Origin of the sequence: Ligilactobacillus saerimneri (assembly GCF_036689625.1) — a bacterium.
Taxonomy (GTDB): Bacteria; Bacillota; Bacilli; order Lactobacillales; family Lactobacillaceae; genus Ligilactobacillus; species Ligilactobacillus saerimneri.
This window is the reverse complement of record NZ_CP144759.1, coordinates 1152672-1210342: the sequence shown is the minus strand read 5'-3', so window position 1 is coordinate 1210342 and position 57671 is coordinate 1152672. Positions and strand designations below refer to the sequence as shown.

General features: G+C 41.2%; 62 protein-coding genes and 2 pseudogenes (2 of these 64 cut by a window edge). 55 read left to right on the top strand and 9 right to left on the bottom strand.

Annotation, left to right across the window (positions count from 1 at the left end; all coding sequences use genetic code 11):
• The 14 genes from secY to rpsI all read left to right on the top strand — a co-directional run.
• On the top strand, window positions 1–1217 hold the 3' portion of the coding sequence (gene secY / locus V3C97_RS05905; protein WP_009550827.1) for a preprotein translocase subunit SecY. 76 nt of this gene lie to the left of the window's left edge; only the last 1217 of its 1293 coding nucleotides appear in the window; its start codon lies off the left edge, out of view; the stop codon is at window positions 1215–1217.
• 120 nt (window positions 1218–1337) lie between these two features.
• Entirely contained in the window at window positions 1338–1997 is a 660-nt protein-coding gene (locus V3C97_RS05900) for an adenylate kinase (RefSeq protein WP_009550826.1), read from the top strand.
• Between the two features lie 237 nt (window positions 1998–2234).
• On the top strand, window positions 2235–2453 hold the full coding sequence (infA, locus tag V3C97_RS05895) for a translation initiation factor IF-1 (RefSeq protein WP_009550824.1): 219 nt from the start codon (window positions 2235–2237) through the stop codon (window positions 2451–2453).
• Window positions 2454–2487: 34 nt separating this feature from the next.
• Window positions 2488–2601, top strand: coding sequence for a 50S ribosomal protein L36 (gene rpmJ / locus V3C97_RS05890; RefSeq protein WP_009550822.1), 114 nt, complete (start codon window positions 2488–2490; stop codon window positions 2599–2601).
• A gap of 22 nt (window positions 2602–2623) precedes the next feature.
• A complete protein-coding gene (gene rpsM / locus V3C97_RS05885) occupies window positions 2624–2989 on the top strand; it encodes a 30S ribosomal protein S13 (RefSeq protein ID WP_009550820.1) in 366 nt (121 codons plus the stop codon).
• A gap of 35 nt (window positions 2990–3024) precedes the next feature.
• Complete coding sequence (gene rpsK / locus V3C97_RS05880) at window positions 3025–3411, top strand: 30S ribosomal protein S11 (RefSeq protein WP_009550818.1); 387 nt, start codon at window positions 3025–3027, stop codon at window positions 3409–3411.
• A 79-nt stretch (window positions 3412–3490) separates the two neighbouring features.
• Window positions 3491–4435: a DNA-directed RNA polymerase subunit alpha gene (locus V3C97_RS05875; protein ID WP_009550816.1), complete on the top strand. Its 945-nt coding sequence runs from the start codon at window positions 3491–3493 to the stop codon at window positions 4433–4435.
• 31 nt (window positions 4436–4466) lie between these two features.
• A complete protein-coding gene (gene rplQ / locus V3C97_RS05870) occupies window positions 4467–4850 on the top strand; it encodes a 50S ribosomal protein L17 (protein ID WP_009550814.1) in 384 nt (127 codons plus the stop codon).
• A 266-nt stretch (window positions 4851–5116) separates the two neighbouring features.
• On the top strand, window positions 5117–5950 hold the full coding sequence (locus V3C97_RS05865; RefSeq protein WP_338434003.1) for an energy-coupling factor transporter ATPase: 834 nt from the start codon (window positions 5117–5119) through the stop codon (window positions 5948–5950).
• On the top strand, window positions 5926–6795 hold the full coding sequence (locus V3C97_RS05860) for an energy-coupling factor ABC transporter ATP-binding protein (RefSeq protein WP_338434002.1): 870 nt from the start codon (window positions 5926–5928) through the stop codon (window positions 6793–6795). Before V3C97_RS05865 ends, V3C97_RS05860 begins: the two co-directional genes overlap by 25 nt.
• A complete protein-coding gene (locus tag V3C97_RS05855; RefSeq protein ID WP_338434001.1) occupies window positions 6792–7586 on the top strand; it encodes an energy-coupling factor transporter transmembrane protein EcfT in 795 nt (264 codons plus the stop codon). Before V3C97_RS05860 ends, V3C97_RS05855 begins: the two co-directional genes overlap by 4 nt.
• Window positions 7587–7605: 19 nt before the next feature.
• Window positions 7606–8364: a tRNA pseudouridine(38-40) synthase TruA gene (gene truA, locus V3C97_RS05850; RefSeq protein WP_338434000.1), complete on the top strand. Its 759-nt coding sequence runs from the start codon at window positions 7606–7608 to the stop codon at window positions 8362–8364.
• A gap of 149 nt (window positions 8365–8513) precedes the next feature.
• On the top strand, window positions 8514–8957 hold the full coding sequence (gene rplM / locus V3C97_RS05845; RefSeq protein WP_009550804.1) for a 50S ribosomal protein L13: 444 nt from the start codon (window positions 8514–8516) through the stop codon (window positions 8955–8957).
• A 20-nt stretch (window positions 8958–8977) separates the two neighbouring features.
• The gene (rpsI, locus tag V3C97_RS05840) at window positions 8978–9370 is read left to right on the top strand and encodes a 30S ribosomal protein S9 (RefSeq protein WP_338433999.1); all 393 of its coding nucleotides are present in this window, start codon (window positions 8978–8980) and stop codon (window positions 9368–9370) included.
• 211 nt (window positions 9371–9581) lie between these two features.
• Here rpsI and V3C97_RS05835 read toward each other — a convergent pair whose 3' ends face one another.
• Window positions 9582–9896 (bottom strand): DUF454 family protein, encoded by a 315-nt coding sequence (locus V3C97_RS05835; RefSeq protein WP_009550800.1) that lies wholly within the window; start codon window positions 9894–9896, stop codon window positions 9582–9584.
• A gap of 157 nt (window positions 9897–10053) precedes the next feature.
• On the opposite strand from V3C97_RS05835, the gene V3C97_RS05830 reads away from it, so the two are divergent.
• From V3C97_RS05830 to V3C97_RS05810, 5 genes are all read left to right on the top strand, one after another.
• Window positions 10054–11247, top strand: a complete 1194-nt coding sequence (locus V3C97_RS05830; protein WP_338433998.1) for a cyclopropane-fatty-acyl-phospholipid synthase family protein — start codon at window positions 10054–10056, stop codon at window positions 11245–11247.
• 55 nt (window positions 11248–11302) lie between these two features.
• Window positions 11303–11767 (top strand): CopY/TcrY family copper transport repressor, encoded by a 465-nt coding sequence (locus V3C97_RS05825; protein ID WP_009550797.1) that lies wholly within the window; start codon window positions 11303–11305, stop codon window positions 11765–11767.
• 96 nt (window positions 11768–11863) lie between these two features.
• The gene (locus tag V3C97_RS05820; RefSeq protein ID WP_009550795.1) at window positions 11864–12301 is read left to right on the top strand and encodes a universal stress protein; all 438 of its coding nucleotides are present in this window, start codon (window positions 11864–11866) and stop codon (window positions 12299–12301) included.
• A 141-nt stretch (window positions 12302–12442) separates the two neighbouring features.
• Entirely contained in the window at window positions 12443–13009 is a 567-nt protein-coding gene (locus V3C97_RS05815) for a TetR family transcriptional regulator (protein WP_338433997.1), read from the top strand.
• Between the two features lie 177 nt (window positions 13010–13186).
• A complete protein-coding gene (locus V3C97_RS05810) occupies window positions 13187–13627 on the top strand; it encodes a MarR family winged helix-turn-helix transcriptional regulator (protein ID WP_009550791.1) in 441 nt (146 codons plus the stop codon).
• 110 nt (window positions 13628–13737) lie between these two features.
• On the opposite strand, the gene V3C97_RS05805 is transcribed toward V3C97_RS05810, so the two are convergent.
• Window positions 13738–14622: a LysR family transcriptional regulator gene (locus V3C97_RS05805; RefSeq protein WP_338433996.1), complete on the bottom strand. Its 885-nt coding sequence runs from the start codon at window positions 14620–14622 to the stop codon at window positions 13738–13740.
• Window positions 14623–14754: 132 nt separating this feature from the next.
• Between V3C97_RS05805 and V3C97_RS05800 the strand changes: the two genes are divergently transcribed.
• The 15 genes from V3C97_RS05800 (at window position 14755) to V3C97_RS05730 (ending at window position 33072) form a co-directional block, all read left to right on the top strand.
• Window positions 14755–16377 carry a malolactic enzyme gene (locus tag V3C97_RS05800; protein WP_338433995.1) on the top strand — a complete coding sequence of 541 codons (1623 nt, stop codon included), beginning with the start codon at window positions 14755–14757 and terminating at the stop codon, window positions 16375–16377.
• A gap of 47 nt (window positions 16378–16424) precedes the next feature.
• A complete protein-coding gene (locus V3C97_RS05795; protein WP_027826565.1) occupies window positions 16425–17399 on the top strand; it encodes an AEC family transporter in 975 nt (324 codons plus the stop codon).
• A 167-nt stretch (window positions 17400–17566) separates the two neighbouring features.
• Window positions 17567–18262 carry a glycoside hydrolase family 73 protein gene (locus V3C97_RS05790; protein ID WP_338433994.1) on the top strand — a complete coding sequence of 232 codons (696 nt, stop codon included), beginning with the start codon at window positions 17567–17569 and terminating at the stop codon, window positions 18260–18262.
• 18 nt (window positions 18263–18280) lie between these two features.
• Complete coding sequence (locus V3C97_RS05785; RefSeq protein WP_338433993.1) at window positions 18281–18862, top strand: xanthine phosphoribosyltransferase; 582 nt, start codon at window positions 18281–18283, stop codon at window positions 18860–18862.
• A 100-nt stretch (window positions 18863–18962) separates the two neighbouring features.
• Entirely contained in the window at window positions 18963–20096 is a 1134-nt protein-coding gene (locus V3C97_RS05780; RefSeq protein ID WP_338433992.1) for an ATP-grasp domain-containing protein, read from the top strand.
• A gap of 105 nt (window positions 20097–20201) precedes the next feature.
• Entirely contained in the window at window positions 20202–22463 is a 2262-nt protein-coding gene (pcrA, locus tag V3C97_RS05775) for a DNA helicase PcrA (RefSeq protein WP_338433991.1), read from the top strand.
• A 24-nt stretch (window positions 22464–22487) separates the two neighbouring features.
• Window positions 22488–24506 (top strand): NAD-dependent DNA ligase LigA, encoded by a 2019-nt coding sequence (ligA, locus tag V3C97_RS05770; protein ID WP_338433990.1) that lies wholly within the window; start codon window positions 22488–22490, stop codon window positions 24504–24506.
• Window positions 24503–25642, top strand: a complete 1140-nt coding sequence (locus V3C97_RS05765) for a CamS family sex pheromone protein (protein WP_216543514.1) — start codon at window positions 24503–24505, stop codon at window positions 25640–25642. Before ligA ends, V3C97_RS05765 begins: the two co-directional genes overlap by 4 nt.
• A gap of 72 nt (window positions 25643–25714) precedes the next feature.
• Window positions 25715–26017: an Asp-tRNA(Asn)/Glu-tRNA(Gln) amidotransferase subunit GatC gene (gene gatC, locus V3C97_RS05760; RefSeq protein WP_009550773.1), complete on the top strand. Its 303-nt coding sequence runs from the start codon at window positions 25715–25717 to the stop codon at window positions 26015–26017.
• 3 nt (window positions 26018–26020) lie between these two features.
• Entirely contained in the window at window positions 26021–27484 is a 1464-nt protein-coding gene (gene gatA / locus V3C97_RS05755; protein ID WP_338433989.1) for an Asp-tRNA(Asn)/Glu-tRNA(Gln) amidotransferase subunit GatA, read from the top strand.
• Window positions 27484–28917 carry an Asp-tRNA(Asn)/Glu-tRNA(Gln) amidotransferase subunit GatB gene (gene gatB, locus V3C97_RS05750; RefSeq protein ID WP_338433988.1) on the top strand — a complete coding sequence of 478 codons (1434 nt, stop codon included), beginning with the start codon at window positions 27484–27486 and terminating at the stop codon, window positions 28915–28917. Before gatA ends, gatB begins: the two co-directional genes overlap by 1 nt.
• A 29-nt stretch (window positions 28918–28946) precedes the next feature.
• Window positions 28947–29906 carry a diacylglycerol kinase gene (locus V3C97_RS05745; protein ID WP_338433987.1) on the top strand — a complete coding sequence of 320 codons (960 nt, stop codon included), beginning with the start codon at window positions 28947–28949 and terminating at the stop codon, window positions 29904–29906.
• Window positions 29907–30007: 101 nt separating this feature from the next.
• Entirely contained in the window at window positions 30008–31384 is a 1377-nt protein-coding gene (rlmD, locus tag V3C97_RS05740) for a 23S rRNA (uracil(1939)-C(5))-methyltransferase RlmD (RefSeq protein ID WP_338433986.1), read from the top strand.
• 373 nt (window positions 31385–31757) lie between these two features.
• Window positions 31758–32645, top strand: coding sequence for a restriction endonuclease (locus V3C97_RS05735; RefSeq protein WP_338433985.1), 888 nt, complete (start codon window positions 31758–31760; stop codon window positions 32643–32645).
• A 16-nt stretch (window positions 32646–32661) separates the two neighbouring features.
• Window positions 32662–33072: a hypothetical protein gene (locus tag V3C97_RS05730; RefSeq protein WP_338433984.1), complete on the top strand. Its 411-nt coding sequence runs from the start codon at window positions 32662–32664 to the stop codon at window positions 33070–33072.
• A 22-nt stretch (window positions 33073–33094) separates the two neighbouring features.
• On the opposite strand, the pseudogene V3C97_RS07820 reads toward V3C97_RS05730, so the two are convergent.
• Window positions 33095–33166 (bottom strand): annotated as a pseudogene (locus V3C97_RS07820) (preprotein translocase subunit TatB); the annotation flags it as partial.
• 469 nt (window positions 33167–33635) lie between these two features.
• Here V3C97_RS07820 and V3C97_RS05725 point away from each other — a divergent pair.
• The 7 genes and pseudogenes from V3C97_RS05725 to V3C97_RS05695 all read left to right on the top strand — a co-directional run bounded on the left by V3C97_RS05725 (window position 33636) and on the right by V3C97_RS05695 (window position 39404).
• On the top strand, window positions 33636–34364 hold the full coding sequence (locus V3C97_RS05725; RefSeq protein ID WP_338433983.1) for a class I SAM-dependent methyltransferase: 729 nt from the start codon (window positions 33636–33638) through the stop codon (window positions 34362–34364).
• Between the two features lie 356 nt (window positions 34365–34720).
• Window positions 34721–35129, top strand: a pseudogene (locus tag V3C97_RS05720) (hypothetical protein).
• A gap of 244 nt (window positions 35130–35373) precedes the next feature.
• Window positions 35374–37224 (top strand): heavy metal translocating P-type ATPase, encoded by a 1851-nt coding sequence (locus V3C97_RS05715; protein WP_338433982.1) that lies wholly within the window; start codon window positions 35374–35376, stop codon window positions 37222–37224.
• A 74-nt stretch (window positions 37225–37298) separates the two neighbouring features.
• Window positions 37299–37529 carry a heavy metal-associated domain-containing protein gene (locus tag V3C97_RS05710; protein WP_338433981.1) on the top strand — a complete coding sequence of 77 codons (231 nt, stop codon included), beginning with the start codon at window positions 37299–37301 and terminating at the stop codon, window positions 37527–37529.
• On the top strand, window positions 37529–38074 hold the full coding sequence (locus V3C97_RS05705) for a DNA-binding protein (protein WP_338433980.1): 546 nt from the start codon (window positions 37529–37531) through the stop codon (window positions 38072–38074). The genes V3C97_RS05710 and V3C97_RS05705 overlap by 1 nt, the downstream gene beginning before the upstream one ends.
• Before the next feature lie 19 nt (window positions 38075–38093).
• Window positions 38094–38729 (top strand): Crp/Fnr family transcriptional regulator, encoded by a 636-nt coding sequence (locus V3C97_RS05700; protein ID WP_338433979.1) that lies wholly within the window; start codon window positions 38094–38096, stop codon window positions 38727–38729.
• Between the two features lie 81 nt (window positions 38730–38810).
• Window positions 38811–39404 (top strand): uracil-DNA glycosylase family protein, encoded by a 594-nt coding sequence (locus tag V3C97_RS05695; RefSeq protein ID WP_338433978.1) that lies wholly within the window; start codon window positions 38811–38813, stop codon window positions 39402–39404.
• Window positions 39405–39586: 182 nt separating this feature from the next.
• Here the strand turns inward: V3C97_RS05695 and V3C97_RS05690 are convergent, their stop codons facing one another.
• The gene (locus tag V3C97_RS05690; protein WP_338433977.1) at window positions 39587–40108 is read right to left on the bottom strand and encodes a hypothetical protein; all 522 of its coding nucleotides are present in this window, start codon (window positions 40106–40108) and stop codon (window positions 39587–39589) included.
• Between the two features lie 28 nt (window positions 40109–40136).
• Window positions 40137–41003, bottom strand: coding sequence for a Cof-type HAD-IIB family hydrolase (locus V3C97_RS05685; RefSeq protein ID WP_009550749.1), 867 nt, complete (start codon window positions 41001–41003; stop codon window positions 40137–40139).
• 169 nt (window positions 41004–41172) lie between these two features.
• On the opposite strand from V3C97_RS05685, the gene V3C97_RS05680 reads away from it, so the two are divergent.
• From V3C97_RS05680 to V3C97_RS05665, 4 genes are all read left to right on the top strand, one after another.
• The gene (locus V3C97_RS05680; RefSeq protein ID WP_338433976.1) at window positions 41173–41868 is read left to right on the top strand and encodes a uracil-DNA glycosylase; all 696 of its coding nucleotides are present in this window, start codon (window positions 41173–41175) and stop codon (window positions 41866–41868) included.
• 38 nt (window positions 41869–41906) lie between these two features.
• A complete protein-coding gene (gene pta, locus V3C97_RS05675; RefSeq protein ID WP_268888993.1) occupies window positions 41907–42893 on the top strand; it encodes a phosphate acetyltransferase in 987 nt (328 codons plus the stop codon).
• Between the two features lie 20 nt (window positions 42894–42913).
• Window positions 42914–43387, top strand: a complete 474-nt coding sequence (gene tsaE / locus V3C97_RS05670; RefSeq protein ID WP_338433975.1) for a tRNA (adenosine(37)-N6)-threonylcarbamoyltransferase complex ATPase subunit type 1 TsaE — start codon at window positions 42914–42916, stop codon at window positions 43385–43387.
• Between the two features lie 150 nt (window positions 43388–43537).
• On the top strand, window positions 43538–45250 hold the full coding sequence (locus V3C97_RS05665) for an IS1182 family transposase (RefSeq protein ID WP_338433974.1): 1713 nt from the start codon (window positions 43538–43540) through the stop codon (window positions 45248–45250).
• 3 nt (window positions 45251–45253) lie between these two features.
• Here V3C97_RS05665 and V3C97_RS05660 read toward each other — a convergent pair whose 3' ends face one another.
• Window positions 45254–45787, bottom strand: a complete 534-nt coding sequence (locus V3C97_RS05660; protein WP_338433973.1) for a 3'-5' exonuclease — start codon at window positions 45785–45787, stop codon at window positions 45254–45256.
• A 162-nt stretch (window positions 45788–45949) separates the two neighbouring features.
• Between V3C97_RS05660 and murB the strand changes: the two genes are divergently transcribed.
• A complete protein-coding gene (murB, locus tag V3C97_RS05655) occupies window positions 45950–46858 on the top strand; it encodes a UDP-N-acetylmuramate dehydrogenase (protein WP_338433972.1) in 909 nt (302 codons plus the stop codon).
• A 37-nt stretch (window positions 46859–46895) separates the two neighbouring features.
• Here murB and V3C97_RS05650 read toward each other — a convergent pair whose 3' ends face one another.
• Window positions 46896–47558, bottom strand: a complete 663-nt coding sequence (locus V3C97_RS05650) for a DUF1361 domain-containing protein (RefSeq protein WP_009550738.1) — start codon at window positions 47556–47558, stop codon at window positions 46896–46898.
• A 158-nt stretch (window positions 47559–47716) separates the two neighbouring features.
• Between V3C97_RS05650 and cdaA the strand changes: the two genes are divergently transcribed.
• The 4 genes from cdaA to glmS all read left to right on the top strand — a co-directional run bounded on the left by cdaA (window position 47717) and on the right by glmS (window position 53093).
• Entirely contained in the window at window positions 47717–48559 is an 843-nt protein-coding gene (cdaA, locus tag V3C97_RS05645; RefSeq protein WP_338433971.1) for a diadenylate cyclase CdaA, read from the top strand.
• Complete coding sequence (locus tag V3C97_RS05640; protein WP_338433970.1) at window positions 48556–49671, top strand: CdaR family protein; 1116 nt, start codon at window positions 48556–48558, stop codon at window positions 49669–49671. The genes cdaA and V3C97_RS05640 overlap by 4 nt, the downstream gene beginning before the upstream one ends.
• Before the next feature lie 21 nt (window positions 49672–49692).
• Entirely contained in the window at window positions 49693–51048 is a 1356-nt protein-coding gene (gene glmM / locus V3C97_RS05635; protein WP_268888996.1) for a phosphoglucosamine mutase, read from the top strand.
• 224 nt (window positions 51049–51272) lie between these two features.
• Window positions 51273–53093, top strand: a complete 1821-nt coding sequence (gene glmS, locus V3C97_RS05630) for a glutamine--fructose-6-phosphate transaminase (isomerizing) (RefSeq protein ID WP_338433969.1) — start codon at window positions 51273–51275, stop codon at window positions 53091–53093.
• A 43-nt stretch (window positions 53094–53136) separates the two neighbouring features.
• Here the strand turns inward: glmS and V3C97_RS05625 are convergent, their stop codons facing one another.
• Window positions 53137–53388, bottom strand: coding sequence for a hypothetical protein (locus tag V3C97_RS05625; RefSeq protein WP_009550728.1), 252 nt, complete (start codon window positions 53386–53388; stop codon window positions 53137–53139).
• 284 nt (window positions 53389–53672) lie between these two features.
• On the opposite strand from V3C97_RS05625, the gene V3C97_RS05620 reads away from it, so the two are divergent.
• The 4 genes from V3C97_RS05620 to V3C97_RS05605 all read left to right on the top strand — a co-directional run bounded on the left by V3C97_RS05620 (window position 53673) and on the right by V3C97_RS05605 (window position 56512).
• The gene (locus V3C97_RS05620) at window positions 53673–53999 is read left to right on the top strand and encodes a hypothetical protein (protein ID WP_009550726.1); all 327 of its coding nucleotides are present in this window, start codon (window positions 53673–53675) and stop codon (window positions 53997–53999) included.
• 140 nt (window positions 54000–54139) lie between these two features.
• Entirely contained in the window at window positions 54140–55006 is an 867-nt protein-coding gene (gene fba, locus V3C97_RS05615) for a class II fructose-1,6-bisphosphate aldolase (RefSeq protein WP_216543428.1), read from the top strand.
• 127 nt (window positions 55007–55133) lie between these two features.
• Window positions 55134–55811, top strand: a complete 678-nt coding sequence (locus V3C97_RS05610; RefSeq protein ID WP_009550722.1) for a VIT1/CCC1 transporter family protein — start codon at window positions 55134–55136, stop codon at window positions 55809–55811.
• 17 nt (window positions 55812–55828) lie between these two features.
• A complete protein-coding gene (locus V3C97_RS05605) occupies window positions 55829–56512 on the top strand; it encodes a VIT1/CCC1 transporter family protein (protein WP_009550721.1) in 684 nt (227 codons plus the stop codon).
• A gap of 143 nt (window positions 56513–56655) precedes the next feature.
• Here V3C97_RS05605 and V3C97_RS05600 read toward each other — a convergent pair whose 3' ends face one another.
• Window positions 56656–57165, bottom strand: a complete 510-nt coding sequence (locus tag V3C97_RS05600; protein ID WP_338433968.1) for a DUF1836 domain-containing protein — start codon at window positions 57163–57165, stop codon at window positions 56656–56658.
• A gap of 134 nt (window positions 57166–57299) precedes the next feature.
• On the opposite strand from V3C97_RS05600, the gene trhA reads away from it, so the two are divergent.
• A protein-coding gene (trhA, locus tag V3C97_RS05595; RefSeq protein ID WP_338433967.1) for a PAQR family membrane homeostasis protein TrhA crosses the window boundary here: on the top strand, window positions 57300–57671 show its 5' portion. It continues 261 nt past the right edge of the window; the window shows 372 of its 633 coding nt (coding positions 1–372); the start codon lies at window positions 57300–57302; its stop codon lies beyond the right edge, outside the window.

Below are 57671 nucleotides of genomic sequence, written 5' to 3'. Positions count from 1 at the left end.
TTGTATTTCGCTTAGGCACTTATATCACTGTCCCTGGGATCAACGCTAAAGCTCTGCAAAGTGTTGCGTCTTCAGGGTTAATTAGTATATTGAACACTTTCAGTGGTGGTGGATTGACTAACTATTCCATCTTGGCAATGGGGGTTTCACCATATATTACTGCACAAATTGTAATCCAATTATTACAAATGGACATTGTGCCGAAGTATGTGGAGTGGAGCAAACAAGGTGAAGTTGGTCGGCGTAAGCTTAATCAGCATACGCGGATCCTGACGATTGTCCTTGCGTTTATACAATCAATTGGTGTTACAGCAGGGTTTAATTTTTTGAGTTCATTAAACCTTGTGGAAAATCCAAGTATTCAAACCTATGTCAGCATTGGTTTGATTTTAACGGGGGGTACAATGTTTACCGCCTGGCTTGGTGACATGATTACAGATCGTGGGATTGGTAATGGAGTTTCCATTATCATCATGGCTGGTATCTTAGCTCGGGTTCCTACTGGAATTCAGCAAATTTACCAAGAACAATTTGGAAGTGCAAGTGATTTGGTTCAGCCACTGCTATACTGTGGCCTCTTATTGGTAGTAATCCTCATCATCGTAACTTTTGTTACGTTTGTTGAACAAGCTGCTTATAAGATTCCTATTCAGTATACGCGGCGGATGGCTGGAGCATCTGATAGCTCATATCTGCCATTAAAGATCAATGTTGCTGGGGTTATCCCAGTTATCTTTGCTAGTTCGTTTATTGCTACGCCCCAAGCAATCCTAATGGTTTTCACGCAAAATCATTCTGAAGATACATGGTATAAGATCATGACCAATCTGTTTTCAATGCAGACGACAGCAGGGATGATTTTATATACAGTATTGATTGTTGGTTTTACTTTCTTCTACGCTTTTGTTCAGGTAAACCCTGAGAAGCTAGCAGAAAATTTACAAAAACAGGGAAGTTATATTCCATCTGTTTGGCCAGGACGGGAAACACAAAATTATGTTTCTAGTCTATTGATCCGACTAAGTTCGGTTGGGTCACTTTACTTGGGCTTAGTATCATTGATTCCGTTAGTCTCCAGCAATGTTTGGGGATTGAATGAATCAATCGGACTAGGTGGTACCAGTTTACTAATTGTTGTTGGGGTTACAATCCAAACAATCAATCAGTTAAACGGGATGATGATGAAACAAGAATACGTTGGCTTCATCAGAGAATAATTTATCTATTTAATACGGGAAATAAGTAGTAGTACCTTATTTCCCGTATTTTCTTTAGATGAAAAACTTAAAGTACGGTATAATGATAATCGTATAAATATTTGAGGAGGAGTCATTACTATGGCTTTACAGTTAATGTTAATGGGCTTGCCAGGTGCTGGTAAGGGGACCCAAGCAGAACAGATTGTTGATGAGTACAAGATTCCACATATTTCAACTGGGGATATCTTCCGGGCAGCAATCAAGAATCAAACCCCAATGGGTGTTGAAGCTAAGAAATATATCGACAAGGGCGAATTGGTGCCGGATGATGTGGTTAACGGGATTGTGAAAGAACGTTTAGGCCAAGACGATGTTCAAAACGGCTACATGTTAGATGGCTTTCCAAGAAACATGGTTCAAGCACGAGCATTAAAGGAATTTAGTGCTGAACTTGGTCAACCATTGAACTGTGTGATCAATATTCACGTAGATCCTGAATCACTGATGGAACGTTTGACGGGACGCTTTATTTGCAAGAACTGTGGTGCTACATACCATAAGGTTTTCAACCCAACTAAAGTTGAAGGCACTTGCGATCGTTGTGGTGGCCATGAATTCTTCCAACGGGACGATGACAAGCCGGAAACAGTTGAGAACCGTTTGAAGGTTAACATTGAAATGAATACACCTTTACTCGATTTCTACCGTGAAGAAGGTATTTTACACGAAGTAAACGGAAATCAACCAATCGAAAAGGTTTTCGCTGATATTAAACAAATTTTAGATGCAATTAAGTAGCTAAAGGCTTACAATGAAGTTGTCGCTTTGCGGCAACTTTTTTCATGGAAATTTTTATTGAAAACAAATCCTTGCTAAGCACTTTAGAATATGATAGTATTATCAAGGTTTATCTTTTCAATAGGATTAGTTCGCGCTTTTTTGCGTTCATCCTGCGGAAAAAGGTGGGACTCCGTGAAGCTTCTCACATTTTTACGTGTAAAGTTTTCAAACCAAAATTTAAGGAGGTACTTTTACGTGGCGAAAGATGATGTGATTGAAATTGAAGGTAAAGTAAAAGAAACTTTACCAAATGCGATGTTCAAAGTTGAGCTCGAAAATGGTCACGAGATTTTAGCGCATGTTTCTGGGAAGATCAGAATGCACTACATTCGGATTTTACCTGGTGACAAGGTAACGGTTGAAATGTCACCATACGACTTAACTAAGGGTCGCATTACCTATCGCTTTAAATAGATTGTACTTCAAGTAAATATAGGAGGTATAATTCATGAAAGTAAGACCATCAGTTAAACCAATGTGCGAAAACTGCAAGGTCATTAAGCGCAAGGGTCGCGTAATGGTTATCTGCAGCAATCCTAAGCACAAACAACGTCAAGGCTAATTTTTAAGGAGGTGAATTTTAAATGGCTCGTATCGCAGGTGTCGACTTACCACGTGACAAGCGTATCGTAATCGGCTTAACATATATTTTTGGTATCGGTAATACAACAGCTCAAAAGATTTTGGCTGATGCCGGTGTTTCAGAAGATATCCGTGTTCGTGACTTGACTCCAGATCAAGAAGACAAGATCCGTGAACAAGTTGATAACTACAAGGTTGAAGGTGACCTTCGTCGTGAAGTTTCCTTGAACATTAAGCGTCTTTCTGAAATCGGTTCTTACCGTGGCCTTCGTCACCGTCGTCATTTACCAGTTCGTGGTCAAAACACGAAGAACAATGCGCGGACTCGTAAAGGCCCAGCAGTTGCTATTGCTGGTAAAAAAGGTTAATAAATAAATTAAAATAAAGGAGGTTAGTCAAATTCATGGCTGTTAAGAAATCACGTAAGCGCCGTGTGAAGAAGCATATTGAAGCCGGCGTTGCACACATTCACTCAACATTTAACAACACACTTGTTATGATCACTGACGTTCATGGTAACGCCGTTGCATGGTCATCAGCTGGTTCCTTAGGCTTCAAGGGTAGCCGTAAGTCTACTCCATTTGCTGCCCAAATGGCTTCTGAAGCTGCTGCAAAGGTTGCAATGGAAAACGGTATGAAGACTGTTGAAGTTGCTGTTAAGGGTCCTGGTTCAGGTCGTGAAGCTGCTATTCGTGCACTTCAAACTACAGGTCTCGAAGTTACATCTATCAAGGATGTTACACCAGTTCCTCATAATGGATGTCGTCCTCCAAAGCGTCGGCGTGTTTAATGTGGAACTTTGAAGCTTGCCTTCACAGTGTTGAAACCATGTTACTACACGTTACGTTTTGAAAGGGGTAAAGATAAGAATGATCGAATTTGAAAAACCAAAAATTCATAAGATTGAAGAAAATGATGGCTACGGCAAGTTTGTTATCGAACCGCTTGAACGTGGGTATGGTACAACTTTAGGTAACTCTTTACGCCGGGTCTTATTATCTTCATTGCCAGGTGCTGCTATTACTGATATCCAAATCGATGGGGTTCTCCATGAATTCTCTACCGTCGAAGGTGTTCTAGAAGATGTTACTCAAATCATCTTGAACTTAAAGAAGGTTGCATTGGGTATCAAGTCAGATGATCGTGTATCCTTAGAGATTGATGTTGTTGGTCCAATGGAAGTAACTGCCGGTGATATCCAAGGTAGTGCCGACGTTGAAATCTTCAACCCAGATCAATATATTTGTACTGTGGCTGATGGAGCTTCATTCCATGTTCGGATGACCGCTAACACGGGTCGTGGTTACGTTTCTGCAAAGGAAAACAAAGAAATGGCTGATGATATGCCAATCGGTGTTTTACCAATCGATTCGATTTATACCCCGATCGAACGCGTGAACTACCAAGTTGAAAAAACACGTGTTGGTCAAAAGAACGATTACGATAAGTTGACCTTAGATGTTTGGACTAACAAGTCCATCACACCTAGTGAAGCTGTTAGCTTATCCGCAAAAGTCTTAACTGAACACTTGAGTTTATTTGTTAACCTGACTGAAGAAGCAATGAATGCTGAAATGATGGTTGTAACTGAAGAAACTCACAAAGAAAAGATGCTTGAGATGACAATTGAAGAGCTTGATCTCTCTGTTCGTTCATACAACTGCTTGAAGCGTGCAGGTATCAATACTGTTCAAGAGTTAACTAATAAGACTGAAGCAGATATGATGAAGGTTAGAAACCTTGGTCGCAAGTCTTTGGATGAAGTTAAGGAAAAATTAGCAAACCTTGGTTTATCATTACGCCAAGATGACTAAACATTATCAGAAATAAAGGAGGGAAACATTCATGGCATACCGCAAATTAGGTCGGACAAGCGAACACCGTAAGGCAATGTTACGCAATTTGACTACTGATTTGATTGTTAACGAAAAGATCGTTACTACTGAACAACGTGCTAAAGAAGTACGTAAATTTGCTGACAAGATGATCACTTTAGGTAAGAAGGGTGACTTGGCTGCTCGCCGGCGCGCTGCTGCTTTCATGATGAACGTTATTGCTGACGTTAAGGAAAACGGTGACGACGTAGTTATCCAAACTGCTTTACAAAAGTTATTTGATGATCTTGCACCACGTTTTGCTGAACGTAACGGTGGTTACACTCGGATCTTAAAGATGGACAAGCGTCGGGGCGATGCTGCTCAAATGGTTGTTCTTGAATTGGTTGACTAATTCGTTAACTGGTATTAATTGAATATATTCAATTAACAAAGTGTCACTTTTATAATGATAAATGGGCGTTAGGATGTTGGTTACAACCTTTACCTAGTCTAGCTCAGAGTACGTCGTCCTTGAGGCGGGGGAACTTTCATTATAAAAAGTGATTTTTTTGTTTTATAGGCATTAAAATGATCGATATGATGATTTTAATGCCTTTTTCTTGTGTTTAAGACTATGGTATATTAGAGACATTAGTAACGAGAAGGGATGTTGTAACGATGGGTAAGATCATTGAGGTTAAGGACTTGGCCTTCCATTATCCTGACCAAAAAGAACCACTCTTTGACCAGCTGTCGTTGAGTATTGAACGAGGACAATGGGTAGCGATTATTGGTCACAATGGTAGTGGCAAGAGTACCCTTGTACGGATAATCGATGGTCTTTTAGCACCACAAGCCGGCACGATCTTTGTTGATGGAATGCCAGTGACACCAGAGAATATTTGGCAAATCAGGGAGAAGATCGGGATGGTCTTTCAAAATCCAGACAATCAGTTTGTCAGTGCTGATGTCGAAGGCGATGTTGCATTCGGGATGGAAAATCTAGGTCTTGACCGCGATGTGATGAAGTACCGTGTAGACCAGGCACTGCGCAAGGTGAATATGGAGGACTTCAAAGGCCATGATCCATCACGTTTATCTGGGGGGCAAAAGCAGCGAGTAGCCATTGCTGGTGTTTTGACCCTGCGTCCAGATGTTATTATCTTTGACGAGGCAACGAGTATGCTTGATCCGGAAGGACGCCAGGATATTATCAAGTTGATGACCAAATTGCACAAGAAAGGTTACACTCTAATCTCAATTACCCATAATATTGATGAGGCCGCTATGGCAGACAGGGTTTGTGTAATTGACGATGGGAAGATAGCTGCTGATAGTAGTCCAGCAGAGATTTTTGCACAAGAAAAAGAGTTAATAGCAATGGGGTTAGATGTTCCATATTCAGAACGGCTTAAGGATGAGTTGCTTCACAATGGGATTGAGGTCCCACACGAATATCTCACTGAGAAGGGAATGGTTGACTGGCTATGCAAATTACATTCGAAAAATTAGGTTTTACCTATCAACCAGGAACCCCGTTAGCATTTACAGCTTTAAAGGACGTTTCCTTCACGATTGCGGAACATAGCTACACAGCAATTGTCGGGCATACTGGAAGTGGTAAATCTACTCTTATTCAACACCTGAATGGCTTACTGAAACCAACAACAGGAACAGTACGAATCGGTGGGCAAGTGATTACAAGTGCAACTAGTAATAAGGACCTGAATAAATTGCGGCGAAAAGTAGGCTATGTTTTTCAATTTCCCGAAGCCCAATTGTTTGAAGAAACAGTCTTAAAAGACATTGAATTCGCTCCGCTGAACTTTGGATATAGTCCTAAGGAGGCACGACAAATAGCAATTGAGCAGGCCCAAGCTGTACAACTACCGACAGACGTTTGGGAGAAATCTCCGTTTGAGCTTTCTGGAGGGCAGATGCGGCGGGTAGCCATTGCGGGAATTTTAGCAATGAAGCCCGAAGTTTTGGTTCTGGATGAACCAACGGCCGGTTTAGATCCCCAAGGTAGCCGTGAAATTATGAGTTTATTTCAACGGTTACATCAAGAACAGGGCTTAACTATTGTATTGGTCACCCACAACATGAATGATGTGGCAGACTATGCTGATCATGTTGTAGTGCTGGAAAAAGGAACAGTTGTTGGAGACGGGCAACCACGGGAAATTTTTGCCGATCCACAGTGGTTGACGGATCATCATTTAGGTCTTCCACAGACAACGGCTTTTGCATATCAACTACAACAACGAGGGTTTGTCTTTACCGAAGGGTTACCCTTAACTGAAAAGCAACTAGCACATGAGTTAGCTATGATGCTCAAAGGAGGGAATAACCAATGAATAAACTCCTTTTAGGGCGGTACATTCACGCTGATTCGTTCGTTCATAAATTGGATGCACGCGCAAAGCTATTTTTGAGTTTTTATTTCATAGTGATCATCTTTTTATGTAACAACTGGCAAACGTATACTTTATTAGGGATTTTAACCTTAGTTAGTGTGGTATGTTCCAAGATCAAATTGAAGTTTTTCTGGGATGGGATTCGCCCCTTAGTATGGTTGATCATCTTTACGGTCGTATTGCAACTATTCTTCTCCAGTGGTGGTTATGTTTACTGGCAGTGGGGAATTTTTAGAATCACTAGCTTGGGGATTGAAAATGCAATCTATATTTTTTGTCGGTTTGTCCTGATTGTATGTATGTCAACTTTGCTGACTTTGACGACACCGCCATTACAGATTGCTGACGGGATGGAGGCTTTGATGAAGCCATTAAAGAAAGTAAAAGTCCCGGTTGATGAGATTGCTTTGATGTTGTCAATAGCACTACGGTTTGTCCCGACCCTGATGGATGAGACAACGAAAATCATGAATGCCCAACGATCACGGGGGGTTAACTTTGAGGAAGGTAGCTTATGGCATCGTGCTAAGATGCTGGTTCCGTTATTGATTCCGTTATTCGTTAGTTCATTCAATCGGGCAGAAGATTTAGCGATTGCGATGGAAGCACGGGGGTATCGTGGTGGTTCGCATCGCACTAAGTATCGGCAGCAAGTATGGCACCGCAATGATACGCTTGTGATGATGCTTTTCGCGGTAGTGACAGGCTTGTTGATCTATTTACGTAAATAACGGGTAGAGGAGGAGAGCTGTGACTCAAAGATATAAGGTAACCATCGCGTATGATGGAACTAATTTTGCTGGTTTTCAAAAACAACCCCAGCAGCGTACGGTGCAATCTGTTATCGAAGATGCACTGAACAAGATGAATAAAACGGACGAACATATTTTCATTGTTGGTTCTGGGAGAACTGATGCAGGTGTCCATGCTTTAGCTCAGGTAATTCACTTTGATTTTCCCCATGAAATTCCAGCTCTAGGGATGAAACGAGGACTTAACAGTATGTTACCTTTGGATCTAGAAGTTAAAGACTGTGAAATAGTTGATGATAGTTTTCATGCTCGGTTCAGTACTCATGGTAAACGGTACATGTATCGGGTAAGTCGGGGCGAGTTTGTTAATCCGTTTAAGCGATTTTATACGGCCCATTACAAGTATCCGTTAGATATTGATAAAATTCGTGCTGCATTGCCAGATGTTGTAGGGACACATGATTTTACTAGCTTTGTAGCAGCTGGTAGTCAGGCCCGCGATCATGTTCGGACAATTTATGAGGCAACAGTTCGAGAAGATCTGGCTAACGATGAAGTAATATTTGAATTCTATGGGAATGGCTTTTTGTATAATCAGGTGCGAATTATGGTAGCAGCCCTGTTAGAAATTGGGCGGGGGCAACGACCGGTCCATGATTTTTTACGGTTATATGAAGTGAAAAATCGCAAAGAATGTTATCGTACTGCTCCAGCTAGTGGGTTATATTTGAAAGAAGTAGTATATAATCAACCGTAATAAGCAGAAAACATTACAATTATTTCGTGAATTGTAATTGACTTAGATACTGAAAGTAAGTATTATAGTACTTGGTATTGTTTGCCCCACAGTAAGCCCCGTTAACCTTATTGTTTGTCAAACATGCATTAAAAATGGAGGAAATAAACGTGCGTACAACATATATTGCAAAACCAGGCGAAGTAGAACGTAAATGGTATGTAGTTGATGCCACTGATGTATCTTTAGGTCGTTTAGCATCACAAGTTGCTGCTATTTTACGTGGTAAGAACAAGCCAACATTCACACCTCATGTTGATACTGGTGACAATGTTATCATTATCAATGCAGAAAAGGTTGCTTTAACAGGTCACAAGGCTGCTAAGAAGCTTTACTACTTCCACTCAGATTATCCTGGTGGATTTAAGAAGATCAAGGCTGGCGATATGCGGAATGACAAGCCAGAACGCTTGATTGAATTAGCAGTTAAGAACATGCTTCCAAAGAACTCTCTTGGTCGCAAGATGATTAAGAAGATGCATGTATACCGTGGTGCAGAACACAAGCATGCTGCACAACAACCAGAAGCATTGGACATCAACAAGTTAATCTAATAACATAGGAGGAAAATGATTTGGCACAAGTACAATATTTCGGCACAGGTCGTCGTAAGCATTCCGTTGCTCGTGTTCGTTTAGTACCAGGTTCTGGTAAGATCACTATGAACGGCAAACCTGCTGAAGAATACATTCCATATGAAAACTTACGCGCAGTTATGATGCAACCATTCGACGTTACTGAAACAAACGGTTCATACGATGTTTTAGTAAATGTTAACGGCGGTGGCTTCTCTGGCCAAGCTGGTGCAACTCGTCATGGTATTGCACGTGCATTACTTACTGTTGATCCTGACTTCCGTGACGTATTAAAGCGCGCTGGTCTCTTAACTCGTGACCCACGGATGAAGGAACGTAAGAAGCCAGGTCTCAAGAAGGCTCGTAAGGCTTCCCAATTCTCAAAGCGTTAATCAGATTTCTGGTTACACTTTCCAAGCATCAGCATTTGCTGGTGCTTTTTTTGTAAAAATTAAAGCCCGGATAAAAAGTGAAGAGAAAATAATCTTTGTGTAATCCGTTTGTACTTAGCACTTAGACTTACGGGTGATTTTCCCGTCATTTAAACTATGGGAAATAATAAAAAGACTGGAAAATAGTTTTCCAGCCTTTTTTAGTATATATTTAGTCTTTAATATTAGCAGTAACAACAGCAGCAAACTTAACAAATAAACGTTGGTAAAGATTGAGCTGATGCAATTGTTCTAGTTGTTCCTTCTTTTTGAGCATGAAATCAAACATCCCCACAATATACTTTTGGTACAGACGAGTATGAGTGATCCAAGCATGGAAGCGCGGCGAAACTTTCGATAAACTAAAGATTGCCAGTAAGAAGAAAGGAACTTGAGGAATGACTGGCAAAAGTAGACCAATAATTCCACATGTAAAGCCAAGAACAGCTAACAATAACCAAAAAAACTTAGCAATATTTTTCGTCATAAAAGCCCCTTTCTTACAAAACAGAACTTAACTACTACTTCTTGTTGCCATTATACCATAGGACCCAAGAATAGTCCGTTTATGAATTTATTAAGAAAGAGTGCTAGAATAAACAACTATAAATAACTTTAATAATTAGTAAAAGAGGCGTTTTTAGATGTTAGACAATATGATTCTCAAACAAGTGATGAAGCGGTCATTTACTATCCCTATTGAAGTGACCTATGCTGACGGTAAAACGGAACGGTACGGGAAAGGAACACCTGAGGTTAAAGTTAAATTTAATCAGAAGATTGCTCTGAAAGACCTGCGAAAGAATGCATCCATCACACTGGGAGAAGCATATATGGATAAAGCTATCGAAGTCGAAGGCTCATTGCAAAAGCTCATTGCATCAGCATATGCATCAGCTGATAGTTTTTTAAACAATAAAAAATTCAAGCGTTTTTTACCCCACCAAAGTCACGATGAGGCTGAAACTAAGCATGATGTGCAAACACACTATGACATTGGCAATGATTTTTATCGTTTGTGGCTTGACCCAACAATGACCTATTCTTGTGCTTATTTTGAAAAGCCCACTGATAGTTTAGAACAAGCTCAGGAAAATAAGGTACGTCATATCATCAATAAATTGAATCCGCAACCTGGAAAGACCATGTTAGATATAGGCTGTGGTTGGGGAACGTTGATTTTAACGGCAGCACAAGAATATGGGCTAAACGTGTGTGGAATCACTCTTAGTCAAGAGCAATATGAGTTTGTTAACAAGCAGATAAAGGAATTGGGCTTAGAACATCAAGCGCAAGTAATTTTGACTGATTATCGTGAATTAGATCATGTTCCTTTCGATTACATCACTAGTGTGGGGATGTTTGAACATGTTGGTCAAGAAGATCTCGGCCAATATTTTCGAACTGTAGCTTCATTATTGAAGGACGATGGGACGGCATTGATTCACGGAATTACGCGGCAACAAGGGGGAGCTTATAATGGATGGATCAATAAATATATTTTCCCCGGTGGCTATATCCCTGGTTTGCAAGAAAATATTCAACACATCTTGGATGCAGGGATGCAGCTGGCCGATATTGAAATGTTGCGACGTCATTACCAAAAAACATTAGAGATCTGGGATGCTAACTTCAAAAAGGTAATTCCCCAAGTGATTGCGCAAAAAGGGGAACGTTTCGCCCGGATGTGGGACTTATATCTACAGGCATGTGCAGCATCATTTGAATCAGGCAATATCGATGTGATCCAGTTCCTGATGTCGAAAGGCCCAAGTGCAAAGAATTTACCGTTAACGCGGAATTATGTATATGCCAAGGAACTCACTGTACAGAATTAGTTGGACGTTCTGGTATAATCACAGTAGAAGAAAGAAGGGGAGGAGTGATTACAACGTGAAAGAGGCAAGCTCAGTTGAGATTACCAATGCGGAGTGGGAAATTATGCGCATCGTTTGGACTCTAGGGGCAGCAACAAGTAAGCAGATCAGTCAAGTGATGGCGGTTAAGAAAAACTGGAAAATGGCAACGACGAAAACCTTGTTGGGACGTTTGGTAACTAAAAATTATCTTGAAACTACGCGACAAGGGCGCGCTTTTATTTATCGGCCAACCGTAGACGAACAGGCAACCATCAACCAGCTGTTAGAGGCTGACCTGCGAACAATTTGTCAAATGCACACGGGCCGTTCGTTAGCAGAAATTCTCCGCAAGTTTACTTTTACGAAACATGACCTCCAGGTAATGCAAGATATCTTGCAAGCCAAGATGGCGGATGCACCGACAGAACTGCCATGTGATTGTGTACCGGCAGAGTTGGCTCCAGAATTAGACCATGATGAACAAACGTGTTGTCGTTAGGGATGTTTGATAAAAAAGTTTGGTAAACCTAAATATGTGGTATAATAAAAGGGTCAAAGATCTATGGTGGCAGATATGCAATGAGGAGTGATTAGGTTGGAAAAGATTCGCAATATTAAACGAATTTTAGTTGGGGTTGATGCTTCCGATGACGCGCAACTGGCTTTTCGGGTGGCTATTCACCGGGCCCGCGAATTGGGAGCAGACCTATATATTGTTAATGTTATTGAAGACCATGACATTAACGTGTATGAAAAGTTAGACGATGATTTCATGCGTCGCAAGCGGAGCATGCACGGCGAAACATTAACTAAGTATAAGCAACTGGCTGAAGAAGCTGGGGTAAAGAACGTTAAGATTATTTCGGTTGAAGGCAATCCAGGGAAAACAATTGTTAAGGATGTGATCCCATCAGTCAAGCCAGACTTGCTAATCGTTGGTTCGATTGGTAAACAAGGCGTCCGGAAATACTTTGGTTCGCAGGCAGCATACATGGCTAAATATTCACCAGTATCAGTTCTAGTTGTACGTTAAATTTTATAGTAATAGTAGGGGAGAATAATTTTACTAATTATTCTCCCCTTTTGCTGTTTTTATGGTAAAGTCAATATATAAAATAAATTATATTATCTTTATATCCTAAACTACTGATAGGAAGGATAAGGAGTGGTGGCAATGACAAGACATCAAGAAGAACGGAAGCAAGCTTTTGCTGCTAGCTTAACCAATTTATTGCGGAAAGAAGCGATTGAGAAAATCACAGTTGATCAAATTTGTGAGGAAGCTAACGTTCATCGGAGTACTTTTTATCGCTACTTCACTGATAAATACGACCTCTTAGAATACGTTTTTAAAAATATCTTCGTTGCGCAAGTGGACCGGAGCAACGTAGTTGAATCCATTATCAGACACATTGCTAGTGAAAAGAAAATTTTTCGTAATGTGTTTAATAATAACAATAAGGCAGATTATTATTTATTTGGGACAATTTTACGTATTTTTAGTAGCCAAATCTATGACGCGGTGATGGCAGGACACCTGCATGAAATTCCGTGGATCGAGATTATGGTCAAAAATAGTAAGTATCCTAAAATTGCCACAGATATGATTGCTGGGGGCTTTTTAACGGTATTAATCGAGTGGATTAGTACCAACTATGAGATGGATGAAGAAGAACTCGCCCGCTTTATCCTCCATATTGAAGAAAGTTTGAAGGATCAGAAAATAAATATTAACGATTAGTTTATCTTTTCTATTTTACATACAATCTTAAAAAGCGTAAAATAGTAGTAGCTATTGCGGGATAAACTATTAATTAATTAATACTGGTAGGAATTATATAGTAGTTGGCAACCAGTAGCGGTTACATTTTTTGTTTACCATATTAAGTTACCTTTATGCAATAGGAGGCGAACAAGTGTGAATTCATTGCAAAAGTCGATGACTAATTTGGCTCAGGTGCTACGGCTTCATGAACAAAAGAGTGGATCCAGTGATGAACTGGCTAAGCTGGGTGTAATAGATGTTTATTATCTCGAAGCAATCTATCAGCTTAAAGATCCAACTATTGGGACGATTTCTAAGCTTCTGGGTCAATCTACCCCCAACACTAACTACCATATCAAGAAGCTCGAAAAGAGTGGGCTTATCGAAAAGCGTTTAGATGACGTGGATCGACGGGTTACTCACCTATATGTCACGGAAAAGTATCTACAGATGCTAGAGTTTGATGCGGCCTTTTGGGCAGACCTACAACAAAAGCTCGAAGAAAGTGTTACTCCAAGCGATTTAGCAATTTTTAGACGGGTTTTGAGAGAAACAACCGATATTATTACGGAAAGTACACTACATAGGGATTAAAAGTGACGTAAGCATAGCAAAAAAATACTATGGGAAAGCTCATAGATGATAGCAAAATATTGGTTATCAAAAGAGTGAGGCCAGCTGATAATTCAGTTGGCCTCACTCTTTTAGTTATTCCAAGGATGAAAAGTGGTAATTAGGTCCAATAAGGCAGGGGCAGGAGAAAAACTTTCCCGATAAGCAAGTCCAATCTTGAACTCAGGCACCCCTTTGTCAGCCAAATCAAGGGCGACAAGATCATCATCTGAACGTAGTGCAATTGAGGTAATAAAGCTGATCCCTACGTTTTGAGCAACGAGTTTTTTGACGATCTGGATATCGTCAGTATGAAAGATCCGCGGTGGGTGGATAGCATTGATGGTTTCAAGCCGGGAAAAAGCCTTATTGTGGGTAAAACTATTAGTTAGGGCAATAAACGGATAGGATGCTAAATCTTTAAAGTACAGGGGTTGGGTCCAGTGCGCTAAAGGGTGGTTTTTACTAACAATGATCTTGAAAGTAGAATTAGCAAAGTAATTAACTACAAGGTTAGGATCTTTGACCTCATCCAAAATACCAATGAAAGCAAAATCAATGCTTCCTGTTGAAACAAGAGATAACAAGCGCTGAGATCCCTGCTCGACTGGTTGCATTCGGTTGAGTAGGTTGGCTTGGAGCAACTGGGGGGCAAGTAAAGGAAAGAGATAAGTCCCAATGATTGGTGGCAGGCCAAACTTGATTTTACGTGCTTTAAGGCGAACTAATTCTGTTTGAGCTAGGGCTAATTCTTGCAGGATTTTTTTGACATGGCGGTGAAAATTTTCACCGCTAGCGGTTAGGCGGAGGGTTTTATGCCGGTAGTCACGTTCAAAAAAATGTGTTTGGTAACTTTCTTCAAGGCGTTTGATAGCCATCGTGATGGTAGGTTGGCTAACACCAAAAAAAGTTGCAACTTTAGAGAAATTTTTTTCTTCGACTAATTTATCGTAATATTCTAACCATTTTAAATTCATGCTAAACCTCCTTTAAAGCATAGCTTAAATAGCTTTAGTATAAAATATATTTATATGTTACCACACTTTTGACTATAAACTAATCTTCACGCTAAGATACTACATGTAAACAAAAACAAAGGGAGTGGAAGCATGCCACAAGCAGCAACTATTTTAAACAACCCTTATCTCAACAAGGGAACTGGTTTTACTTATGAAGAAAGAAAAGAATTAGGCTTAGTGGGGGCATTGCCACCCCGGGTCCAAACGTTAGCTGAGCAAGCTGAACAAGCCTACCAACAATTTCAACGGATTGAAGATGGGTTGGACCAACGCCTCTTTTTAATGAAGATTTTTGATACTAACCGCATATTATTCTATTACCTTTTTGGGCAGCATATTGTGGAATTCATGCCAATTGTTTATGATCCGGTGATTGCTGAATCAATTGAACAATATAGTGAAATCTACACCCGACCACAGGATGCAGCTTTTATTTCAATTGACCGAATGGATGAAATTGAAGATACATTGCGGAACGCAGCCTCTGGTCGTGACATCCGTCTTATCGTTGTAACTGATGGTGAAGGAATCTTAGGAATTGGTGACTGGGGCGTCAACGGGGTGGATATTTCTGTTGGTAAGTTGATGGTTTATACAGCAGCTGCCGGGATTGATCCCGCCCAAGTACTAGCTGTTTCATTAGATGCCGGAACAAATAATGAACAATTACTTGCTGATCCATTGTATTTAGGAAATCGCCATGAGCGGGTCTATGGGGACCGTTACTATGAGATGGTTGACAAGTTTGTAGCCGCTGCTGAAAAATTATTCCCGCAAGTATTGTTGCACTTTGAAGACTTTGGCCGTGCCAATGCTTCCAATATTTTGAATAAGTATCAAGATAAGATTTTGACATTTAATGATGATATCCAGGGAACGGGGATTATTTGTTTGGCTGGGGTTCTAGGTGCCTTAAACATTTCTAAGCAAAAAATCACCGACCAAACATTCCTGACTTTCGGAGCTGGTAATGCCGGTGTCGGAATCGCTAAGATGATGTATGATGAATTGCTCCGTGAAGGGTTAACTCCTGAAGAAGCTAAGCAACATTTCTATTTAGTTGATAAACAAGGATTGCTATTTGAAGATACTCCAGATTTAACCCCAGAGCAAAAGCAATTTTTACGTAAGCGGAGTGAATTTGCTAACGCGGATGAATTGACTAATTTAGAAGCAGTAGTCAAAGCAGTTCACCCAACAGTGATGATTGGGACTTCCAAACAACCAGGAGCATTTACCGAAGCAATTGTTAAGGAAATGGCAGCTCATACTGAACGGCCAATTATTTTCCCAATCTCCAATCCGACGAAGTTAGCTGAAGCAAAAGCAGCTGATTTGTTGAAGTGGACAGACGGTAAAGCGTTGATCGGAACAGGTATTCCAGTCGCTCCAATTGAATACAAGGGAGTAACTTATGAAATTGGACAGGCTAACAATGCCTTGGTTTACCCTGGTGTTGGGGTTGGGGCATTGGCCGTTAATGCCAAAGTAATCAATGAAAAGATGTTGGCTCAAGCAGCCCATGCTTTAGGCGGGATTGTTGATCCAGACCAACCAGGGGCAGCCGTCTTACCTCCAGTAGAACGATTAACGGAATTCTCCACTACGGTTGCTGAAACAGTAGCCCAATCAGCTATTGACCAAGGATTGGCACAAACTGATTTAACAGCCCATGATGCCGTTCAAGCTATGAAATGGGAACCTAAATATTAAGTAAAGAGATTTAGAAAGAGAATTGATTTGAGGGGAGTTGAATACAAGTGCAAGTATTCTTAACATCATTATCAAGCATCGCTGTGATCGTGTTGATTATGGCCTTGGGATATATTTTGCGGCGGACCGGTTGGTTTGCTGATTCCTTTGGGAGTAATATTGCTGGGTTGATTACCAAGATTGCCTTGCCTGCGTCGATCTTCGTCAGTGTAATGAACTACCTAACACGGGATAAATTGGCAAGCTTAGGGGTAGGGATTCTTTTCCCAGCAGTCGCGGTAATCATTGGTTATCTAATCGCTTGGGTAACAGTCAAAGTAGCACGGATCCGTCCCGGTCGCCGAGGGATCTTCATGAACGCCGTAGTTAACGCGAATACAATCTTCATCGGAATGCCATTGAACAACGCTTTGTTTGGCGCCAAGGCAATGAGTTATTTCTTGATTTACTATATTATCAATACGGTTTCGACATGGGCGTTTGGGATCTATTTGATTTCCAACGATGATCCAACAGTAGATAAAAGTGAACAGGAAAAGAGTCATAAGATTAACTGGAAGAAACTTCTGCCAATGCCATTGGTAGGATTTGTGGTAGCAGTTGTTTGGTTGTTATTAGGAATTCCAGTACCAACATTTATGAACCAGACCCTGTCATATGTTGGTGGCTTGGTTACACCATTATCCTTGATTTATATCGGGATTGTGTTAGCAGATGCGGGCTTGGATAAGTTTAAGTTCGAACGGGATTCGGTAATGGCTTTAATCGGTCGGTTTATCCTGTCACCATTAGTGCTGATCCTAGTGATTAAACTCGGGACAGGGATGATGGGAATTAGCTTACCAACCCTGATGCGGCAAACATTGGTAGTTCAATCAGCCCTCCCAATGTTGGCAGTATTGCCAATTCTAGCCAAAGAAGCTCATGGTGATGTTGACTATGCAACCAATATTGTAGTGATGAGTACTGTGTTGTTCATCGTGGTTGTTCCAGTTCTGATGGCTATTCTACAATTTATTTAAGTTATATCTATAATGTAAGAAACGTGCGCAAAACTTATATGGTTGAGCGCACGTTTTTTGTTTAAAAAATACTGAGAAGCAAAGGAGGAGTTGTCAGTGTAACTAGTTAGAAAAATATTTTATGCTATAATCATCTTAATACACTAATCAAAGGGGAACGGGTCAACTTGCCGCAAAAAAAGACTGGAAATAAGACCAAGGTCAGGTCCAAAAAAAGACGACGTAAGCCGCACAAATGGCGGTATTTTTTTCATAAAAATGGTCATTTACACCCAGCCAATATTTTATTGACGGTAGTACTTTTATCTCTATTGTCATTACAGGTTTTACGGTGGGTGGGACAACATCGTTTAGCTACCTGGGAACAGCAAACAGAAACGCAACAAGGGACAACTGTGGACGAGCAACGCCAGCAATTTTTGGATAAGATTGCTGGCGCGGCTCAAGCAGACCAAAAACAGTATCATTTGCGAGCAAGCATCACGTTGGCCCAGGCAGCTTTAGAATCTGACTGGGGACGGAGCACACTGGCGACTAAATACAATAATCTGTTTGGGATTAAGGATCGTGGTCCCGATGCGACTATGATGACTACCAAAGAGTATGTAAATGGACAATGGATTACAGTCAAAGCCCCGTTTGCAGTGTATAGTAGCTGGGCCGACTCAGTACATGCTCATACAATGCTGATTGTTAATGGGACAAAGTGGGATCCTAATCACTATCAAGCAGTGTTGACGGCAACAAATTATCAGGAAGCGGCCCAAGCTTTACAGCGTCAGGGGTATGCTACTGATCCGACTTACGCTGAAAAGTTAATTAATGTTATTAAGAAATATCACTTGGATCGGTATGATTCATAAAGAAAAGGGAGTTGCAGAATGGAAGAACTGAAACAAAGAATTCGGGAAGATGGGGTCGTTTTACCAGGAAACGTTTTAAAAGTTAATCAATTTTTAAATCACCAAATTGATCCCGATTTGTTATATCGAATTGGACAAGAATTTGTGGAATTATTTAAAGATCAAAAGATTACTAAGATTGTAACAGTGGAGTCTTCAGGAATTGCTCCTGCAACAATGGTTGGCTTGAATTTGCATGTACCAGTTGTGTTTGCGCGTAAAAAGAAGAGTTCAACCATGAATGACAATCTCTATACTGCAGATGTTTTTTCATATACTAAGCGCGTAACTAATACAATTTCGATTGACAGTAAATTTTTGAGTGCCGATGATCATGTTTTGATCATTGATGACTTCTTGGCAAATGGTCAAGCCATTTTAGGCTTGATTGATATTTGTCGGCAAGCCCAATGTACTATTGTTGGAGCTGGTGTTGTTATTGAAAAATCCTTCCAAGAAGGAGCAAGTTTGATCAAAGAAAAGGGTGTACACTTAGAGTCATTGGCTCGGATTTCCTCGTTTGCTGGTGACGAAGTACACTTTGTTGGGGAAGAAAACTAATCAGTCCGTAGCTATGGCTGAGAATATGGTAAAATGAGAAACGAATAAGTTTTTTTCAAAGCCGGTTTGATTGCAAATTAAAGCAAAGGTTGTGACAGAAATGGCAGAGAAGGTTCTATTTCCAGGAGATACGATTGGTATCGTTGGTGATAGTCCCAATGGTATCATGATGGCTACAGCAGCAAAGCGTTTAGGCTTTAAGGTCATTGTGTGTGGAAGCAATGAATCTAGTCCTACGATGCAGGCTGCTGACGTAAGAATTGTTGGTACAAGTAAAGAAAAATTACAAGATTTTGCAGAACGCTGTGACTTAATCACGTATGAATCACAGTATGTGCCTGCTAATGTGATTGAATTTCTCAGTCGCTTTACGGCGGTTCCCCAGGGAAAAGATACGTTGGAGATCACTCAGGATCGGTTGTTGGAGCGGGCATTTTTTGAACAGATCAATGTTAACATTGCGCCGTATGCAACAATTGTTAGCCTCGATGATATTTACCAATCAGTGTCTTCGATTGGTTTTCCATGTATTTTGAAGCCAATTCAAAAGGATATCAATAACAAGCACCAAGCGGTAATCAAACGGCAAACCGATATCGCTAAGGTAGCTGATATAGTTGATTTGGGAACCTATGTGCTGGAGTCGTTGATTTCATTCAATAAAGAGATTTCAGTGGTCTTTAGTCGTGACTATGACGGCGAGCTTAAGTTTTTCCCGTTGACTGAGGAAGTATACCACGGGCACGATTTGAATCGCGTGTTAACACCAGCGCGAGTCACTAATGATGTGGAAGAAGAGATTCACCGCTTAGCACATCAAATTGCTGAAAACATCAACTATGTTGGGGTGATGCAACTATCATTTTACCTAACTGATAGTGGCTCCTTGTATGTTAAACGGATGGTGCCGGCAGTTAGTCCAGCGGGTTATGTCTTTGACAAAGCAACATTGGTTTCCATGTTTGAACAACACCTGCGGGTTTTAGCGCGGATGCCATTAATGACAACCGAACTAGTTGAACCAACTGCAATGGTCATGATGGCGGATGATGACCAAGATAGCATTCGGACCCAATGGGTTTTGAAAGATAACTGGTCGTACAACTTCTTCCGTTATCCTGAAAGGATGAAGCCACGACCAGCGGGATATGTACTGGTCACGGCGCCGACGATTGATGCAGCTGAAGAACAGATCCAAGCAACTGAGATTTGGCCGGATGAAACGTCAGAATAATTAAACAGTTGAAAAGTGACAAGAAAGCTGCTGAGAGGCAGCTTTTTTCGTTGTGAATTTTAGGTAATTTTAAAGAAGCAAATAATGATCTTTGCTATAATATGAATGATTGTATACTTGACGAGAGGATTGAATTTGAGCGTGGAAAATAATCTGTTACAAGGGTTAAATAACAAGCAACAAGAAGCAGTAAAAAGTGTCGCTGGTCCTTTGCTAATCATGGCGGGTGCTGGCAGTGGGAAAACCCGGGTTTTAACACACCGGGTTGCTTATATTATTGAGCAAAATTTAGCCAATCCCTGGAATATTTTGGCGATCACCTTTACCAACAAGGCTGCGCGTGAAATGCGAGAACGGGTTGATAAATTAATGGGCGAAGGTGCTGAAGATATTTGGGTATCCACATTCCACGCTTTGTGTGTCCGAATTTTGCGGCGTAATGCTGAACGGATTGGTTATGAGCGGGCGTTCAATATTGCTAGCACCAGTGAACAACGTACTTTGGTGAAACGTTTGTTAGCAGCCCTAAACGTTGATTCTAAACAATATACCCCCCGGACAATTCTGGGAACTATCTCTAATGCTAAAAATAATATGGTAACGCCTGAGGAATTTGCCAGCAATGCGAAGGGTCCATATGAAGAAGTTGTAGCCAAGGTTTATCGGCAATATCAGGAAGAATTGCACCGTAACCAGGCGATGGACTTTGATGATTTGATCATGAAGACAATTGAGCTGTTCAAAGAATTTCCGGATGTTTTAGAATATTACCAAAACAAGTTTCATTATATTCATGTGGATGAATATCAGGATACTAACGAAGCCCAGTATGAATTGGTAACTTTATTAGCAGCACGCTACCGCAATATTTGTGTTGTAGGTGATGCTGATCAGAGTATCTATGGTTGGCGGGGAGCTAATATGGAGAATATCCTTAATTTTGAAAAGGATTATCCAGATGCAACGGTAGTAAAATTGGAACAAAATTATCGTTCAACTAAAAATATCCTCAAAGCAGCTAATGCGGTAATTGACAACAATATTAACCGGAAAGATAAGACTTTGTGGACAGACAATGCTGCCGGGGATAAGGTGCATTATTATCGGGCTGGTAATGAGAATGATGAAGCATACTATGTGATCAAACAAGTGCAAAAGTTGCGTCAAGATCAAGACTATGATTACAGTGATTTTGCGGTCTTGTACCGGACTAATGCTCAATCTCGGGTAATTGAAGAAGCTTTGCTGAAGGCTGGTATTCCATATAAGTTAGTTGGTGCACATAAGTTCTATGACCGGATGGAAATTCAAGATGTGCTGGCGTACTTGCGATTAGCTACGAATCCTGATGATTCCTTGAGTTTTCGCCGGGTTGTCAATGTGCCTAAACGTGGGATCGGAACAACTAGTGTCGATAAGCTAGCTGACTTTGCAACGATGAATAATATCACGATGTTAGAAGCAGCTCGTCAAGCAGGAGCGGCTAATATTCGTGGCAAGGCTCAGGGGCAACTATTAGCTTTTGCTGACCTCATTGCTGACCTCCATGATTTTCAAATGGAGCATAATATCACTGAATTAACAGATGAAATCTTGCAGCGGTCAGGTTATAAAGAGATGCTGGAAACTGAAAAGACTCTTGAAAATCAAAGCCGGCTGGAAAACTTGGAAGAATTTAAATCAGTTACGGCGGAATTCGAAAAGAATTGGATGCCAGCAGATGAAGAAAGCAATATGTTTGTGGATTTCTTATCTGATTTGGCGTTGGTATCTGACCAAGATGATGTCGAAGAAGATGCCCCAGAAGTAACTCTGATGACCCTACATGCAGCTAAAGGGTTGGAATTCCCGGTTGTTTTCTTGATCGGGATGGAAGAGGGGATCTTCCCTTTGGGACGAGCAACAGAGGATGACGGGGAATTAGAAGAAGAACGACGCTTAGCTTATGTGGGAATCACGCGGGCAGAAAAAGAGTTATACTTGACCAATGCCCAGTCACGGATGCTGTATGGGCGGCGGCAAATCAATCCAGCTTCCCGGTTTATTACTGAAATCGATACTGATGTCTTGGTATCAGAAGGGCATAAGGCAAGTGAAATCGCACGCCCTGCAGGACGACGAGATTATCCGTTTGATCGCTACCGCAAAAAAACAAGTTTCCAGCCAAGCCAGCGGATTGAAAATAAAGGCACTGGGGCCGAGAAACAGGCATGGAAGATCGGTGACCAAGTTAAGCATAAAGCTTGGGGGACTGGCACAATCATTAAGGTAACCGGCCAAGGCGAAGGAATGGAGCTGGACATTGCTTTCCCATCTCAAGGGATCAAGCGGTTGTTAGCATCCTTTGCTCCAATTACACGAGTTTAGTTTTTGATGAAGGAGATGAACGGGATGGACCGCGCGCAAGCAACACAAGTGGTAACAGAGTTACGACGGCAGTTAAACCAGTGGAGTCATGAATACTACGTGCTAGATAAACCAACTGTTGCGGATCATGTATATGATCAGGCATATGAGAAGTTGCGCCAATTAGAAGCAGACTTTCCAGACTTAGTGACAGCTGACTCACCGACACAGCGAGTAGGAGGACAGGTACTAGCTGGTTTTACCAAGGTTCAGCATGAAATTCCGATGCTGTCTTTAGGAGACGTATTTTCCGAGGATGAGTTGTTGGCTTTTACCAATAAGTTGCAGGCAGATACAGGACAGACTTTTGCATACAATTGTGAATTGAAGATTGACGGTTTAGCCATCTCTTTAACCTATGAAGATGGAGTTTTTGTCAAGGGTTCAACCCGGGGCAATGGTCTAATCGGGGAAGATATCACTGCCAACCTTAAGACCATCAAAGCCATCCCCCTGCGGTTAACTGAACCAGTTTCAGTTGAAGTGCGGGGTGAATGTTACATGCCACTGGCAGCGTTCAATCAACTCAATGCTGAACGACAGGCGCAGGGACAAGAAGTATTTGCTAATCCTCGTAATGCGGCTGCAGGTTCCTTACGGCAGCTAGATACCAAAATTACCGCTCAGAGAAAATTAAGTACGTTTATTTATTATTTAATGGAGCCAGACCGGTTCGGAATAACAACGCAGAGTGCAGCCCTTAAGCAATTGGCTGCTTGGGGCTTTAAAGTTAATCCAGATTCGCGGTTATGCCAGACAGAAGATGAGATTAAGGCATACGTAGCCGAATACACCGCTAAGCGGAACCAGTTAGCTTACGACATCGATGGAATTGTTGTTAAATCTGATCCATTTGCAATCCATAATGAAGTTGGCAATACCGTCAAAGTTCCTAAGTGGGCGATTGCTTATAAATTCCCACCGGATGAACAAGAAACGGTTGTCCGAGATATCACTTGGACAATTGGGCGGACAGGGGTAGTAACTCCTACTGCAGTGATGGATCCAGTTCAATTGGCCGGGACCAAAGTGGAACGAGCAACGTTGCACAATGTTGATTACTTACAGGCGAAGGATGTCCGCATTGGTGATACAGTGAAAATCCATAAAGCAGGAGATATTATTCCGGAGATTTCGCAAGTGGTTTTGGCTAAGCGCCCAAATGATACAGTGCCATATGTAGTGCCAACCACCTGTCCGGTATGTGGTTCTGATTTAGTCCATTTGGATGATGAAGTTGCCTTACGGTGTATCAACCCGATGTGTCCAGCTTTGATTAAAGAGAGTTTAACGCACTTTGCTTCCCGAAATGCGATGAATATTGATGGTTTGGGGACTAAAATCATTGATAAATTATATGAACAAGGTCTAATCAAAGATGTTGCTGGTTTGTATAAGCTCACGTTTGCTGACCTGATTGGACTGGATAAGTTCCAGGAAAAGTCTGCTAATAATTTGCTGACAGCAATCGCTAATAGTAAGCAAAATTCTTTAGAACGTTTGTTGTTTGGACTAGGGATCCGTCATGTTGGTGCTAAAGCTGGTCAAATTTTGGCAGAACATTTTGGTACGATTGCGCAACTAATGCAAGCCAGCAGTGAAGAAATAGCTGCTATTCCAAATGTCGGCCAGGTCATTGCTGATAGTGTGGTTCAGTATTTTGCTAATGAGCACGTGCAAATTTTGATAGCAGAATTAGCAGAGGTTGGGGTCAATACGAAGTATCTTGGCCCAACGACTGCCGAAAGAGCACAAGCAGCAGCTACTAGTCAATTCAACGGTTTACGGGTTGTTTTGACAGGGACGCTCGATACGATTAAACGGGCTGATGCCAAGAAGTGGTTAGAAGCCCATGGTGCTAAAGTAACAGGGAGTGTGTCCAAAAAGACGGATCTATTAATTGCAGGACATGATGCTGGTAGTAAATTAACTAAAGCAGAGCAGTTACAGGTAAAGATAATTAACGAACAAGAATTCATTGCACAAATGGAGGCAGAACAGTGAAAAAGATAGGTGTATTAGTAGGAGTGTGTTTGAGTGCATTGCTGTTAGCTAGCTGTGGGACTTCTGGCTCGACTTCTTCAAGTGGTTCCAAGGCTAAGGGTAGTTATCAAACAACCGGTACTGCCAATAGTGGTGAATACAAAGGCATTATCACTAACGGGCGTTATCGGACAAGCAAATCACGGGGTGTTGGTGTCTCGCAGAACACAGAAAATATGCTCAATTTGAAGAGCTTTGAATCGGGTTTGACAACTATTTCCAAGGATCACTTCTCACCTAAGAGTTATGTTTTTCAGGAAGGCCAGATCCTATCCAAAGGAACAGTTGAAAATTGGTTGGGACGTAAGTCCAAGGACAATCCTGAAGGCTTGAACCCCAAAGACAATGGGAAAAAGGATGCTAATAAGCGGAATCCAATTTACGTTCAGCAAATTGAAGAACAAGACTATATGAAAGAGGAAAATGGCAAGTTGCACCTAGCGGGGATTACGATCGGGATTGGGATGAACCGCAAGGACTACTACCAAAAAGAAGAATATGGTGCAACTTACACCACCGACATTCCTAAGGAACAGATGATTGCTGAAGGAAAGAAGGCTGCTGCTAAAGTTTTAGCACGGCTACGATCCTATAATGCGGTTGGGTCTAGTATGCCAATCGTGATTGCGATGTATCAACAAGCGCCAAATGACAGCTTGGTTGGTGGAACTTTCTACGCTACAACGGTAAGCAACAGTGGGACCCAAATGGGGACGTGGAAGGCAACTGATCTCAAGAACTACGTCTTCCCTGTCACCGATACGGATACTGTCCCAAGCAAAAACGATGCCGATTCTTTTGATAATTTCAAAAACAAGATTCAAAACTTCTTCCCTAATTTAGCTGGAGTTACAGCTCAGGCTCAGTATGAGGGTGATTCACTCCAAGGATTGAACGTCACTATTACCACGCAGTTCTACTCGGAAACGGAGATTACTAGTTTTACTCAATATGTAGCCAAAGCAGCTCAGACTTATCTTCCTTCGGGGATTAAAGTAGATATTCAAATTCAAGGATCAGATGGATCAGTTCAGAGTTTTGTTGCCCGGGATAATGGGGACAAGGGCTTCTATACCCACGTCTTTAGTAGTTACTAGTCAACATTTACCTAGGACAATAATTTTACCTGTGCTAGAATAAAAAAAGATATTGCGGAAAGAGGGATGAAAATGGCTATCAGTTCACAAGAAGTAGCCCACGTGGCTAGCTTAGCTAAATTAGCCTTCGCTCCGGAGGAACTTGCTAAGTTTACCGGACAAATGGACGCCATCATTAAGATGGTTGAACAGTTACAAGAAGTAGATACGACAGGAGTACCAGTGACAACCCACGTTACTGATGCCCGCAACATTATGCGCGAAGATGTTGCAGTTCCAGGAACAGATCGTGATTTGATGATGCGTAATGTTCCCCAACAGCAGGACGGCTTAATCAAAGTTCCTGCAATTATTGATGAAAGCGAGGAAGGCTAGTTGATGGATTACTTGAAACATGACTTGACATCGCTCCACCAAGGTCTGGTTAACAAGGACTTTAGTGCGGAAGAATTGGTTGCCCAAACCTACGATGTAATTGCAGAACGGGATGAAAAAATTGGCGCTTTCTTGGCCTTGAACAAGGACCAAGCATTAGCTCAAGCTAAAGAATTAGATCAAGTGGGAATTGCGGCTGACCAAGTGTTGGCAGGGATTCCAGTGGGGATCAAGGATAACATTGTGACCCGTGACTTGACTACGACAGCTGCTAGCAAGATTCTGGAAAACTTTAATCCAATTTACAATGCAACAGTAATGGATAAGTTAGCGGCAGCGAAGATGATTACGGTTGGAAAGCTCAACATGGACGAGTTTGCTATGGGGGGTTCCACCGAAACATCAGCCTTTAAGTTGACCAAGAATGCTTGGGATCAGACTAAGGTTCCAGGTGGATCTTCCGGTGGGTCAGCAGCAGCTGTGGCATCCGGGCAAGTGATTGCGGCGTTGGGTTCAGATACTGGTGGTTCTATTCGTCAACCAGCCGCTTATAACGGAATTGTTGGGATGAAGCCTACTTATGGCCGGGTATCCCGCTATGGGTTGATCGCCTTTGCTTCTAGTTTGGATCAGATCGGACCATTGACCCGGACGGTAAAAGATAACGCCTTGATGTTAAATGCTATTAGTGGGGCCGATCAACATGACTTTACTAGTTCTCGCCGGCCAGTGCCTGACTTTACCGCTGGAATTGATGCTGGTGTTAAGGGAATGCGGATCGCTGTACCAAAAGAATACATGGGTGACGGGATCGCACCAGAAGTTAAAGATGCAATCAAACAAGCAATCAAGACTTATGAAGAACTGGGGGCAATAGTGGAGGAAGTTTCCCTGCCATACAGCAAGTATGGGGTGGCAGTTTACTACATCATTGCTTCTTCTGAAGCTTCATCTAACTTGCAACGGTTTGATGGTATTCGTTATGGTTTCCGGGCACAAGATGTTAAGAATTTGGAAGATGTCTATGTTCGTTCCCGTTCTGAAGGATTTGGGGATGAAGTAAAACGGCGGATTATGCTAGGGACATTCTCCTTGTCAGCTGGAACTTATGATAAGTTCTTCAAGAAAGCGGCCCAAGTTCGGACATTGATTTGCCGTGACTTTGACCGGGTCTTTGCTGATTATGACTTGATTTTGGCACCAACTGCACCAACAGTAGCATATGGGATCGGAGAAGAGATCGATGACCCGGTTACAATGTATATGAACGATATTTTGACAATCCCAGTTAACTTGGCAGGCTTGCCAGGAATGTCCCTACCAGCAGGCTTTGCTAACGGATTGCCAATCGGAATGCAATTGATCGCACAACAGTTTGCGGAACAAACAATTTACCAAGCGGGATATGCGTTTGAACAGGCAACTGACTTCCACAAACAAGTTCCAACGATTGGGGGTCAAAACTAATGAATTTTGAAACAACAGTAGGGATCGAAGTCCACATCGAGTTACAAACGAATTCCAAGGCATACTCACCAACTCCGGTAATGTATGGTGCAGAAGCCAATACGAATACTAACGTTATTGATTGGGGTTACCCTGGGGTCTTGCCCGAAGTTAACAAAGGTGCATTGGAGTACGCAATGCGGGCTGCTTTGGCTTTGAACTGTGAAATCGAACGGGATATTCATTTTGATCGGAAGAACTATTTCTACCCGGATAATCCTAAAGCATACCAAATTACTCAGCGCGAAACACCAATTGCTCACGATGGTTGGTTAGAATTTGAATTAGAAGACGGAACTAAAAAGAAGGTTCGGATTCATGAAATTCACGTTGAAGAAGATGCGGGTAAGAACAGCCATAACCCAGATGGATATTCATATGTTGATTTAAACCGTCAGGGAACACCATTGATTGAAATCGTGGCTGAACCAGACCTGACGTCTGCTGATGAAGCATACGCATACCTGACACGGTTGCGGCAGATCATCCAGTTCACTGGGGTTTCAGACGTGAAGATGGAACAAGGTTCAATGCGGGCGGACGTTAACGTTTCTGTTCGACCAATCGGTTCTGACCAGTACGGAACACGGACAGAAATGAAGAATCTGAACTCATTTGAACACGTACGGAAAGGGATTGAATACGAAGTCAAGCGGCAACAAGGAATCTTGTTGCAAGGGGGCGTAATCGAACAAGAAACAAGACGGTACGATGAACCTACGGGCAAGACATACCTGATGCGTTCCAAGGAAGAAGCAAATGATTATCGCTACTTCCCAGAACCTGACTTACCACCAATTCACATTGATGATGAATGGGTAGCTGAAGTAACAGCTTCAATTCCAGAAATGCCAGATAAGCGGCGGGAACGCTATGTCAAAGAATGGGGAATTCCAGAATATGACGCTGGCGTCTTGACTCAAACTAAGGAAATGTCTGACTTTTATGAAGCAACGGTTGCAGCTGGAGCTGACGCTAAGTTGGCTGCCAATTGGTTGATGGGGGAAGTTAATGCTTATCTCAACAAGAACCAGGTTGAACTGAGTGCTACAGCATTGACACCGGAACACTTGGCAACGATGATTAAATTGATTGTAGATGAAACAATTTCATCTAAGATTGCCAAGAAAGTTTTCAAGGAAATTATCACAAACGATACTGAGCCACAAGCTTGGGTAGAAGCTAAGGGAATGGTGCAGTTATCAGATCCAGCAGTCCTCCAGCCAATCATTGATGAAGTTTTGGATAACAATGAACAATCAATCGAAGACTTCAAGAATGGTAAGGACCGGGCAGTTGGTTTCTTAGTTGGTAATATCATGAAGCAAACCCGGGGTAAGGCTAATCCGAAGGTGGTCAACAAGCTCTTAATGGCAAGTTTAAAGCAAAGATAAACGATACGATAGGAGTAGAGAGAACGTAAATGAGGAAGCGTTGTCGAATTATTTATAATCCCACTTCCGGGCGGGAAGCGATGAAGAGTAGCCTGGTAGAAATTCTAGATATATTAGAAAATGCCGGTTACGAAACGAGTGCTTTCGCAACAACAGCTGACCCCAATTCGGCACAAAATGAAGCACGGCGGGCAGCTTTGGATGGGGTTGATGTCCTGGTGGCAGCCGGTGGCGACGGAACCATTAACGAAGTTGTAAATGGAATTGCGCCACTATCAAAGCGACCGAAACTAGGGATTATCCCAGCTGGTACTACCAACGATTATGCGCGGGCTTTGCGTATTCCGCGTGAAGATCCCGTTAAGGCAGCCAAGGTGATTGCTAAGGGATTAACAGTGAACATGGACATCGGGCTGGCAGGTGACAAGTATTTTGTCAATATTGCTGGTGGTGGTTTGTTGACAGAGCTCACCTATGGGGTGCCATCACGGATTAAGTCCTTGTTTGGGTACCTGGCATACCTAGTTAAGGGAGCAGAACTACTTCCCCAGATGAAGTTGACTCCAATGCATCTGGAATATGATGACGGAGTGTTCGATGGGGATGCATCGATGTTCCTGTTGGCTTTAACCAACTCGATCGGGGGCTTTGAAAAGATTGTTCCCGATGCATCATTGGATGACGGAAAATTCACTCTGATCGTAGTAAAAACCGATAACCTGAGTGAGATTATCCAATTGTTAACGATGGTAGTCAATGGAGGAAAGCACATCAATGATCCGCGCATCATGTACGTTAAGACCTCTCAGGTGTTGGTCGAATCCAAGGATGGACAGATGAAGATCAACATTGATGGTGAATACGGAGGCGATGCGCCGATGTTATTCAAAGATTTGAAGCAACACCTACAAATCTTTGCCAATGTTGACAGTATTCCAGATCAGGCTTTAACGGCGTTGCCGGATGCACCAACAAAAGATAAAGATTAGAGAAAACAAGCGTCTACCAGACGCTTGTTTTTCTTTAGGTACGCCCTTTATAATGTTAATAATGATTATGCGGCGTTGCCGAGAGATAAGAAAGGGAAATTATGGCGAAATTAAACTTACCAGTTTATAAGAAACAGGAATTAACGGTAACTGTTACTGACTTGACCTATCAGGGGCTAGGAGTAGCTAAAGTTGAAGGATATCCATTATTTATTAAAGAAGCGTTACCCCAAGAAAGACTCGTGGTACGCGTAACTAAAACGGGCAAGAATTTTGGCTATGCGCAAGCAGTGAAGTGGTTGGAATGGTCACCAAAACGAGTTAAGACCAAGGCCAAATACTTGCAGACGGGGATTGCCCCCCTGATGCATTTGCAGTATCCAGCTCAACTAGCATTTAAGCAAAAATTGATTCAAGACTTGCTAGTCAAAGCACACTTAGGTCAAGTTGAAGTGGCGCCAACGTTTGGAATGGACCAACCATACGCTTATCGGAATAAAGCCCAGGTCCCGGTCCGGCAGATTAGAGGACAGTTAGAGATTGGCTTTTTTAAACAAGGAAGTCATGACTTTGTTCCCTTGGAGGATTTTTATATTCAAGATCAACGAATTGATGAGATCTTAGTTACGGTGCGGGATATCCTCCGTCAGTATCAGATTTCAGCTTATGATGAAGTTCATCACCAGGGGGTAGTTCGGCATATCATGGTCCGACGGGGCTATTACTCTAAACAGGTGATGGTTGTTTTGGTGACACGGACTAAGAAGCTACCTCATGCTGAAGCAATTGCCCAAGCTATTCAGAGTGCTTGTTCGGATGTGATCAGTATTTTGCACAATATTAATTCGGCTAAGACAAACGTCATTTTAGGTCCAACAACTAAATTATTAGCGGGAAAGGCAGAAATTGAGGACCAGTTGAATGGATTGACTTTCAAGATTTCAGCCCAGTCCTTCTACCAGATTAACCCAACCCAAACAGAACGTCTTTACCAAACCGCTATTAAGCAAGCCGGTCTAACTGGTAAGGAAACGGTTATTGATGCTTACTGTGGAATCGGGACCATTTCCCTAAGTATGGCCCGCCATGCGCAACACGTTTATGGGGTAGAGATTGTGCCTCAGGCGATTGAAGATGCAAAGGAAAACGCCCAGGTAAATAATCTAACTAACCTGACCTTTGAGGTGGGGGAAGCAGAAACATGGATGGCTAAGTGGCAAGAACAAGGAATCAAACCAGATGTGATTATGGTGGATCCCCCCCGAAAGGGCTTAACTTCCAGCCTGATTCAGAGTGCAACGGCAATGAAGCCAAATAAGATCGTCTATGTTAGCTGCAATCCAGCGACATTGGTTCGGGATATTCGCGAATTTATGGACCATGGTTACCACGTGACTAAGCCAATCCAGCCAGTGGATCAGTTCCCACAGACAACACATGTTGAGTCTGTTACTGTCCTGGAATGTACAGAAAAATAGTCGATAAACGCCGGTGTGACGGTATTTGTGGATGATTGAAAGTGTACTAATTCCTATTTTGGTGATTGGAATTAGTACACTTTTTCTATTTGGGGATAGCAGGTCGAGTGTTCAATGTCCTATTTCGATAGTTGAGTATGCTAATGTCCAGTTTAGCAGGTCGTGTTGATTAGGGTAGTGAATATGTGTGTAAAAGTTGATATGAAGGTAGACATAGATGGTGCGAAAATAGACTAATTTGGTGCTTAGGGTTGAGAGAGCGAAAGCGATATTGTATTTTGCTTATTTTGATTGAAAATTAGAAAATTTGCAGGACAATTGTGTACTCGACGTATAATATTAATAAAAGAAGATCATTAAGGTAGGTAGCAGAATGGCAAATCGACAAATCAATATTGAAAATCTAACGATGAACGAAGTACTTAAATCAATGCATCGGTTAGGCGGGCAGGTTACTAGGAAAGAAATACGTCAGGACATTCACGATAACTCAAATGCTATTTCAGAGGATGAAGTAGATAAAATTAAGGTTTCTAAAAAGACGGGGAATAAATACAGTCCGTTTGCGTGGACGCTTAATTATGCCGTTAAGTATCTGATTATGACTGGGTATCTTACACAAGATGGACGACTACTTGAGTTATCAGAAAAAGGCCGCAATGTTGAACTGTCTTCCTTTGATGGTGCCCGTGATGTTCGTCCAATAGTTGAAAAGATGCTTACTAAACAAAAACAAAACAAGGCATCTGACTCTGAAAAAACCAACATTGGAGATAGTGACGATTCAGATGAAATGGAAGAACCGTGGCGTCAACAGTTATTGGATGCATTGATGAAGATGAATCCTAAAAAATTCGAATTCTTTTGTCGTGGGTTACTTACCAAAATGGGGATAGATGTCGACGATGAAAAAGGGGTTCAATATATAGCTGATGGTGGTATTGACGGTTTTGGTTATGTTCGTTCAGACGATTACCGGACAACACGGGTTGCACTGCAAGCTAAGCGATGGCATGGTAAAGTGTCGGCACCCGAGATTGATAAATTTCGTGGGGCAATGGATAAGTTTAACGCTGAATTTGGTATTTTTATTACTAATTCAGATTTCACCAGGGAAGCGGTTAAAACAGCTCGGGAGGGAACTCGAATTATCACATTGATTAATGGCGATCAGATCTGTGATTTAGTAGCTAAATATAACTACTATGTTGAACCAGTGACGACTTACCGCTTGAAGGATTTTTACCTGTATAAGGATTAAATTAATGAGGAAAATCATGAAATTTATTCAGTACAATTTAGCTGGAAAAGCCGTTGAGCAATATTCTTGTGACTTTGATCAGCTAAAGGCTAATCCAATTGGCGAAAAAATTAGAGTAACAATGGACGACGGTAAAATATGTGTTGGATTTTGGGATACTTTTCTTGGGCAAGGAAAAGTTCAAACAGCCGAAATTAGTCAGTATGATTTGGATGAAGAAACTTCTAAATTAAGAAGCTTCAATAGCATAGTAACTTTTGTCCCGACAAGCAGAATTACTAAACTTGAAGCAATTTTACATAGTAATCCACGCTGGGGTACGGGACCGACTAACAAGTTTGAGTTTCCTAAACCAGTAAAAATAGATTCTGAACTAGATCCATTTAAAAACTGGCCTATTAAAATAACACCCAACCAAAATAGCTGAGTGCTGTATTGCCGGATTATTTTCACATATTAACCCTAATTACTTCACCATCTTTAAACGTGAACTCCATGTAGCGTTGGAAGATGGTGATTTTTTATCAAGAGGTGGTCCATTTTTTAAACTTGATGAGGCCCCCTGGTAGATTTGGAAGAAGATTTAAATATTCTTCAGGTTGGAGAGATTGATGTTGTGATCGTTTTCCTATTGCAGTAGCTGTTCGCGTTGCTTTCGTAAAGCCTGGACTTGATCGGTTAGTTGAGTAACGTTCTTATTGTGTGTATGCCCATCTTAAGTCGTGAAGCCATCCTGGATTTTTGTGCTGATAGTAAATGACACGGGAAATAATAGCTGGTTGATTGTTTTCCTAATAGTATTACGGAACTTATCCTATAATTTTTGACGCGCTACAGTATAGGTTTTTTAGAAAGGTAATGAGGAAATCAAGTTGCGTGAAGTCGGAATTGACCGAGCACTTTAGAGCGAGAGATGCTTCTTGTCTGAAGGACAAGAAGATGAAGTCGCTAAAAAGTTTAACAAATCAGAAGTTGTGGAGGTAATTATCAATGAGAAATATTTACGATAATAGTGAATTTTTTGCCGCATATGCGGAAATGGGAAGAAGCAAATATGGTCTGAAAGCTGCTGGAGAGTGGCATCAGTTGCAACCGTTATTCCCTAAATTACAGGGAAAAAAAGTTTTGGATTTAGGATGTGGTTACGGTTGGCATTGCAAATATGCCGCACAAATGGGAGCTACTGAAATTCTTGGTATTGATAGTAGTCAAAAAATGATTGCAAAAGCAGTAGCTATTAACTCTGATGACAAAATCAAGTATAAAGTTTGCGGTGTTGAAGAATACATTTATCCTGAAAATACTTATGACCTAGTTGTTTCTAACCTGGTACTGCACTATATCGAAAATTTAGCTAATATTTATCAAAAGGTGTATTACACATTAAAAGTAGGTGGGTATTTCCTATTCAATATTGAACATCCGACTTTCACCGCAGGTGTTAATGAGGATTGGATTTATGATGAAAATGGGAAACCTAAATATTGGCCAGTCGACAATTACTATTACACAGGAGAAAGAGAAACCAATTTTCTTGGTCAACGAGTAATTAAACAGCACCACACATTAACGCAGATATTGAATCCTCTTATAAAATGTGGTTTTCAAATTGAAATCATTGAGGAAGCAATGCCTCCGGCAGATATGATGGATATGCCGGGAATGTGTGATGAAATGCGTAGACCTATGATGTTGTTGGTTAAGGTTAAAAAGGTTTAATAAACAACTTCCAGTTTCACGCTTTGATTTTTTAGATATGTTTCCTCATTTGATACGCGGGTTTTCGATATGTTTCCACAAACAGCCGGACGGCGTGATTATGTTTTCCACTGTCTCGGGGCATGTCGAGTCCGTAACGGTCCTTGAACGTGCAGAAAAATAGGTTATAAATGCCGGCGTAACGGCATTTTTAGGTAATAGGAAGTGTACTAATTTCTCTTTCGGTGATTGGAATTAGTACACTTTTTGCTTGTTGAGCTAGAGGGTCGAGTGGACAACGTGCTGGATTTTTAGGTTGTGTAGATAAGTGTCCGCTTTGGGGAGTTGAGTTGGTTAAGTTGATGAGAGAAGCGGTAATGGTTGACTATATTGCAAAAATTAAACTAATAAATGCGGATAAAATTGAAACACAGGCGCATGGAATAGCAACATTCAGTGGAAATGGTAATAGCCTTCATATTCATGTGGAAATGTTTGATACGCCTGCCAATATTGAACATTGGGAACATTCCCCATGATGGTTACCCGGTTGCAGATAAATACGGTCATTATGAATATGATAAGGATGTCCCATTAAAAGATTTACAAGCAAAATTTAAGCAAGCATTTGGTAGTGACGATCTTCAATTAGACAAACGAGTAGTTTATGTTCACGGTGTACCAGCGGATCTTAAATTGCCATCTAGCGCTGCCGGTAATGTTATGAGTTATGATGCACATACAACTTTGCCAATTGCTGCTGGAGAGATTAAATTGGCACATTAATTTTTATAGAACTGAAATTTGAAAGCTAGAGTCTATGCTTTTTGCATGGTTTCTAGTCTTTTTTTGTATATTCGCTCTTTTATTAAACGAAATTTACACGATAAAACTGTGATTTTTTGCTTAAAATATAAAAAGACACTAGTATCTTGATAACAGTCAAGTTATTTAAATTGTTTTTTACCTATGATATGTAGTGTCAAGAAAGGGAGAGGTAATGTAGTGTCAAGAAAGGAAGAGGTAAAAAATGATTAAGTTACAACAATTTTTTATGAGGTACAAAAAGCAGCTTTTGCTTGTTAATACTATTCTGCTGTTGCTTGCTGAAGGATCTAAATGGCTATTGCACATGAATTTACCATACCAGGCTTTAATGCTTATCGTGGGGATTGTCGGAGTGCTTCCAATTGTTTTGACGGCTATTTCATCTTTAAGGGTTAAATTAGTTTCTATTGATGTTTTAGTATCGCTAGCGGTAATCGGTGCCTTCATTATTGGTGAATTTAATGAAGCAGCCATTGTTACTTGGCTATTCATGTTAGGAGATGTACTGGAAGAATTAACCCTAAAGAAAACGCGGTCAGCCGTCGCTGATTTAACCAAAATGGCACCACAGACTGCGTTAGTTGTTCAAGATGATGGCTCAACTGAGAAAAAAGACGTCGATTTCATTGATCCTGGTGAGAAGATTTTAGTTAAAACTGGTGATCAGGTTCCAGTCGATGGCAAGGTTATTTCAGGTTCTGGTTATCTTAATGAAGCCAGTGTTAACGGTGAATCTAAATTAGTTAATAAAAAAGCCGGTAATGAAGTATATGCAGGAACTATCCTTGAAAACGGTACATTGACTGTCGAAACTACCGCAGTCGGTGAAGATACGACTTTCGGTAAAATTATCGAAATAGTTGAAGAAGCACAAGATACAAAGTCACATACAGAAAAGTTAATTAACCGGTTTTCCAAATATTACACTCCTGCCGTACTTATAATTGCAATCGTTATAGGTTTAATTACTAAAGACCTTAGGCTGGCTGTTACAGTTATGGTGCTGGGTTGCCCAGGTGCTTTAGTTATTGGTGTGCCAGTATCTACAGTTGCTGGTATCGGTAATGGTGCTAAAAATGGCATTATGTTTAAAGGGTCGCAAGTGATGGACCAAACTCATCGGATTGATGAAATTGCTTTTGATAAAACCGGCACTTTGACTATCGGACATCCAGAAGTTAGTGCAATTGAGGTATTAAATGGTTCCAAAGATGAAATTATTAAATTAGCTGCTCAAATTGAGCGTCAAAGTAATCACCCCTTAGCTCAGGCAATTGCCAAATTAAATAAAGAAAAGCCAGCTTCAATTAAAGTGGACACTGTTAAGGGTAAGGGAATCATCGCTACTTTAAATAATCAAAAATATTATTTAGGTAACCAAAAATTCATTGTTGAAAACACTCGTGCCAATGCAAAATTGGGTAAAACAATTGATCATTTGAGTCAATTAGGTAATTCAATTGTCACTTTTACCAATGAGGACCAAAGTCAATTAGCTGTTTTTGGCATTAAAGACCAATTGCGCCCAGAAGCTAATGATGCTTTAACCCACTTAAAAGAATTAGGGGTTAAGAAGATCGTGATGCTTTCTGGAGACAATCAAGAAACTGCTGAACGAATTGCGACGAAGTTGCCAATCGATGAAGTTCATGGTCAAATGTTGCCACAAGACAAGGCAGCTTTTGTTAAAAAAGAAAGAACTAAGGGACACCATATTGCTTTTATTGGTGATGGGATCAATGATAGTCCGGCCTTAGCTAATGCTAATGTTGCAATTGCCGTTGGTAGTGGAGCAGATGTTGCCATTGACGTTTCAGACATCGTTTTAGTTAAAAATGACTTGCGAAAGATCGCTTATGCCCTTGGATTATCCAAGAAGACAATTTTGAACATGAGTGAAAATATCGTGATGGCTTTACTGACAGTCTTATTGTTGTTCATCGGTTTGTTTGCGGGTTATGTTGAAATGGCAAGTGGGATGTTTATTCATGAATTTAGCATCTTAATTGTTATCTTGAACGGGATGCGATTAATTAAATTTCAACAAAATTGACGATCATCAAGTTTATAATCAGCAAAACAAAGTATCATTAGATATGTAAATTAATAAGGAAGGGGAATTTAATCATGGAAAAAGTAATGATGAAATTATCTGGCATGACCTGTCCTTCATGCTTAAGCAAAATTGAAAGGGCGGTTGGTAGTTTGGATGGAACCGACCAAATCAAAGTTTTATTCAATGCAGGTAAGCTAAAATTTACGTTGGATCCTGATAAGACTAAAATTGTTGACGTCAAGACAGCTATTGAAAAAATGGGTTATGAAGTACAAGAAATTAAGGAAAAGGAGCTTAACTGATGAATGCAGAAGAAAAATACCAGGCGGAATTGAAGCAAAGCGACCTTGATCACCATCAGCCAACGGCAGCTGCCATGACTGGTCACATTATTTCTAACTTGTTAATCCATTCTTTAAAGATTAACCAAGCTAACTTATTTGCTAAAGGATCTGCTAGTCTTTTTTTAGCCGAAAAAGCTGCTGGTTGGATTGCTTATGAACGTCAGGAATTTGACCAATTGAATCACTTATTGGTTAATAATGGTGAAAGTATTCCAACAATTACAGCTCAATTTAAGGAATATACTATGTTAGAAGAAGATGGAAGTAGTAAATATTTAGCAGGTGATGAACAACTGTTTGCCTTGGTAAAAGATTTTGATACGCAAACGCTCTTCATTACTAAGGCAATTGCTTTAGCTAACAATGAAAGTTGGCCAGAATTATCTGCTAATTTAACTAATTTAATGGCTTGGATTAAGGAGCAAATTCGGGTAACTCAAGACTTCTTAGGTCATGAACTAAAAGAAGGATTGTATGTCGAAGACGACGATGATGACTTTTAATTAAAGGACGATGAATTTAATGGCTGATTTATGTGTTAACTTAGTACCACTATTTAATGCTTTACCTCAGGATGAGAAGATACAAATCGAAAAATTGGTTCAGCATAAAAACTATCAAAAGGGTGAAGTGATAATTGATCCAACGATAAATGATAATTTAGTAATTGTCGCTGATGGTAACGCTAAGCAGTACACCTTAGATGAAAACGGCTATGAGAATGTTTTGCAAATCTTGCATACGGGTGATTATATTGGTGAGGATTGGCTTTTTGGTCAAGAAAATATCAATAATTACGTCGAGGCTACGGAACACAGTGAAATTTGTTTATTAAAACGGCAGGATCTACTAAAACTGATGCATAAACAGCCAGAATTAAGTATTCGATTATTGGAACTAAATATTGCTAAAGTTTTGGAAATGCAAAAACAAATTCACTTGTTGGCTTTGCCGAAGGTTGAAGACCGGTTATTAAAGTATTTACAAACATATGCAGATGAAATTGGTAAAAACAATTTTACCTTACCCTTAAAAATGAAGGACTTAGCCTTATACCTTGGAACAACACCTGAAACTCTGTCTCGTAAATTTGCTTTATTAGAAAAGCAAGGTCAACTGAAGCGTCAATTACGTCGAATTGAATTATTCGAAAATTAGTTTAATTAGGTAATCATTGCTTAGTTGATAATATACACGTTATATCAGTTTAGAAAATAAGAGAAAGGTGGGTCATATTATATGCAAAGCGAATTTCAAAAAATTTTTCAAGAAATTCAAGCAGATCCTGATAATGAATCTTTTACAAAGCAAGGGATCAAGCCACTTTACTATGCTTCTTCATCTGCCAGAATAAATATCATTGGTCAAGCACCAGGACGAATTGCCCAAGAAAAAATGAAATTCTGGGATGATCCTAGTGGTGATCGTCTTCGGACCTGGTTAGGGGTTTCGAGAGATGTTTTCTATAATTCTGGAATGATTGCAATTTTACCAATGGATTTTTATTATCCCGGAAAAGGTAAGTCTGGTGATCTCCCACCGCGTAAAGGATTTGCTCAAAAGTGGCATCCACAGCTATTGAAATTAATGCCTGATATTCAGTTAACCATTTTAGTGGGCGCTTATGCAACGAGGAGGTACCTTCATCTAAGGTACAAAGATCGGTTGACTGATATTGTCAGGGACTATCAGCAATACCTGCCAGACTATTTTCCAATCGTTCATCCGTCACCACGAAATAAAATTTGGGAGGCAAAAAATCCATGGTTCGAGGAGCAGGTAATTCCAGACCTGCAAAGAAGAATTCAAATAGCTCTGAATAAGCAAGAGTAATTGACTAATTAAGATATTAAAGTCGGATAACGGTATTATTTCTTGGGAAATAATGCCGCTATTTATTTTTAGAAGCTGGTAGGGATTAACCATGAATTAGAAAGAGCAAAAGAAAATATAATATAAAGCAAAACCAGGTGCCATGGTTCATGCCGTGGCACCTGGTTTGTAGGTATTAGTATTCAGTTAAAACTTGCGCGCCAATGATGGCTCTTAATAGATTTGGTTTGGCGCTTACCATTGTGAGCCCAGTAGTCTAGAATAGCAGCAATACATAGGCAGAAAGGTTCATCTTCCTCATGGGTAATGGTAAATTCAAGGTCAGTCCCACTCGTACCAGCAACTTCTGTAATCTGCATGATGAGTTCACGGCCATGGAAAACACGGTAGTTGAAGGTCATTAAGTTACCAATTACCAACCAGTTAAGTTGTTTAACAAAAATCATATCCCGCCCAACACCATAGTGACGGCGTAAAGAACCAATTTGGCGGTTACCCTGGTATAACTCAAATTTTGGAAAGACACCTAAAGAGCGTTGCTTAATCTCTGCGGCGAGACGTCCGTCAATATGGTAGAGAGACAGCACTCCTTGGCGTGAACCCCAGGCTCCCATCAAAGTATAGATGACGTTATTATTGCTGTCCTTCACCACGGTAGTTCCCTGTAATGAAAACTGTCTCCGACGTGCATAAAGTTGGCGCATAGCGTCACCTCCTCTTCATCCGTGGCTATTAGTCGAGTGTCAGAGCTTTTTCAATGGCCTTGGCTACTCCGTCAGCAGTATTAATATCTGTAATGTAGTTAGCTAGTTTTTTAACTTCAGTTGAGCCATTCCCCATTGCAAAACTGACCCCGGCTACTTTGAGCATTGGAACATCATTGTTGTTGTCGCCAACTGCCATCACGTTATCCAGCGGGATGTTGAGACTATCGGCAAATGTAGCTAGGGCGTGCCCCTTATTGGCATCTTTGATATTGACCTCGATGTTGTTGGATGACGATGAGGTGATGGATAAAGGTCCAAATGTTAACATTTCTTGCTTGATTGGATCTAAAACTTGGGGGCCATCAGCGCTGAAACCAACAATTTTGAGAATAGAAAGATGCGGATCAGTCAAGAGATCAAAGTAGCTATCTGTGTACTGGATGTTCATGATCTCCATCCGTGCAGAAGCCAGGGAAACAGCTAGTTTGAAAGGTGTGTCTACGTTGACGTTAGCTAGCAGTTGAGCAAAGTTTTCGATTCGACTGGCTTTATTATCAGAATAGGTTCCCCTAGAGGTCACCACTTCGCAGTAAAGATGGTTTTTCTTAAAGCTCCGAATAACCCGGGCAGCTAGTTCTTTTGGAATCGGAGTAGCTGAGAGTTGCTTACCTGCTTCATCAAAAACCTGGGCCCCGTTGATGGTAATCATAGGGCAAGTGATCCCAGCTTCCTGAAGGAGAGGCCAAGCTTCCTTGCGCTCCCGCCCAGTTGCAACTACGAAGTGGACCCCTTGAGCTTGGGCTTTTTTGATAGCAGCCGCATTTTGGGGTGAGATGGTCATCTTATCATTTAATAAAGTTCCGTCCATATCCGATGCAATAATCTGAATCATACTAACGCCTCGCTTCTTTTCTCTGAATTAATGCTTACCTTTATTTTACCACAAAAAATAGTTGGTCTTTTCTTTCCTGGATTGTATTGATGATAACAATTTGGCGGTCCATACTAATGTGCTAAAATCATAGCACGGCATGTGGTAGAATGAGGAGCGAGGTGGTAGCTTGAAAGAATTAATCCATAACGACTGGCAGGAAGTTTTAGGGCCAGAATTTGCCAAAGCATATTATGCGAAATTACATGATTTTTTGAAGAGTGAGTACCAACACTATTTGATTCATCCTGACATGTATCATATTTTTGAAGCGTTTGAACTTACACCTTTTTCCCAGGTAAAAGTAGTCATTTTAGGTCAGGATCCGTATCATGAACCCCACCAGGCACATGGGCTAAGCTTTTCTGTTTTACCAGGGGTCAAGATTCCGCCATCACTGGTCAATATCTATCAAGAACTGGAAAGTGATTTGGGGATCAAGCCGGTTAATCATGGCTACCTAGAAAAATGGGCTCGCCAAGGGGTCTTAATGCTCAATTCGGTCCTTACAGTGCGCAATGGTCAGGCTTTTTCGCATCGGGGGAAAGGCTGGGAGCAGCTGACTGACCGAGCAATCCAACTTTTATCCGAGCGTCCTGATCCCGTAGTTTTTATTCTGTGGGGACGGGCCGCCCGCAATAAGATTAGCTTGATTGACACCCAACGCAACGTTGTGATTGAATCAGCTCATCCCAGTCCTTTGTCGGCATACCGCGGTTTCTTTGGCTCACGTCCATTTTCTAAGACTAACGCTGCGTTAGTGGCAATGGGGAAAGAACCAATTGACTGGCAGTTACCGGAACATGTGGACTTGCCAGTGGGCTAATAAACATTAACGATATTTTTATTCAAGGAGATAAAACAATGAAACTTTTTGATACTTTAAAAGCGAAGATTAAACCAGTGCAGCCACGGATCGTATTTCCGGAAGGAACAGAACCCCGGGTGTTAGCGGCTGCTTTGCGCTTGGCAGCCGACGGTTTGGTCCGTCCGATGTTGTTGGGCAACAAGGCTGCAATTACTGCTGCGGCAGAAAAACTAGCTCTGCCAGGTTTAGAGCAAAGTGAGATTATTGATCCACAGACTTATCCAGAAGAAGCTTATCAAGCAATGGTAACGGCTTTTGTTGAGCGACGGAAGGGCAAGAATACGCCTGCTGAAGCAGAGAAAATTTTACGGGATGAAACCTACTTTGGGACGATGCTGGTGTACATGGGGCAAGCTGATGGCTTAGTTTCTGGCGCTGTTCATTCCACTGGTGATACTGTTCGTCCAGCTTTGCAGATTATCAAGACGCAGCCAGGGGCAAGTCGGATTAGCTCTTCGTTCTTGATGATGCGTAACGATGAACAAGAAAAATACATCATGGGGGATGCGGCGATTAACGTTGATCCCAATGCCCAGGAACTAGCTGAAATAGCCCTCCAAAGTGCTGCAACTGCAAAGTTGTTTGGGATGGAACCTCGCGTGGCAATGTTGAGTTTTTCAACCAAAGGTTCAGCGCAAGCACCAATGGTAACTAAAGTTCAAGAAGCAACCAAGTTGGCTCAAGAAATGGATCCTGAACTACAAATCGACGGTGAATTACAGTTTGATGCTGCCTTTGTCCCAAGTGTGGGTGAACGGAAGGCACCAGGTTCAACGGTTGCAGGACATGCTAATGTATTTATTTTCCCCGAATTACAGTCGGGTAACATTGGTTATAAGATTGCTCAGCGCTTAGGGGGATTTGAAGCCATTGGACCAATTTTGCAGGGAATGGCTAAACCAGTATCTGATCTTTCCCGAGGAGCAAGCACAGAGGATGTCTACAAGGTAGCAATTTTGACGGCTGCCCAGTCATTGATGTAGATATAAAGGGAGCGTGACGAATGGAATATACGACTACGGATGCAGCAGGTACCCAAGCAGTAGGAGCTGCGTTAGCCCCCTTACTTCAAGCTGGTGATGTGATCTTGCTGGATGGAGACTTAGGTGCGGGCAAGACGACTTTTACAAAGGGAGTAGCAGCTGGTTTAGGTATTCACCGCAATGTTAAGAGCCCAACGTTTAACTTGATCAAGGAATATCATCAAGGACGGTTACCGTTGTACCATATGGATGTCTACCGGCTTGAAGGGGTTGGCGGTGCTGATTTGGGATTGCAGGAATACTTTAACGGATCAGGGGTTTCTTTAGTTGAATGGTCACAGTTTGTTGCTGAAGATCTCCCCCAGGATTTTTTGATGATTCATCTCCAAAAAGATGACGATGATTTTGACCGGCGCAAGATCATTTTTGTTCCACATGGGGATAGGTATGCTACTCTGGTAGACCAGTTAGCACAACAATTGTATACGAATTAAAAAAGAGAGGCTGGGAAAAAACTCCTAGTCCAAAATAAAAACCGGATGATGAATTTTTTGAACAATTCATCATCCGGTTTTTATGTACACAGGAAATCGTTCCTGATATGATGTAATTACCCCTAAAAACAACCAAAGGGAGCGATTTTCATGTATCAAAATTATACCATAGGGCAAACCGAATTCGTACTAAACTATAACTATGATTTACCACGGAATCATGTTGCACGATTAATTAGTGATTTTGTCGACTCGATTCCACAAGATGTGCTATTAGAAGATTCGGGAGCGGCTACTGGTCGCCCTTCATCACATCCAGCAATTATGCTTAAGATTCTCTTGTTTGCCTACTCACGTCAAACTTATTCTGGAAGAAAGATTGAAATGATGTTGGATGAGAACTTGCCAATGCGTTGGTTAGCCCATGATTATACTTATAGCTACCATACCATCAATAACTTTCGACGCAGTCAGCACGCTAGTAAGCTAATTAAACATGCCTTTGTCTACTTTACCATGGCTTTGAAAGATCACGGACTAATTCAAAATGATGCAGTTTTTATCGATGGGACCAAGGTGGAAGCCGATGCCAATAAATATTCATTTACTTGGCGGCGGACGGTTGAAAAGTATCACGCTAAGTTAAGAGAAAAGACGAGTAAGCTTTATGAGGAACTAGTAGAAAAACAAGTGGTGCAAGAAATGGCACCCGAGCTGGTTACTTCTGCCGAAGGCATGGAAGTAATGGAACAAGAACTTGCGGAGAAAATCACTAAGTTAGATGAAGAGATTAAGCAAGAACCAAAAATCATCAAAGGTGGTTCAGTTAGAAAACGGCGCCGTCGTTTTCTAAAAAAACTTCGCCATCAATTAAGCAACGACCTAATTCCGCGTGCCAAAAAGTATGAACGTGCCGAAGATATCTTCCAAGGTCGTAATAGCTATTCCAAGACTGATCATGATGCGACTTTTATGTGTATGAAGGAAGATCCGATGATGAATCGGGAGTTAAAGCCCGGCTATAACCTGCAAATCGCTACACATAAGCAATTTGTCCTTGATTACGGGCTCTTTTCAAATCCAACTGACACCAGGACCTTAGTGCCATTCCTTACACAGTTTCATGCTTTAGATTTCTTTAAGCATATCGTTGCCGATGCCGGTTATGGTAGTGAGTACAATTACACAATGATTCTTGATCAGTTTGAAAAGCAGCCTGTTATTCCATACACAACTTATCAAAAGGAACAGAAACATAAATTTAAAAACGATCCAACTAAATCACAAAATTGGCAGTATAATGCCGAAGATGATTACTACATCGATCATTTAGGAGTTCGCTTTAGCTTTTATCGGTATAGTAGGCGAACCGATAAATATGGTTTCGAACGTGATTTCAAACTCTATCGAGCGGATAAGCACCAACTGTCAGAACAATTGGATGAGTTGGCAAAAACACCAAGTGGTCGGCAACGCTATATGCAGGTTAACCTAACGTGGAATTATTACAAGGCTAAAGTAAAAGCAACCCTCTCAAGTGACGAAGGCAAGGCAATTTATCGTCGACGAAAGTTCGACGTTGAGCCAGTCTTTGGTCACATGAAGAGGGATTTTGGCATACGCCGAACTCATCTACGCGGACAACGGGCTGTGGAAAATGACATTGGGCTAGCCTTGATGGCATTAAATCTAACGAAATTTGGTCAATCAATTAGTCGATTGGCGACTAATTTTATAAATAATTTAAAATCCGGACTACGATTTTTGAATCGATCAAAAATCGTAGTCCGGATTTTACTGTTAGAGAACCAAGAATTAATAGTTAATTCCCAGCCCCCTCTCAGTCGTTTATGTGTGGTGTAGCTACTAGGCAGGCTTGATAAAGTTTTGAATAATTTGAGGATCAAAGTGTTGGGCCTGGTAGAGCAGGATGGCAGCACAAGCGTGACAGTCGTCCAGGGCATTGTGGTGGTTAGTAAGCTCGATGCTTAATTGCTTTGTGATCGTAGGCAGTTTGTGGTTGGGTAAGTCAGGGAAAAAGAATTTACTAGTCTTGACGGTATCCAAGGTAAGAAAATGCGGTTCAGGAATATTGTAGAGGTTAGTCGTGGCTTTAAGGACACTGACATCAAAGGGAGCATTATGGGCAACGATTAAATTATCTGGTGTAAATAGTCCCTGAATGTGGGGCCACAATTCTACAAATGATGGTGCCTTAGCAACATCGGCGGCAGTGATCCCGTGAACGCGGGTATTGCGCCAGAAAAAATCCCCCTGGGGTTTGATTAGTGAATAAAATTGATCGACAATTTGACTATTGCGGACAATTGTTAATGCAATAGAACAGGGGCTATTGCGCTTAGGGTTAGCAGTTTCAAAGTCTAAGGCAATAAAGTTCATGGCGTTCTTCCTTTCTGACAATATTGTTTATATAATAACATGGAAACAATAACTAAAGAACTGTAAAGATTTAAGCGCAAGCAGACATAGATGTGATAAGATAACGGTACTGTGCTAAAATTGATCATGCATAAGATCGATATGATGAGGAATTAAGTAATAATGAAGCAAGCTGAAGTAATTTACAATGAGTTAATTAAAACAATTGATATCAAACAAGACGAATTACTGTCGAAATATACTAATACTAAAACGGGTGGGCCAGCTGATTATTTGGCTTTTCCTAAGAGTGTAGCAGAAGTTAAGCAACTATTAGCAATGGCGAACGAGGCGAATTTACCACTGACGATCCTGGGAAATGCCAGCAATTTAATCGTCCGTGATGGTGGGATTCGTGGTTTAGTTTTGATTTTGACGGAGATGAACCAGATTACGGTCCAAGGAGATATTGTTACTGCCCAAGCAGGAGCATCTATAATTGCGACTACCGAACTAGCTTACCGTGCTGGACTGACCGGTTTGGAATTTGCAGCCGGTATTCCGGGGAGTGTCGGAGGTGCCGTCTTTATGAATGCTGGGGCTTACGGTGGTGAGATCAAAGAGGTGGTCGCAACTGTAACTGCCTTGACACCAGCAGGCAAAGTAGTAACTTATCGAAATGAAGAACTTGATTTTGGGTACCGGCATTCGCGGATTCAAGAAGAAAATGACATCGTTTTGGCAGCTACTTTTAAGTTAAGTCCTGGTTGTAAAGAAGATATTCGGGCGGAAATGGATCGGTTGAACTTCTTGCGGGCATCTAAACAACCGTTGGAATATCCTTCTTGCGGGAGCGTTTTTAAACGACCAGTGGGACATTATACCGGAAAATTGATCCATGATGCTGGGTTGCAGGGCTTTCAAATTGGCGGGGCCCAAGTGTCGACTAAGCATGCAGGCTTTATCGTGAATGTAGCTGGAGCTACGGGCCAAGACTATATTGACGTTATTCACCATATCCAAGCGGTGATCAAAGAAAAATTTGATGTTGATTTGGAAACCGAAGTTCGCATTATTGGGAGCGATAAATAATAAAAGGCGTGTTCTGAAGTGAGCACGCCTTTTATTATTAATTGAATTGTTGTAACGAATGCCGATAAATTTCCATACAAATCCAAACAGCCATTTGGATAATAAAGAAACTTACGATGAAAATTAATGCCTTTAGATCCCACATTTGCGCAATTTTTTGGAGAGCCCATTGTGGTTCAAAAATCAGATAAATGGAATGGAGGCGAAGAAAACGTCCGATGAAGACCCCAATGGCAGAGAAAAAATTGAAAATAGCTACCAAGCTGTAACAAAACAAACGACTAGGCTGATGTAAACGGATGGCAACGAGGTGGGCAACATAATCAAGGCTCCACATCCCCATCAGGGTACAGCCGAGAGCTGCTAAAACCAGGTCAGCAAAGTTTTTCCATAGATCAAAGTGGAACATCATCAAATTAGTCTGCGGGTCGTATGGATTGACTCGGGCAAGGTGGTAGAGGTCAGTTAACAAGTACGGTGCGTTGGGATAAAAGAGCGCCCATACCAAAAAGAACAGCCAGAATACCCAGCGGTTTTGTTTGCTATGCATGTGCATAGCTAACTCAATAGGAATATATGCCAGAAAAGTATTGAGCAATAAGAAGCTATAAAACGAGTTGACCCGATAAACAAAAAAGTAAATGTAAATCATGTAAACAACAAAGATCGTTCTTACTAACCATTGACTAGTCTGCTTCATAAATACCACCTCATTAGCAAGACTTATTATGATCATTGTAGCAGAATTTTTAGATTAGTTACCATAATTAGCTTGGTTTTAGCGGGATTTTTGAGATTGTCATATAGGCTGTCATGTTCCGTGCTATAATGATGAAAGATAAAATTGGAGGGAAGGTCATGGCTATTGATTGGAACAGCATTTTAAATTGGCATACCCTAGTCAATTTAGTGGACATCATGGTCGTGTGGTACGTCATTTACAAACTGATGATGCTCCTACGCGGGACCAAAGCTGTCCAACTCTTTAAGGGTGTTGTGGTTATTTTAGTAATCAAATTGATTGCCTGGTATTTTAACTTAGAAACGGTTTCGTGGATTATGGACCAGATAATCAACTGGGGGATTATTGCAATCATCGTTATTTTCCAGCCTGAAATTCGGCGCGGGTTGGAACATCTCGGACGGGGCTCACTTTTTGTTAAATCCCGCCGGGGGAATGCCGTTGAAGTTCATATGGTTGACGCTTTGGACCAGGCAATTCAATATATGTCGAAGCGGCGGATCGGGGCTTTGATCACCATTCAAATTAATACGGGCTTAGATGAATATATCGAAACTGGAATTCGGTTAGATGCTGATATTTCAGGTGCGCTGTTGATTAATACTTTCATTCCGAATACACCATTACATGACGGGGCGGTTATTATCAAGGATAACAAGATTGCGGTTGCAGCTGCATACCTACCTTTATCCGAAAGTAACTTGATTCCCAAAGAATTGGGAACTAGGCACCGAGCAGCCGTCGGAATTAGTGAAGTGACGGATGCGTTGACAATTGTGGTTTCGGAAGAAACTGGGGGAGTTACGATTACCAAGAATAGCGAATTACTACGGGATTTGACCCGGAATGATTATCTTAAACTCCTCAAAAATGAGCTTATTCCTAAAGAGGATGAGCGGAATAGTAACGGTTTGACCAGCTTTATTGAAGGGGTATTCAAAGGAGGGCGCAGACGATGAAACACCGTATGAGTATTTTTAACACCCGGCTCTTTTATCGGATTGTTGCCTTGATTTTCGCGATCTTGCTATTTGTATATGTTAATTTCGGTCACTTGAGTTCGACCAGAGATGCTAACAATACCGGGACGGGAACCGATGGGATGCTGATGTCAACTAAATCAGTTACATTGACGACAGATCTCAAAGTCAATCTCGATAGCGACAAATATTTTGTTAGTGACTATCCAGAAAAAGTTAAGGTCAAGATTACTGGGCCAGCTGCTATGGTCAAGACAGTTCAAAACACCCGTAATTTTGATGTCTATGCTGACTTGAATGACTTAGGGATTGGGAGACATACGGTTAAGTTGAAGACTTCTGGTTTAAACCAGGAACTCAATGTTAAAGTGATTCCTGAAGAAGTAACTTTTAATATTCGTAAACGCAAGTCGGTTACTCTGCCAATCCAAGTTCGCTACGATGATGATCAGATCGCTAAGGGGTATGCAGTCAGCAAGGCATACGCTAATACGCAAGTAGCTCAGGTGACTGGGGCAGTTAGTGATGTGAACCGGATTGACAGCATTGTTGCCGATGTAGCCTTGCCAAGTGGGCTCAAAGATAACTACTCACGGAGCGTCATGCTGCGGGCCTTAGACGCGAATGGTAAGACCTTAAACGTCAACATTGCGCCTGAAACTGCACGAGTGACGGTACAGGTTTATCGCGCAACTAGCACCAAGGAAGTAAATATTAAACTGGTTACTAGTGGCCAGGGAATTGCTGGTAAACAATATGACTTAACTTCAGCGACGACAAAGGTTACACTACATGGAACCAAAGCGGCCCTGCAAAAGATTGATGTACTTGAGGTGCCTGTTTCAATCAATGGTATTAGTCATACAGTTACGCAGACAGTTCAGCTGGATCCAAGAAAAGATGGGATAACGACAGTTGAACCTGGGAGCATTTCTGTTAAAATTAGTGTCAGTGATAGTGGTAGCGATATCGTGGCAGCTACAACTTCTGCCGATAAAGCCAATAGTAGCGCCAAAGATAGTGGCAGTAGTTCAGCAACAGAAGATACAACGACTAGTGGTACATCTGGTAGCACTAGTAATGATAATTGAATTTTAAGGAGTAAATGAGTTATGAAGTATTTTGGTACAGATGGTGTCAGAGGGATTGCCAATAAGACGTTAACACCGGAATTGGCCTTTCGTTTAGGTCGGTGTGGGGGTTATGTTTTGACTCAGCACGCTAAGGATGATAAGCGTGCACCTCGTGTTTTAGTAGCCCGTGATACCCGGATTTCTGGACAAATGTTAGAACAAGCACTAATTTCAGGCTTGCTTTCTGTGGGGATTGAAGTCTTTTCATTAGGGGTGATTACGACTCCTAGTGTGGCTTATCTGGTTCGGTTGCAAGATGCTGATGCCGGAATTATGATTTCAGCTTCCCACAACCCTGCTGAAGACAACGGAATCAAGTTTTTCGGGGGCGATGGCTATAAGCTGTCAGATGACCAAGAAGAAGAAATCGAAGCCCTCTTGGAAAAGGAAACCGATGACTTACCACGGCCACAAGCTGAAGGTTTAGGGGTTCTCAATGATTATCGTGAAGGGGCTCTTAAATATACACAATTCTTAGAACAAACGATTCCTGATGATTTAGAAGGCATGCGGATTGCGGTTGATGGGGCCAACGGGTCTACGTCTGCCTTAGTTTCACGTTTGTTTGCTGACCTCAATGCTGACTTTGAAACAATGGCGGTTAACCCTGACGGTTTGAATATCAATAAGGGGGTTGGTTCAACCCACCCGGAAGCACTGGCTAAATTTGTCTTAGAAACTGAAGCCCAAGTTGGGGTGGCGTTTGATGGTGATGGTGACCGGTGCATTGCCGTGGATGAAAAGGGCAATATCATCGATGGTGACAAGATTATGTACATCTGTGGGAAGTACATGAGTGAACGTGGCCGTCTGAAAAAGGATACAATTGTAACAACTGTGATGTCCAACCTAGGATTGTACAAAGCCATGGAAGAGCATGGATTACACTCGGTTAAGACTAAAGTTGGTGACCGGTATGTTGTGGAAGAAATGCGTAAGAGTGGTTACAACGTTGGGGGCGAACAATCTGGTCACGTGGTCTTTTTAGACTTCAATACAACTGGGGACGGAATGCTGACAGCATTGCAATTGCTCAATGTCATTAAGCAGACTGGTAAGCCACTTTCAGAACTGGCTGCTGAAGTGCCAACATATCCTCAGGAATTAATTAATGTTAAGGTGACTGACAAGAAGGCCGCTTTGGACAATCAAGCGATCAAAGATGTTATTGCTGATGTCGAAAAGCGGATGGCCGGTGAAGGTCGGGTCTTGGTGCGTCCTAGTGGGACACAAGACTTGCTTCGGGTCATGGCAGAAGCTAAAACTCCAGAATTGGTTCACGACTATGTCAGTGAAATTGTAGCCGTTGTTGAACGTGAAATGGGCGTTAAATAAATTTATTTAGAATGATTATTGGACTGGGTGAGAACAAAGTTTCCATCCAGTCTTTTTGTATACGATGAAAAAACTAGACCAATAATCTAGACCAATCTTTAAAAAGGTTGACATGGATATCTATAAATTGTATATTATTGGGGTCGCAAGCGGGTAATTATCGCTTGTATTGAACTAGACCAATTTTGAATATGGTTAATATATAGAAAAGGAAAAGATAAGATATGTGTGGAATTGTAGGAGTTACAGGTAGAGAAGATACTGTGGAAATTTTACTCCATGGTTTAGAAAAGCTAGAATACCGGGGCTATGATTCAGCAGGAATCTATGTCAGTGATGAACAAGGCGCTGACTACTTAATTAAAGAAAAAGGTAAAATTGCCGATTTGCGGGCAGAAATTGGTCCTGAAGTGCACGGGTTAGCCGGGATCGGACACACGCGGTGGGCTACTCATGGGATTCCTAATAAGGATAATGCCCATCCTCATTTTTCAGCGGATAAGCGCTTCTATCTGGTTCACAACGGGGTGATCGGGAACTTCAAACAGTTGCGTGAAGAATACCTCCAAGATGTTGACTTTAAGAGTGAAACAGATACCGAAGTCGTTGTTCAATTGATCGGTTACTTGGCTAAGAAAGACCACCTTAACGCCAAGGCTGCTTTCAAGAAGGCAATCAGCCTGCTTGATGATTCTTCATCATATGCTTTTGTCTTGATGGATCGGGAAGAACCAGGCAAAATTTTTGTGGCTAAAAAGAAGAGTCCACTCTTGATTGGGATTGGCGAAGGCTTTAATGTGGTTTGCAGTGATGCAATGGCAATGCTTAATGTAACCCATGACTTTATTGAACTAGAAGACGGGGATGTAGTTGAAATCACTGCTTCTAAAATCAAGATTGAAGACGAAAATGATAAGTCAGTAGAACGTAACCAATTCCATGTGGATGAAGACGCTTCTGCTTCTGATAAGGGTGCTTATGAATTCTATATGTTGAAAGAAATTGATGAGCAACCAGCAGTAATGCATAAGTTACAGGCTGAATATTTTGATGAAGCAGGAAACGTGCAGATTGACGAAAAATTGCTGGCAGAAATAACCGCAGCTGATCGTTTATACATCGTAGCTGCTGGGACTAGTTATCATGCTGGGCTAGTTGGTAAGGAATTATTCGAAAAGATTACCCGGATCCCAACAGAAGTTCACGTTGCTTCAGAATTCGCATATAATCCACCATTACTGGCTCCTAAACCATTCTTTATCTTTTTAACGCAAAGTGGGGAAACAGCAGACAGCCGGGAAGTTTTAAAGCAAGTTAATAAGTGGGGCTACCCAAGTTTGACCATTACTAATGTGCCAAACTCCACTCTTTCACGCGAAGCTAGCCATACATTATTATTGTATGCTGGTCCAGAAATTGCCGTAGCTTCAACTAAGGCTTATACAGCGCAGATTGCTGTGGAAGCAATCTTGACTAAGGCTTTAGCTGAATACCAGGGATTAGAAACAGCCGCTAGTTTTGATGTAAAGAGCGAACTGACTAAAGTGGCTAATGCTATGCAAACAGCTGTTGACCAAAAGCATCAAGTGGAAAAGTTGGCTGCCGACTACTTAGCTACGACTAGAAATGCCTTCTATATTGGTCGGGCAATTGACTATGATGTGGCCATTGAAGCTGCTTTGAAGTTGAAGGAAGTTTCTTATGTGCAAACAGAAGGCTTTGCTTCAGGGGAATTAAAGCATGGGACAATTGCGTTGATTGAAGAAGGTACTCCGGTGATTGCAATTATCACAAATAAAGCAACTGCTGCTCATACTCGGAGTAATGTCCAAGAAGTGATTGCTCGGGGAGCTAATGTAATTACCATTGTAGCGGGTGAATTAGCCCAACCAGGTGATCAAATTGTCTTAGAAGATGTGCACCCATTGTTGACACCATTAGTTTCTATCGTTCCAGCACAGTTGCTGGCATACTATACAAGTAAGAACCGAGGCTATGATGTAGATAAGCCACGTAACTTAGCCAAGAGTGTTACAGTTGAATAAGCAAAAAAGGAAGTTGATGACTCAACTTCCTTTTTATATTCAACTATTCGTAACGTTCACGTAAGATGTTAATCCCAAAGTTTAGGACCCGTAAACAGAGATAGCAAATGGAACTGTCTAAGAAAAAGATGACTAATAAATATACGGGAATAATATACCAGTAGCCAGTTTGGAGCATTAGGGTCATCAAAGGGCTGAAAACAGATTTATGTTTAAATAATAACTTGATTGCATAAATAATAGTGGCAAAGATCCCCACACAGAGACTGAACTTGAATTGTTTTTTGTTAATCATAAAAACTGCTCCCTAGTGAATAATCATACATTTATTGTACCAGGAATTATTTCAGGAGAATAATATAAATTTATGTTTATTATATTGACAGCGCTTTCTTTAAGGGGTATAGTATAAAGCGTAGGAGGGATAGCCGTGATGGTTACTCTCTTTACGAATCAATTCTCTTTCTCTCTTATGCCAACCACTGTACTTGTACAGTGGTTTTCTTTTTTGGGATGATTTTGGTTTGTTATCAAAATAGGTATAATAGATGCAGATAAATGCTGAGAAGAGGTTAGATAATGCAGAGTGAAAAGAAACTAAAGAGTCATGAAATTTTGACCCTAATTGAGGAAATAACCCTTAACGACGGAGAAAAGTACTATGAAGTTTCGAATATGGTTCAAAATGGGCGGGCTGAGCTAGCAGCTGCTCGCGGATACATCAAGCAAGTTCGGATCCTCCAGTTGAATATTCCCCGATCACAAAATGTGATAACATATGAGCGGTATATTAATGAAAACTTTTTCATGCCGGATGAAAATCTGGATCATTTTGAACGCTGGAAACGAACGTCGGAAATGGATGAAATCGTTGAAAAGATTCTTCGCGAAAATCATATTGCTTAATAAACCTGATAAAAGCGGATAAATTTAGTTGTTTGTAAGCATCTTTTGTAAATTATTCTCTATTTTCAAAACAATTGTGGTAGAATGAACATGTACTCATTAGAGTAAGTTTAGATGTGAATTTTTTAGGAGGCTGTTTTATGTCAGTATTCGTAAACGGTAATGCTATTTACCAAGCTGCTCGTGAAGGTCACTACGCAGTTGGTGCATTCAACACTAACAACTTGGAATGGACTCAAGCTATTCTTCAAGCTGCCCAAGAAACTAACACACCTGTATTGATCCAAGTATCAATGGGTGCTGCTAAGTACATGGGTGACTACAAGTTTGTTAAGACTTTAGTTGAAGAACAAATCCGCATCATGGGGATCACTGTTCCAGTTATCATGCACTTAGACCACGGTAACTACGAAGCAGCTAAGGCATGTATCGAAGCAGGCTATTCTTCAGTTATGTTCGACGGCCACGACTTGCCATTCGAAGAAAACTTGGAAAAGACTGCAGAAATTGTTAAGTTAGCACATGCTAAGGGCATTTCTGTTGAAGCCGAAGTTGGTTCAATCGGTGGTGAAGAAGACGGTGTTGTTGGTGAAGGTGAATTAGCTAGCGTTGAAGAAGCTAAGCAAATCGCTGCTTTAGGCGTTGACTACTTGGCTTGCGGTATCGGTAACATCCACGGTCCATACCCAGAAAACTGGAAGGGTCTGCACTTTGACCGCTTACAAGAAATCGCTGAAGCAATCGACACTCCATTAGTATTGCACGGTGGTTCTGGTATTCCACAAGAACAAATCGAAAAGGCAATCAAGCTTGGTGTTTCCAAGGTTAACATCAACACTGAAAACCAATTGGCATTTGCTGCAGCAACTCGTAAGTACATCGAAGCTGGCAAGGACCAAGAAGGCAAGGGTTACGATCCACGTAAGTTACTTGCACCAGGTAAGCAAGCAATCGTTGATACTGTCAAGGAAATTATTGGCTGGTTAGGTACACCATCAGTTAAATAATTATTGCTAGCAGTTGCTAAAAGAGTCGTTTTTAAACGACTCTTTTTTAATTTGCTCTTGTAATTATCAATGATTAATTTATAATTTGTAGTAGATTATATTTTTTATAAATTAAGGAGCGGGATGTATGGGCAAAGAGAAAAGCACTTTAGCAGAAAAAATTAATGTTCTTCGAGCTGCTGTGATGGGGGCCAATGATGGCATTATCTCTGTTGCCGGAATTGTTTTAGGGGTTGCCGGAGCCAGTATCAGTAAATGGGGAATCTTGATCTCTGGTCTTGCTGGCATGTTAGCTGGATCAATTTCGATGGCGATGGGAGAATATGTGTCGGTACACTCGCAACGTGATGCACAAATTGCAGCTGTTGCGCGAGAGCAACATGCACTAGATACAGATTTTTCTGGCCAAGAACAATTTTTAAAAGATAAATTGTTACAAACGGGGATCAGTTCTCATTTGGCGGAGGCGGCAGTGGCAGAGATGTTAGCCAAGACGCCTCTGAAAACAATTGTACGCGAGAAATATGGTTTTGACTTAGAAAAGAAAATCAGTGCTTATGCAGCTGCATTAGCATCAATGATCGCATTTCCAACTGGGGCGGCCTTGCCATTATTGGCCATTTTGATTATTCCAACTACATATCGGATTTTAGGAACGATGGTAGCAGTGGTTATTGCTCTAATTTTGACTGGTTATTTTGCCGCTGTTTTGAGCCATTCCAGTAAGTTACACGGAACGATCCGCAACGTGGTATCAGGAATGTTAACGATGTTTGTGACCTACTTTTTGGGTAGAATGTTCTAGCAGCTAGGAGGATTAACATGAAAAAAGATGCGGAAAAGACAATGGAAGAAGAGATGAACGCGCTTCGGGCGGGAGTGCTTGGTTCAAATGACGGGATCTTATCCGTGGTGGGAGTGTTATTCTCAGTCGCAGCTGCAACAACTGATAGATTTACGATTCTGCTGGCAGGCTTATCTGCTTTGGTAGCGTGTGCCTTATCAATGGCAGCTGGGGAATATGCTTCGGTTAGTGTGCAGCGTGATACTGAAAAAGTGGCGGTGGCTGAAGAAAGACTCCGTTTGCAGAATGATCCTACTCAAGAACATACGGAACTGGTTGAATATTATGTGGACAAAGGAGTTAGTCACCATACGGCAGTAGCAATTGCTGATGAGTTATTGGCAAGTGATCGCGCCTTAGCAGTAATGGTCAACGTTAGAAATGGGTTTGAGTTAGACCAGTATTTAAGCCCGTGGGCTGCTGCTTTCTCATCACTGTTTTCAGCAGCGCTGGGCGGAATTTTTCCCCTGGCAGCAATGCTTTATGCTCCGGCAAATTTACGGTGGCAAACAACTATCTTGGCTGTAGTAGTATCAGTAGCTTTGACCGGGTTAATCAGTGCTAAGTTGGGAAAAGCCAATATGTTCCGCGCTATGCTCAGAAATATTGTGATCGGGATTATCACGATGGCAATTCACTATTACGTTGGCCAATTAATATAGAAAAATATGAGTAGGAATAACTTTTGCTCGTATTTATGGTTTGGACTTGCAGTTATTTCTCTGGTATCTGTGAGCTATTTAATGAATAAAAACGAGGCTAGAAGAAAGTTTTGCTTTCTTCTAGCCTCGTTTTGCATATACGGCTATCCTTGGGGAAGGTCGCTAATAAGCTTCTCACTAATTTTTTTGTATAAAACAGCTTGGATCGCGAATTGTTCTACAACGGGAATGGAGTCCTTAGGAGAAATGTTGCTGATGTCACCATCGACAATAGTGATCGTTGAAAGGAGCTCATTAAAATAATTAGCAAAGTGATCATATGCAATTGCACTGCCGTACTTAGCCTTGGTAAATTGAAGACCTGTTCGGACCGTATCAAGAGCATATACTGTTTTGAGCAAACTGATCACTAGCAATTCCGCCATATGTTCAGCTTGGTATTTCTTTTTGAGGGGTTTAGACATAATCTTCTTTTTTACATAGCTATTAACCATCGAGGGGGTGATTTTATTTCCAGTCAAAGGCTCAATATAACGATTGCTGAGACTGACTAATTGATCCATATACAAATTAAAATCTGGGAATTCGTGCCACAATGGCAATTGATGTTTCTTAAGTTCAGTCAAGATAGTTGTAATATTGGTTTCAGGCATGATCTTTACCTCCGATATTCTTAGTTAATATTATACCACCTTAATTGAGAGTAAAAGTTTATTATATTAAAGTTCCCTTGAACTAGATTTTAAAACTAGATATAATAAACTCAAAAAATAAAGAGGGAGATAGGATGCTAACAAAACGCGAGCAAATTATCAATGAAGTTTGGAGTGCCATTACCCATGGAGTAGGAGTGGCATTGGCGATTGCTGCTTTAGTACTTTTGGAAATTAAAGCGGCTGGCAATCATGCGCCCCTACAAGCAACTGTTTTTGCTATTTATGGGGTAACGTTAATTTTATTGTTTTTATTTTCAACGCTATTTCACAGCTTGTACTTTACGCGGGCAGCACGATTTTTTCAGATCTTGGATCATTGTAGCATCTACTTATTAATTGTTGGAACCTATACACCGTATTGTTTGCTTGCTATCCCGGGGCTGAAAGGGATCGTCATTTTGATCATGATTTGGAGCTTGGGGATTGGTGGTGCTCTTTACCAT

Coding starts and splice junctions, on each gene's coding strand:
- V3C97_RS05900 (WP_009550826.1), top strand. CDS start 1,338: ATGGCTTTACAGTTAATGTTAATGGGCTTGCCAGGTGCTGGTAAGGGG.
- rpmJ (WP_009550822.1), top strand. CDS start 2,488: ATGAAAGTAAGACCATCAGTTAAACCAATGTGCGAAAACTGCAAGGTC.
- rpsM (WP_009550820.1), top strand. CDS start 2,624: ATGGCTCGTATCGCAGGTGTCGACTTACCACGTGACAAGCGTATCGTA.
- rpsK (WP_009550818.1), top strand. CDS start 3,025: ATGGCTGTTAAGAAATCACGTAAGCGCCGTGTGAAGAAGCATATTGAA.
- V3C97_RS05875 (WP_009550816.1), top strand. CDS start 3,491: ATGATCGAATTTGAAAAACCAAAAATTCATAAGATTGAAGAAAATGAT.
- rplQ (WP_009550814.1), top strand. CDS start 4,467: ATGGCATACCGCAAATTAGGTCGGACAAGCGAACACCGTAAGGCAATG.
- V3C97_RS05865 (WP_338434003.1), top strand. CDS start 5,117: ATGGGTAAGATCATTGAGGTTAAGGACTTGGCCTTCCATTATCCTGAC.
- V3C97_RS05860 (WP_338434002.1), top strand. CDS start 5,926: ATGCAAATTACATTCGAAAAATTAGGTTTTACCTATCAACCAGGAACC.
- V3C97_RS05855 (WP_338434001.1), top strand. CDS start 6,792: ATGAATAAACTCCTTTTAGGGCGGTACATTCACGCTGATTCGTTCGTT.
- V3C97_RS05835 (WP_009550800.1), bottom strand. CDS start 9,896: ATGACGAAAAATATTGCTAAGTTTTTTTGGTTATTGTTAGCTGTTCTT.
- V3C97_RS05830 (WP_338433998.1), top strand. CDS start 10,054: ATGTTAGACAATATGATTCTCAAACAAGTGATGAAGCGGTCATTTACT.
- V3C97_RS05815 (WP_338433997.1), top strand. CDS start 12,443: ATGACAAGACATCAAGAAGAACGGAAGCAAGCTTTTGCTGCTAGCTTA.
- V3C97_RS05805 (WP_338433996.1), bottom strand. CDS start 14,622: ATGAATTTAAAATGGTTAGAATATTACGATAAATTAGTCGAAGAAAAA.
- V3C97_RS05800 (WP_338433995.1), top strand. CDS start 14,755: ATGCCACAAGCAGCAACTATTTTAAACAACCCTTATCTCAACAAGGGA.
- V3C97_RS05785 (WP_338433993.1), top strand. CDS start 18,281: ATGGAAGAACTGAAACAAAGAATTCGGGAAGATGGGGTCGTTTTACCA.
- V3C97_RS05780 (WP_338433992.1), top strand. CDS start 18,963: ATGGCAGAGAAGGTTCTATTTCCAGGAGATACGATTGGTATCGTTGGT.
- pcrA (WP_338433991.1), top strand. CDS start 20,202: ATGATTGTATACTTGACGAGAGGATTGAATTTGAGCGTGGAAAATAAT.
- ligA (WP_338433990.1), top strand. CDS start 22,488: ATGGACCGCGCGCAAGCAACACAAGTGGTAACAGAGTTACGACGGCAG.
- gatC (WP_009550773.1), top strand. CDS start 25,715: ATGGCTATCAGTTCACAAGAAGTAGCCCACGTGGCTAGCTTAGCTAAA.
- gatA (WP_338433989.1), top strand. CDS start 26,021: ATGGATTACTTGAAACATGACTTGACATCGCTCCACCAAGGTCTGGTT.
- gatB (WP_338433988.1), top strand. CDS start 27,484: ATGAATTTTGAAACAACAGTAGGGATCGAAGTCCACATCGAGTTACAA.
- V3C97_RS05745 (WP_338433987.1), top strand. CDS start 28,947: ATGAGGAAGCGTTGTCGAATTATTTATAATCCCACTTCCGGGCGGGAA.
- rlmD (WP_338433986.1), top strand. CDS start 30,008: ATGGCGAAATTAAACTTACCAGTTTATAAGAAACAGGAATTAACGGTA.
- V3C97_RS05735 (WP_338433985.1), top strand. CDS start 31,758: ATGGCAAATCGACAAATCAATATTGAAAATCTAACGATGAACGAAGTA.
- V3C97_RS05730 (WP_338433984.1), top strand. CDS start 32,662: ATGAAATTTATTCAGTACAATTTAGCTGGAAAAGCCGTTGAGCAATAT.
- V3C97_RS05725 (WP_338433983.1), top strand. CDS start 33,636: ATGAGAAATATTTACGATAATAGTGAATTTTTTGCCGCATATGCGGAA.
- V3C97_RS05715 (WP_338433982.1), top strand. CDS start 35,374: ATGATTAAGTTACAACAATTTTTTATGAGGTACAAAAAGCAGCTTTTG.
- V3C97_RS05710 (WP_338433981.1), top strand. CDS start 37,299: ATGGAAAAAGTAATGATGAAATTATCTGGCATGACCTGTCCTTCATGC.
- V3C97_RS05705 (WP_338433980.1), top strand. CDS start 37,529: ATGAATGCAGAAGAAAAATACCAGGCGGAATTGAAGCAAAGCGACCTT.
- V3C97_RS05700 (WP_338433979.1), top strand. CDS start 38,094: ATGGCTGATTTATGTGTTAACTTAGTACCACTATTTAATGCTTTACCT.
- V3C97_RS05695 (WP_338433978.1), top strand. CDS start 38,811: ATGCAAAGCGAATTTCAAAAAATTTTTCAAGAAATTCAAGCAGATCCT.
- V3C97_RS05690 (WP_338433977.1), bottom strand. CDS start 40,108: ATGCGCCAACTTTATGCACGTCGGAGACAGTTTTCATTACAGGGAACT.
- V3C97_RS05685 (WP_009550749.1), bottom strand. CDS start 41,003: ATGATTCAGATTATTGCATCGGATATGGACGGAACTTTATTAAATGAT.
- pta (WP_268888993.1), top strand. CDS start 41,907: ATGAAACTTTTTGATACTTTAAAAGCGAAGATTAAACCAGTGCAGCCA.
- tsaE (WP_338433975.1), top strand. CDS start 42,914: ATGGAATATACGACTACGGATGCAGCAGGTACCCAAGCAGTAGGAGCT.
- V3C97_RS05665 (WP_338433974.1), top strand. CDS start 43,538: ATGTATCAAAATTATACCATAGGGCAAACCGAATTCGTACTAAACTAT.
- V3C97_RS05660 (WP_338433973.1), bottom strand. CDS start 45,787: ATGAACTTTATTGCCTTAGACTTTGAAACTGCTAACCCTAAGCGCAAT.
- murB (WP_338433972.1), top strand. CDS start 45,950: ATGAAGCAAGCTGAAGTAATTTACAATGAGTTAATTAAAACAATTGAT.
- V3C97_RS05650 (WP_009550738.1), bottom strand. CDS start 47,558: ATGAAGCAGACTAGTCAATGGTTAGTAAGAACGATCTTTGTTGTTTAC.
- cdaA (WP_338433971.1), top strand. CDS start 47,717: ATGGCTATTGATTGGAACAGCATTTTAAATTGGCATACCCTAGTCAAT.
- V3C97_RS05640 (WP_338433970.1), top strand. CDS start 48,556: ATGAAACACCGTATGAGTATTTTTAACACCCGGCTCTTTTATCGGATT.
- glmM (WP_268888996.1), top strand. CDS start 49,693: ATGAAGTATTTTGGTACAGATGGTGTCAGAGGGATTGCCAATAAGACG.
- glmS (WP_338433969.1), top strand. CDS start 51,273: ATGTGTGGAATTGTAGGAGTTACAGGTAGAGAAGATACTGTGGAAATT.
- V3C97_RS05625 (WP_009550728.1), bottom strand. CDS start 53,388: ATGATTAACAAAAAACAATTCAAGTTCAGTCTCTGTGTGGGGATCTTT.
- V3C97_RS05620 (WP_009550726.1), top strand. CDS start 53,673: ATGCAGAGTGAAAAGAAACTAAAGAGTCATGAAATTTTGACCCTAATT.
- fba (WP_216543428.1), top strand. CDS start 54,140: ATGTCAGTATTCGTAAACGGTAATGCTATTTACCAAGCTGCTCGTGAA.
- V3C97_RS05610 (WP_009550722.1), top strand. CDS start 55,134: ATGGGCAAAGAGAAAAGCACTTTAGCAGAAAAAATTAATGTTCTTCGA.
- V3C97_RS05605 (WP_009550721.1), top strand. CDS start 55,829: ATGAAAAAAGATGCGGAAAAGACAATGGAAGAAGAGATGAACGCGCTT.
- V3C97_RS05600 (WP_338433968.1), bottom strand. CDS start 57,165: ATGCCTGAAACCAATATTACAACTATCTTGACTGAACTTAAGAAACAT.